The organism is Paenalicyclobacillus ferrooxydans, from assembly GCF_001399675.1.
In the GTDB taxonomy this organism is placed as follows: Bacteria; Bacillota; Bacilli; order Alicyclobacillales; family Alicyclobacillaceae; genus Alicyclobacillus_B; species Alicyclobacillus_B ferrooxydans.
The window spans coordinates 1-48,636 of record NZ_LJCO01000056.1; the positions used below are offsets into that span (position 1 = coordinate 1).

52 protein-coding genes and 1 pseudogene are annotated in these 48,636 nt (G+C 46.2%); 15 read left to right on the plus strand and 38 right to left on the minus strand.

What is annotated here, in order from left to right:
- Nucleotides 1-719: 719 nt before the first annotated feature.
- The 5 genes from AN477_RS13720 to AN477_RS13735 all read right to left on the minus strand — a co-directional run bounded on the left by AN477_RS13720 (nt 720) and on the right by AN477_RS13735 (nt 4,740).
- Complete coding sequence (locus AN477_RS13720) at nt 720-2,069, minus strand: hypothetical protein (RefSeq protein ID WP_054969736.1); 1,350 nt, start codon at nt 2,067-2,069, stop codon at nt 720-722.
- Nucleotides 2,070-2,644: 575 nt separating this feature from the next.
- A complete protein-coding gene (locus AN477_RS24550) occupies nt 2,645-2,806 on the minus strand; it encodes a hypothetical protein (protein ID WP_157061967.1) in 162 nt (53 codons plus the stop codon).
- Between the two features lie 141 nt (nt 2,807-2,947).
- On the minus strand, nt 2,948-3,475 hold the full coding sequence (locus tag AN477_RS13725) for a hypothetical protein (RefSeq protein ID WP_054969737.1): 528 nt from the start codon (nt 3,473-3,475) through the stop codon (nt 2,948-2,950).
- Between the two features lie 122 nt (nt 3,476-3,597).
- The gene (locus AN477_RS13730) at nt 3,598-4,182 is read right to left on the minus strand and encodes a hypothetical protein (RefSeq protein ID WP_054969738.1); all 585 of its coding nucleotides are present in this window, start codon (nt 4,180-4,182) and stop codon (nt 3,598-3,600) included.
- 111 nt (nt 4,183-4,293) lie between these two features.
- Nucleotides 4,294-4,740 (minus strand): hypothetical protein, encoded by a 447-nt coding sequence (locus AN477_RS13735; protein ID WP_157061968.1) that lies wholly within the window; start codon nt 4,738-4,740, stop codon nt 4,294-4,296.
- A gap of 346 nt (nt 4,741-5,086) precedes the next feature.
- Here AN477_RS13735 and AN477_RS13740 point away from each other — a divergent pair, with 346 nt between their 5' ends.
- Entirely contained in the window at nt 5,087-5,371 is a 285-nt protein-coding gene (locus AN477_RS13740; protein WP_054969740.1) for a helix-turn-helix domain-containing protein, read from the plus strand.
- 145 nt (nt 5,372-5,516) lie between these two features.
- Here AN477_RS13740 and AN477_RS13745 read toward each other — a convergent pair whose 3' ends face one another.
- The gene (locus tag AN477_RS13745) at nt 5,517-5,771 is read right to left on the minus strand and encodes a helix-turn-helix domain-containing protein (RefSeq protein WP_054969741.1); all 255 of its coding nucleotides are present in this window, start codon (nt 5,769-5,771) and stop codon (nt 5,517-5,519) included.
- Nucleotides 5,772-5,959: 188 nt separating this feature from the next.
- Here AN477_RS13745 and AN477_RS13750 point away from each other — a divergent pair, with 188 nt between their 5' ends.
- Nucleotides 5,960-6,292: a hypothetical protein gene (locus tag AN477_RS13750; RefSeq protein WP_157061969.1), complete on the plus strand. Its 333-nt coding sequence runs from the start codon at nt 5,960-5,962 to the stop codon at nt 6,290-6,292.
- 560 nt (nt 6,293-6,852) lie between these two features.
- Here AN477_RS13750 and AN477_RS13760 read toward each other — a convergent pair.
- Nucleotides 6,853-7,836, minus strand: a complete 984-nt coding sequence (locus AN477_RS13760) for a GGDEF domain-containing protein (protein ID WP_054969744.1) — start codon at nt 7,834-7,836, stop codon at nt 6,853-6,855.
- A 164-nt stretch (nt 7,837-8,000) separates the two neighbouring features.
- On the opposite strand from AN477_RS13760, the gene AN477_RS13765 reads away from it, so the two are divergent.
- Entirely contained in the window at nt 8,001-8,681 is a 681-nt protein-coding gene (locus tag AN477_RS13765) for a Crp/Fnr family transcriptional regulator (protein ID WP_054969745.1), read from the plus strand.
- A gap of 421 nt (nt 8,682-9,102) precedes the next feature.
- Here AN477_RS13765 and AN477_RS13770 read toward each other — a convergent pair whose 3' ends face one another.
- The 5 genes from AN477_RS13770 to AN477_RS13790 all read right to left on the minus strand — a co-directional run bounded on the left by AN477_RS13770 (nt 9,103) and on the right by AN477_RS13790 (nt 12,856).
- The gene (locus tag AN477_RS13770) at nt 9,103-9,399 is read right to left on the minus strand and encodes a hypothetical protein (RefSeq protein WP_054969746.1); all 297 of its coding nucleotides are present in this window, start codon (nt 9,397-9,399) and stop codon (nt 9,103-9,105) included.
- Between the two features lie 86 nt (nt 9,400-9,485).
- Nucleotides 9,486-9,851: a hypothetical protein gene (locus AN477_RS13775; protein ID WP_054969747.1), complete on the minus strand. Its 366-nt coding sequence runs from the start codon at nt 9,849-9,851 to the stop codon at nt 9,486-9,488.
- Nucleotides 9,852-10,318: 467 nt separating this feature from the next.
- Nucleotides 10,319-10,579 carry a helix-turn-helix domain-containing protein gene (locus AN477_RS13780; protein WP_054969748.1) on the minus strand — a complete coding sequence of 87 codons (261 nt, stop codon included), beginning with the start codon at nt 10,577-10,579 and terminating at the stop codon, nt 10,319-10,321.
- Between the two features lie 37 nt (nt 10,580-10,616).
- On the minus strand, nt 10,617-11,822 hold the full coding sequence (locus tag AN477_RS13785; RefSeq protein WP_054969749.1) for a hypothetical protein: 1,206 nt from the start codon (nt 11,820-11,822) through the stop codon (nt 10,617-10,619).
- 65 nt (nt 11,823-11,887) lie between these two features.
- Entirely contained in the window at nt 11,888-12,856 is a 969-nt protein-coding gene (locus tag AN477_RS13790; protein WP_054969750.1) for a hypothetical protein, read from the minus strand.
- 177 nt (nt 12,857-13,033) lie between these two features.
- On the opposite strand from AN477_RS13790, the gene AN477_RS13800 reads away from it, so the two are divergent.
- Nucleotides 13,034-14,284, plus strand: coding sequence for a hypothetical protein (locus AN477_RS13800; protein WP_157061970.1), 1,251 nt, complete (start codon nt 13,034-13,036; stop codon nt 14,282-14,284).
- A gap of 499 nt (nt 14,285-14,783) precedes the next feature.
- On the opposite strand, the gene AN477_RS13810 is transcribed toward AN477_RS13800, so the two are convergent.
- Nucleotides 14,784-15,008: a hypothetical protein gene (locus AN477_RS13810; protein WP_054969754.1), complete on the minus strand. Its 225-nt coding sequence runs from the start codon at nt 15,006-15,008 to the stop codon at nt 14,784-14,786.
- Nucleotides 15,009-16,091: 1,083 nt separating this feature from the next.
- Here AN477_RS13810 and AN477_RS13820 point away from each other — a divergent pair.
- Both AN477_RS13820 and AN477_RS13825 read left to right on the plus strand, forming a co-directional pair.
- Nucleotides 16,092-16,637, plus strand: coding sequence for an RNA polymerase sigma factor (locus tag AN477_RS13820; RefSeq protein WP_054969756.1), 546 nt, complete (start codon nt 16,092-16,094; stop codon nt 16,635-16,637).
- Nucleotides 16,618-17,433, plus strand: coding sequence for a hypothetical protein (locus tag AN477_RS13825; RefSeq protein ID WP_054969757.1), 816 nt, complete (start codon nt 16,618-16,620; stop codon nt 17,431-17,433). Before AN477_RS13820 ends, AN477_RS13825 begins: the two co-directional genes overlap by 20 nt.
- A 95-nt stretch (nt 17,434-17,528) precedes the next feature.
- Here AN477_RS13825 and AN477_RS13830 read toward each other — a convergent pair whose 3' ends face one another.
- From AN477_RS13830 to AN477_RS13845, 4 genes are all read right to left on the minus strand, one after another.
- Entirely contained in the window at nt 17,529-18,143 is a 615-nt protein-coding gene (locus AN477_RS13830) for a restriction endonuclease (RefSeq protein ID WP_054969758.1), read from the minus strand.
- A gap of 141 nt (nt 18,144-18,284) precedes the next feature.
- Nucleotides 18,285-18,602, minus strand: coding sequence for a YolD-like family protein (locus AN477_RS13835; protein WP_054969759.1), 318 nt, complete (start codon nt 18,600-18,602; stop codon nt 18,285-18,287).
- Nucleotides 18,599-19,861: a DNA polymerase IV gene (locus AN477_RS13840; RefSeq protein WP_054969760.1), complete on the minus strand. Its 1,263-nt coding sequence runs from the start codon at nt 19,859-19,861 to the stop codon at nt 18,599-18,601. The genes AN477_RS13835 and AN477_RS13840 overlap by 4 nt, the downstream gene beginning before the upstream one ends.
- Nucleotides 19,858-20,112, minus strand: coding sequence for a YhjD family protein (locus tag AN477_RS13845; protein WP_054969761.1), 255 nt, complete (start codon nt 20,110-20,112; stop codon nt 19,858-19,860). Before AN477_RS13845 ends, AN477_RS13840 begins: the two co-directional genes overlap by 4 nt.
- A gap of 289 nt (nt 20,113-20,401) precedes the next feature.
- Between AN477_RS13845 and AN477_RS13850 the strand changes: the two genes are divergently transcribed.
- A complete protein-coding gene (locus AN477_RS13850; RefSeq protein WP_054969762.1) occupies nt 20,402-21,301 on the plus strand; it encodes a DUF4062 domain-containing protein in 900 nt (299 codons plus the stop codon).
- A 521-nt stretch (nt 21,302-21,822) separates the two neighbouring features.
- On the opposite strand, the gene AN477_RS13860 is transcribed toward AN477_RS13850, so the two are convergent.
- From AN477_RS13860 to AN477_RS13895, 8 genes are all read right to left on the minus strand, one after another.
- Nucleotides 21,823-22,155, minus strand: a complete 333-nt coding sequence (locus AN477_RS13860) for a hypothetical protein (RefSeq protein WP_054969764.1) — start codon at nt 22,153-22,155, stop codon at nt 21,823-21,825.
- Complete coding sequence (locus tag AN477_RS13865; RefSeq protein WP_054969765.1) at nt 22,145-22,414, minus strand: hypothetical protein; 270 nt, start codon at nt 22,412-22,414, stop codon at nt 22,145-22,147. The genes AN477_RS13860 and AN477_RS13865 overlap by 11 nt, the downstream gene beginning before the upstream one ends.
- A 112-nt stretch (nt 22,415-22,526) precedes the next feature.
- A complete protein-coding gene (locus AN477_RS13870) occupies nt 22,527-23,153 on the minus strand; it encodes a hypothetical protein (protein ID WP_054969766.1) in 627 nt (208 codons plus the stop codon).
- 31 nt (nt 23,154-23,184) lie between these two features.
- Nucleotides 23,185-23,505 (minus strand): hypothetical protein, encoded by a 321-nt coding sequence (locus AN477_RS13875; protein ID WP_054969767.1) that lies wholly within the window; start codon nt 23,503-23,505, stop codon nt 23,185-23,187.
- Nucleotide 23,506: 1 nt separating this feature from the next.
- A complete protein-coding gene (locus tag AN477_RS13880) occupies nt 23,507-23,743 on the minus strand; it encodes a hypothetical protein (RefSeq protein WP_054969768.1) in 237 nt (78 codons plus the stop codon).
- Between the two features lie 284 nt (nt 23,744-24,027).
- Nucleotides 24,028-24,456: a hypothetical protein gene (locus AN477_RS13885; RefSeq protein ID WP_054969769.1), complete on the minus strand. Its 429-nt coding sequence runs from the start codon at nt 24,454-24,456 to the stop codon at nt 24,028-24,030.
- A gap of 401 nt (nt 24,457-24,857) precedes the next feature.
- Nucleotides 24,858-25,997, minus strand: a complete 1,140-nt coding sequence (locus tag AN477_RS13890; protein ID WP_054969770.1) for a DUF6575 domain-containing protein — start codon at nt 25,995-25,997, stop codon at nt 24,858-24,860.
- Between the two features lie 12 nt (nt 25,998-26,009).
- On the minus strand, nt 26,010-26,393 hold the full coding sequence (locus AN477_RS13895) for a hypothetical protein (RefSeq protein WP_054969771.1): 384 nt from the start codon (nt 26,391-26,393) through the stop codon (nt 26,010-26,012).
- Between the two features lie 191 nt (nt 26,394-26,584).
- Between AN477_RS13895 and AN477_RS13900 the strand changes: the two genes are divergently transcribed.
- The gene (locus AN477_RS13900; protein ID WP_054969772.1) at nt 26,585-27,313 is read left to right on the plus strand and encodes a M48 family metallopeptidase; all 729 of its coding nucleotides are present in this window, start codon (nt 26,585-26,587) and stop codon (nt 27,311-27,313) included.
- A 79-nt stretch (nt 27,314-27,392) separates the two neighbouring features.
- Here AN477_RS13900 and AN477_RS13905 read toward each other — a convergent pair whose 3' ends face one another.
- The 5 genes from AN477_RS13905 to AN477_RS13925 all read right to left on the minus strand — a co-directional run bounded on the left by AN477_RS13905 (nt 27,393) and on the right by AN477_RS13925 (nt 34,483).
- A complete protein-coding gene (locus tag AN477_RS13905) occupies nt 27,393-28,067 on the minus strand; it encodes a restriction endonuclease (protein ID WP_169787899.1) in 675 nt (224 codons plus the stop codon).
- Nucleotides 28,068-28,548: 481 nt separating this feature from the next.
- Nucleotides 28,549-28,770 (minus strand): YdbC family protein, encoded by a 222-nt coding sequence (locus tag AN477_RS13910; protein ID WP_054969774.1) that lies wholly within the window; start codon nt 28,768-28,770, stop codon nt 28,549-28,551.
- A gap of 13 nt (nt 28,771-28,783) precedes the next feature.
- A complete protein-coding gene (locus AN477_RS13915; RefSeq protein WP_054969775.1) occupies nt 28,784-31,720 on the minus strand; it encodes a type I restriction endonuclease subunit R in 2,937 nt (978 codons plus the stop codon).
- Nucleotides 31,717-33,009: a restriction endonuclease subunit S gene (locus AN477_RS13920; protein WP_169787900.1), complete on the minus strand. Its 1,293-nt coding sequence runs from the start codon at nt 33,007-33,009 to the stop codon at nt 31,717-31,719. The genes AN477_RS13915 and AN477_RS13920 overlap by 4 nt, the downstream gene beginning before the upstream one ends.
- Nucleotides 33,002-34,483 (minus strand): class I SAM-dependent DNA methyltransferase, encoded by a 1,482-nt coding sequence (locus tag AN477_RS13925; protein ID WP_054969777.1) that lies wholly within the window; start codon nt 34,481-34,483, stop codon nt 33,002-33,004. Before AN477_RS13925 ends, AN477_RS13920 begins: the two co-directional genes overlap by 8 nt.
- A 213-nt stretch (nt 34,484-34,696) precedes the next feature.
- On the opposite strand from AN477_RS13925, the gene AN477_RS13930 reads away from it, so the two are divergent.
- From AN477_RS13930 to AN477_RS13950, 5 genes are all read left to right on the plus strand, one after another.
- Nucleotides 34,697-35,161 carry a DUF6978 family protein gene (locus tag AN477_RS13930; RefSeq protein WP_245631825.1) on the plus strand — a complete coding sequence of 155 codons (465 nt, stop codon included), beginning with the start codon at nt 34,697-34,699 and terminating at the stop codon, nt 35,159-35,161.
- Nucleotides 35,145-35,912, plus strand: coding sequence for a DUF1829 domain-containing protein (locus AN477_RS13935; protein WP_054969778.1), 768 nt, complete (start codon nt 35,145-35,147; stop codon nt 35,910-35,912). The genes AN477_RS13930 and AN477_RS13935 overlap by 17 nt, the downstream gene beginning before the upstream one ends.
- Before the next feature lie 261 nt (nt 35,913-36,173).
- Nucleotides 36,174-36,758 carry a recombinase family protein gene (locus AN477_RS13940; RefSeq protein ID WP_054969779.1) on the plus strand — a complete coding sequence of 195 codons (585 nt, stop codon included), beginning with the start codon at nt 36,174-36,176 and terminating at the stop codon, nt 36,756-36,758.
- 273 nt (nt 36,759-37,031) lie between these two features.
- Entirely contained in the window at nt 37,032-37,556 is a 525-nt protein-coding gene (locus AN477_RS13945; RefSeq protein WP_054969780.1) for a hypothetical protein, read from the plus strand.
- A 224-nt stretch (nt 37,557-37,780) separates the two neighbouring features.
- Nucleotides 37,781-38,443 carry a hypothetical protein gene (locus AN477_RS13950; RefSeq protein WP_054969781.1) on the plus strand — a complete coding sequence of 221 codons (663 nt, stop codon included), beginning with the start codon at nt 37,781-37,783 and terminating at the stop codon, nt 38,441-38,443.
- Nucleotides 38,444-38,670: 227 nt separating this feature from the next.
- On the opposite strand, the pseudogene AN477_RS13955 reads toward AN477_RS13950, so the two are convergent.
- A pseudogene (locus AN477_RS13955) lies at nt 38,671-39,579 on the minus strand (ATP-dependent DNA ligase).
- 224 nt (nt 39,580-39,803) lie between these two features.
- A complete protein-coding gene (locus AN477_RS25910; protein WP_425388178.1) occupies nt 39,804-40,019 on the minus strand; it encodes a cyclic-phosphate processing receiver domain-containing protein in 216 nt (71 codons plus the stop codon).
- Between the two features lie 157 nt (nt 40,020-40,176).
- On the opposite strand from AN477_RS25910, the gene AN477_RS13965 reads away from it, so the two are divergent.
- Entirely contained in the window at nt 40,177-40,581 is a 405-nt protein-coding gene (locus tag AN477_RS13965) for a hypothetical protein (RefSeq protein ID WP_054969784.1), read from the plus strand.
- A gap of 96 nt (nt 40,582-40,677) precedes the next feature.
- Here the strand turns inward: AN477_RS13965 and AN477_RS24555 are convergent, their stop codons facing one another.
- From AN477_RS24555 to AN477_RS13980, 4 genes are all read right to left on the minus strand, one after another.
- Nucleotides 40,678-40,833: a hypothetical protein gene (locus tag AN477_RS24555; protein ID WP_157061972.1), complete on the minus strand. Its 156-nt coding sequence runs from the start codon at nt 40,831-40,833 to the stop codon at nt 40,678-40,680.
- Between the two features lie 24 nt (nt 40,834-40,857).
- Nucleotides 40,858-41,301: an NUDIX domain-containing protein gene (locus AN477_RS13970; RefSeq protein ID WP_054969785.1), complete on the minus strand. Its 444-nt coding sequence runs from the start codon at nt 41,299-41,301 to the stop codon at nt 40,858-40,860.
- A gap of 73 nt (nt 41,302-41,374) precedes the next feature.
- Nucleotides 41,375-41,929 carry an O-methyltransferase gene (locus tag AN477_RS13975; protein WP_054969786.1) on the minus strand — a complete coding sequence of 185 codons (555 nt, stop codon included), beginning with the start codon at nt 41,927-41,929 and terminating at the stop codon, nt 41,375-41,377.
- Between the two features lie 104 nt (nt 41,930-42,033).
- Nucleotides 42,034-43,017, minus strand: a complete 984-nt coding sequence (locus tag AN477_RS13980) for a GGDEF domain-containing protein (protein ID WP_054969787.1) — start codon at nt 43,015-43,017, stop codon at nt 42,034-42,036.
- 207 nt (nt 43,018-43,224) lie between these two features.
- Here AN477_RS13980 and AN477_RS13985 point away from each other — a divergent pair, with 207 nt between their 5' ends.
- Nucleotides 43,225-44,670: an alpha/beta hydrolase gene (locus tag AN477_RS13985; protein WP_054969788.1), complete on the plus strand. Its 1,446-nt coding sequence runs from the start codon at nt 43,225-43,227 to the stop codon at nt 44,668-44,670.
- 1,028 nt (nt 44,671-45,698) lie between these two features.
- On the opposite strand, the gene AN477_RS13990 is transcribed toward AN477_RS13985, so the two are convergent.
- Both AN477_RS13990 and AN477_RS13995 read right to left on the minus strand, forming a co-directional pair.
- Complete coding sequence (locus tag AN477_RS13990; RefSeq protein WP_054969789.1) at nt 45,699-45,971, minus strand: hypothetical protein; 273 nt, start codon at nt 45,969-45,971, stop codon at nt 45,699-45,701.
- Nucleotides 45,972-46,325: 354 nt separating this feature from the next.
- Entirely contained in the window at nt 46,326-46,838 is a 513-nt protein-coding gene (locus tag AN477_RS13995) for a small multi-drug export protein (protein WP_245631826.1), read from the minus strand.
- Nucleotides 46,839-48,636 lie beyond the last annotated feature (1,798 nt).

The following is a 48,636-nucleotide window of genomic DNA, read 5'->3' on the forward strand; positions in this document are numbered from 1 at the left end:
ATCTTGTCTGTAGAAGCCATCGACGTGCCTCCTCTACTATTTGCTCGTCACCTTTAGTAGATTGCACTCGATGGCTTTCTCGTCAAGATCCAGCCTTGGAATTTACACCACTACATGAGACTCTAACATGCCAGGTCTATGCCCGAAATAGAATTGAGTGTCCGTACCCTCCACGGCGAGTCACCCCTGATGTCATGTTTGTCTTTCTACCTTGAATTTTAGTGAGCTGTGTATAAAAGCAGGGTGTGAATGTCTTCGAGGTTTCGTAAAAAAACTGTAAACGTGGTGTATGACCAAAACAGTCATTTATCCTTCGGGGGTTCTCCAACCAGATCGAAAAAATCCGCGCAACAGCGCGGATTTCATCAGAGCTAACTAATTTGAGAGCTAACTAATTTGGAGGCGCCAGCCAGATTCGAACTGGCGAATCGAGGTTTTGCAGACCTATATACCCCCATCCAACGGACTCCATCGAACGGAATTTAGACCCAAAGAATCCGCGCCACAAAAGGATTCTAAAGGAATCTAACTCCAACGAACGGAATCCACATCCAACCGCTCAGGTTCCCAAAGAGATTCCCACGGAGATTCCCACAGCACGTAACGGCCTCGCCCAGTCAAGTTCCGTGCGTGGGAACTCCACTGCGTGGGAACTCCACAGAGAAGACATCGGTACTAGGGATTCATTACGGTGCCACTTCCTCATGATTTCTCACTAGTTATTGTCCAAGGAACCCTAGGTCTACATTTTCAAGCCACCCGGTTTGCGTTGACAGCCAACGCGGTGCGGGGATAGCCAGATTTTCATTGATGAGAGTGACAAACTTTGCGACAAAATTCACATACCTAATGGCTGCTGGCAAGTTTATTCTCGTGTATAGTTCGCTAATGGGTTGTGAGTCAACAATCGATACATTCCAAGCTTCATATTCAAAGTGAATAAGACTGTTCCGAAGTTCTGTATATTCTTGAAGAGTTCTCTTGAGGTCAGGTCTGGCTTTTAGAAGGTTTTTCTCTCTGTGAAAACTAAACAACCGTCCTAGTTTGGAATCAAGAGGTGTTTCGTTGTCAAGGACTGATTTCCAATCCGGAACCTGAGTACGATACCCCAATTCATTTACATGAGAATCCAGACATAGATAAGCTAGTATTACTGCTGGAATTGTTTCAAATATCAAGTCGTCAGGTACGCCCCCGCTCGTTGTCACCTGTCCCGCTCGTGCTACATGTTGTACGGCTGCACTAAAGTAAATTGGAGCCATGTCGGTTCTAATTCGGAACGCTCCAGAAGATACTTCAAGACTGTCAAACCTCCCTAGTCTTGGTGGTGGGGAGTTAATGACTTGCTGAGAGCCCGATTGCTCATGTGACAGTTTTAGAGTTCTGTGCACCGTCCTCAATGTGTTCAGAATCTGCGTTCTTTCTGCCGCTACCCTATTAAATGCTGATTCAATATCCTGCGGCGCAGCTCCTGAATCATTGATTAGCCTCCGGTACTCAATAACATTACGTTCAAACGGAATTAAATCGACGAAGGATGAACTGAATGCGGAGCGATTCTCTTGTAATCTAGACGTGATCGTTTCAGCAAACTTCCATTGGTAAAGCGTGCCGTTTTCAGCAACAATAAAAAAATCGTTCAGTTCGAAAAAGGGGTCAACAAGAGTAATGTCATTCACGGTAAAGAAGAATGCGTTTTGTGAAGCCTCTCCTTCCACGATACGCCCGTTTGGAGAAGAGGCTGGTGATCCGACTAACATGGTAAGAATCTTAGGTCCAACGTCTCTGAGGTCCATATAATCTAGGAGTATAGCGTGCGGAATTGCAATCCATGACGTGAGGCTCGGGAATTGTCGGATACTCTCCTCAGGTATTTCATCAAAATCGATCATCATATGAATCCGACCGTTCGCTCTAACAAGCTTGCGACATTCCATGTGTTCAAGAAGATACGTTTCAAGAATGTTAGTGGGTATTTCCAACTCTAAAGCGATCCTCCGAATCCGTTCGCGACCGCGTACAGGAACATATCCGTTATTTAGGATAACTTCTTCGATGTCCTCGTTCATAAGACACACCTCATCGTCTATCTTCACCTAGCGGACAACACTATTTTTCAGTCAAGTTCTGTATTGATTAACGTCCAATTCAACTTAACACACTTTTGTTGCCACTACACCGACAAAGCGTTTAGATTCGAACCCACGGAGCCCCTGCGAACTGCGCGGTTTTCAAGCTTGCTGAGCCGCTATCCAACGGGTACCATCGAACGGAATCCACATCCAACTAATCCGCGCCACTATTGGATTTTTAGGCAATTCATATCCAACCAGTGGAATCTAAATCCATCGTCTCTGATACCCAAAATGATGCCCATTCTCGACTTTGATACCCAGAATGATACCCATTTGGAGGACAGCGGTTCAGGTTCACTCGTGAATCACAGACGAGTGTTCGACGGCCTCGCCCAGTCTTGTCGACACCCGCTGTGATATTCAAAAGAGGCTTGTTTTGAGTGGGAAACTTGAGGGTGGAAAATGAGGATGTCACAGGTTCAGTTACTAAAAACGACAAGAATATTAGATACAGAAGAATGATCAATGACAACGGGGCCATTACTTGGCCCCGTGTGGTGTTCTGGATATTACTTGCTCAATTGCACCATTCGTGATAATGCTTCACGAGCTTGCTCGAACGAAGAGAAACCACTTGCTTGCTTGTAAACCTTTTTGCCTTCAGGTGTAGTCCCTACGTTTACCCTAACCCCAAACCCATTTTTACGCTTTTCAATAACGTCTCGCATCATACAAAACCTCCTCGAATTTCAAAGTCGATGAAGTATATACCATTCAACTGAAAGTCCGCTTGTATGGTGCACGAAAACACAACAAAATTCCTTCCACCGAACCGTCCAGTAATCCGTACCGAACCAGTTCACTAAGCGAAGTCAATCTATCATCACCGTATAGCGGAGAAACCGAATGAACGCCAATCCAATCTCCTTTAGGATCGCGAGGTCAGAAGTGTCCAGCAGGTAGTTGATAAATAGTGACGCTTTTTCACTCTGAACATGGCTTATGTAAGCTTTTAGCATATTCAGGACGGCATTCTTGTTTTCATCATCCAGATTTTCTATGAAAGCCTTGTCCCTGTTTAATTGGTCGTACCACTCTAATGCAACTTGCTGACGATCTTCGTGCGATTGTATTGCACTACCGTACGAATTGAACAATCTGCAGTGACCGTGTTGGCACGGAGCAATGTATTTCATTCCAATGACTCGGTACGAGGTTTTCATTCGACCTGTGCCAGAAATGAAGTTTACAAAGTAGATTTTTTCAGGGCCATGCGTTTCACATCGATTAAGGACTTGTACGGCAAGTTCAGCAAAATATCTATCTTTATACGGTGCATCGTTGACGGTGACATTGACCTCATATGGCTGGACTTTAATACCATCGAGAACTATACTCACTTCGCCGCAACCTCCATCAGAACAGTTTTTGTTTCGGGAACGAACTCCTTGTACCCGGCTTTCTCGATTGACGCACCCGCTTACGCACTTCGTCCTGATTTCGCTGCATGTATGAGAACCGACTACACTTCCACAACCAAGTATCGAAACTCAACTCCGCCGATACTTGAATATGGATGCCACTTGCACTCGTACACGCCTCGAAGATGAATGGGTTCATAAGACGAGTTTCTATACTGTAGCGTTCCTTGCCGAATCAACCCGTCCTCCATCCGAAATTCCTCGTCAGTAGTTGGTTTTCCCCATCGAGACGGCCTCCAAAACCGATGATAGTTTGTGAGCATAATCGCCAATCCGCGAATGTTCATGTGTTCCTTGAGCCTCTCCAAACGCTCTACGTCTTTCCAGAACTGATACCTCATCGGATTCGCCGAACAGTCGCGCAAGTGGTATGTCTCATCACGATGATTCAAAACGGATGTCATGGTAGGATACTTCACTTCGATGTATGTACGGCCCGCTGTTTCGTCTACATATCCTCGCTTATCCCCAAGATCAAACGGAACCTCAAGTCTTATAGGCAAGTTGTCATACACGCCGTGAATTTCCCAAGCCAAGGCATGCTTAAGATCATCCTCAGAGTTGTAACAGGGCCGTTTCCGAGCAAGAGAAGTCATAATATTATGAATTTGTATCTCGTCTTTCAACTGTTCACCCCGTCAATTTTCTGTGAGGTTGAATCTAATTCAGGCGTTTCAATAGCCGATACCCAAGGACACGCACTGAACTTTTGAACCAGTCCCCTATTGTGCGATTCTTCAACTTGCCCGCTCTATCATGTCTGGGACAGAGGACAAATAGTGCACCGCCCATCTAAGGGCAAAAATCTCTTGATTAGCTGCATCACCATCGTTGTTGATCGATGTCGCTTTATGAGCAATATAGCGTCCAACCTCCTCAGCGAGGACTTCTACGTGCTCCATTGGCCTTGCTTTGAGCCCTTGGTCGAGCATGATGTATGGTACGCCATCTGACTGAAAAAACACTCCGAGCAACGTTCCCGTGGACGCAAGGTCTAGATAACTTAACCGTATCCCTTCAACAGCAACGACCTGTAACAGATCATTCAGCGCACACAGCTTGTTTGAACTCTGTGCATAGTCAGTTAGATACTTAGTTATGTAGAGGATGCTGTCCAGCTTCTGTGCTCGGGATATGCCGGGGACGGCCATACTGAGGTCTTGTCGCCCACCAGATTGTTCCATGCTGGTACATTCCAAGCAGCCCCAAGAGATTTGCAATGGCCGCTCAGAATCAAGATTGACGAAGATAGACATTTCCATTTTCCGGCCACAACATGGGCATTTGGACTTGGTCAAGACGCTCTCAATAATGCCCTCTCGCCCATCTAAACATTCTACTGTTGACGTCATGTGTTCTCCCTCATCTCTCATCGTTGTGTCAGCTCCTGTATCTTCAATCCGTCGCATAAAATGTATCGCATATACGATATAATATATCGTATATGCGATACGGTCAAGGTGTTTTGTATCGTATTTGCGATATTTTGTAACGCATATGTGATACAATGAGGAAGGAGGGATGTCGTAAGTGATTAAGATACATCTCACGCGAGTTTTGGCGGAACGAAACTTGACACAGCGGCAATTTGCAGCGATAGCAGGCGTCAGGCCCAACGCTGTTAATGCCTTGTGTAACGCGAATAACCCTACTGTGAAAAGTGGTTCACGACGTATTGATCTCGACATCCTAGATCGGGTCTGTCGGGCGTTGGACATTCAACCCGCAGACTTGCTTGAGTATGTACCTGATAAGGGTCTGGGTGTCATTGACAGACAACAGACCGATTATGGTCTATACATTAAAAAAGACTGAACCCCCAGTCATAGACTGAGAGTTCAATCTACCCCGTATTTAACAAGCCGCTCCCCCGTATGGGTGCCACTTCTTGTCACCTGCCGTATCGTGTTACCAGCACTCTACGGCTATCCTTACTTTACCTCTTCACATTTGTTCGAAACTAGTCTTCCTTAGGGAATTCGTTGATTTCGTACAGACCATTTTCCTCCGAAATGCGATACAGTTCCTCCATTGCGACTCTCCGTGCGACGTCCCTCTTCGTTTTGTAATCCAGTAAGTCCGACAAACGTATCCGGCGATGAGGACCGTTCGTGCGATACGTTATCTGACCCTCGTCGAGAATCTGAACTACATATTGTGGGGACACGTTAAGAATTTCAGCAGCCTGTTCAATGGTAATGTCCTGTTCATCCAACACTCATTCCCCCTTTCTCATTCAGCCCCCGTTTTGGTTCACTGACCTACCACCCCGAACGTAGCTGCAGAAGGCTCCAAAGTCACTGACGGAGGCAACTTCAGGTCGGCTTGGAGCTTATCGTTCGCATTGTATATCTTACTCCCACGAATTACCCAATCATCAAAACCGTTGTTTTGCGACATCAAATGGCACAGATTACGATTCCAATCGAGGCTCACGATAATGCGCTTGGTTGTCGGCTCTACGGCGCAAAACAGCCTGAAACGGGAAGGAATGCTACAGAGAATGAATTTAAACATATTCGCCAATGGATTCGTTCCGCCCAGTTAATTGAAGAGTTCTTGGATGGGTCGAATGGAACGAATGAGAGTCAGAACAAGATTCTAATTGATTTAATTCGCGGAAACCCAATACGGATTACCCCATTGGCAGAGAACACGATTCATCTTGTTGATGGCGGCGGAGCAGTACGCATTTTAAGACAGGCCGAATTGCGTGTATTTTTGGATACCCTTTGATGGTGTGAACCGGGTACAGAATAAGGGACGGGGGCAGTTCGTTTGATGGTCGTTGTTTTGGCAAATCTGTGTGAAGAACTGGAAGAGTGTGTATCCTTCCGAAGTGTGTAAAGCAAAACGAAGCATTGGAATTATTACAAATATGACTCAATCGATGACCAGTTAGCAAAGCGGAAAGAGCGTCCGTCTACCACACTTTTTTTCAAACGAACGCCCCGAATGGCCAGCAGTATCATTGCCGAGACTTGAAACAGCCGGGTGTCTCGCAATATGAATAGTACCCCCAACGCTTATCTAGGTAAATATGTGCCGCTGCACCGCACAATGGGCACTCGAATGTAGTTTCGTCGATCCCCTGATCGATCATGTGCGTAACGATTGAGTCTTGTAGTTTCGCGAGATTTAATATTCGCTTCTCATGTTCTTTACGATCTTTGTTGTCCACTCCACTTATCCTCCCGAGTGACCCATCAGACGATCCAACTGGCCTCCTGCTATTATGAACCTTAGAAACAGGTCAAGAAAAGCATGAGTCGTTTACAAAAAATGAAACAAACAATCTAACGAGTAACTCCCAACTTCGCTAACCGCTTGCACTCGTACAACCGTTCATCGGCAACCTCGTAGCACCGTTCCAGCGTTGCCCCGTCAGCACCCCAAACCGCTCCACCAACGCTCACGGAAAGTCCGTCCGATTGTTCTTCAACAGCCTGTCGAATTCGTTCCATCGCAGTATTTGCATCCGGCCTGTCAGATTGCAGAACCACTACGAATTCATCGCCACCAAACCGGGCCACAATGTCACCCGCCCGAACATTGCGACTTATGATGTCAGCAACTTGTCGCAGCGCGTTGTCACCCACAGGATGGCCGCGTGTGTCGTTGACTTCCTTCAGATCATTCAAGTCGATTAGACCAAACACCAAACAATTCTCGCACTCCTGAACCAACTGTGGCAGCTTTGCTTCAAGTCCGCGACGATTGAGCAACCCGGTGAGTAAATCTCGCTGGCTGGCTTCCTCCGCGATTCTCCCAGTTAGAATCAAATCCAACGCCAATGAAATCTGCGCTGCACAAGAATCCATCAGTGCCGTCTTTGTCATGACTGACACTCGATGTGATGGCTTCGTCCTCGCAACTACTATTGCCCCGATCATCTGTTCCCTTGAGACTAACGGCCAAATGCCCACTTCGAGCACTCCAAAACCGCACCACACCTGCTGAATCACGGTGGGCATGTCTTCGAACAGTATCCATCGCTCCATGAGAGGGTTCAATAAATCAATCCAATCGAATGCCTTGTTTACGAGCCTTTGTAGTTGTTCCTCCCGGTTCGCAAACACTCCCCACGGAGCGTACACCGTGGCGTTCTGTGGAATCACACCGTTCGTCGGAAGTCTCTTTCGATATACGAAAAAACCAGAGTCGGTTTCTGCGAATTCCCGCAAGTCATCCGCAGCCATATTAAACAGTTCCATACCTCGGTTTGCTCGTGACCACTGGCGGGAACGATGACAGAAGCCACGCAACACATTCGCATCCACCTAACGTCCCCCCTGTGCCTCCGTCTTCATGTCTAGCACGGCTGAAAAGACGGGCTCCGGCGAATGTTCTTCAAGGATCACTTGTATGTCTCTTCAAAATTATTCCTCTAACAAATCACAATTTAGTAAAATGAAACAAAAACGGGTTCAATAGGGTGATTCAAATGAACTTTGAACAAGTAACCGATACTCCGCTATTCCGAAGCATTTCGTCCCTAGATACAGAGTTTGTTCGTTCGACGTTTACTACGCAAAAAATCAGCAAGGGCCAAGTCCTTTACTATCAAGGTGACATTGCAGACTCGATGTGTATTGTCCGAAGCGGACTGCTCGTCAAGTCATTTGAGTCAGGACATCGAACATTCCACTTATCTTACCAACGCCCCGGCGACACTATCGGTGAGGCTGAGGTGTTGCATTCGAAGCGCATCCGATACGTCACAACAACCGCCCGAACCGATGCAGCCGTGTGGAGAATCAGTGCAAGAAACCTTGACCAGCTACTTAGTATGTACCCCACAATTTTCAGACGACTCTTTGACGCCGTTGGTGAACGTTTTGTTCGAGCAAAACGTAAAATTACGTATCTAGCATTCATGGATGCAAGGTTACGAATCGTTCACTTATTGTATGACTACTTACAGGACCACCACGACTCGACACCTGTATGGCAAATCACTCAACAAGAAATGTCTGAAATGGTGGCCCTTAATCGAGAATCCGTAGCGCGCATAATTGGTGAGTTACAGAACGATGGTGTTATACATTCCAGCCGTGGGCGCATAGCAATAATCGACACACAGAAACTGAAGACGATTGCCAACACGGAAGGCGAATCATCGTGAGTGAATCCTATTCAATGATTAACCGAAGTGACCCTATGTTTCTGTGATCAATCCAGCATAAGTAAAAATAATCCATCTGTTCGGCTAATTTTTGGGCATGGACGCAGTTTACGAAACCGTACAGTTTCGCATTCGTTAGGACTACTCATATGTTTACCCTAAGATCCAATAAAAAAGATTGAGTCGTCAGCACCAGCCGACGACTCAATCACCCCAATTTTTAAAGCAGCCGCGCCCCGTGTCGGTGCCACTTCCGAGTCAGCCGTATCGTGTTCCCATCACGATTCGGCTGTCCTTATTCTAACTCTTCACACGCTTTTGAACTAGCCCTCATCGGGGAAATCGTTTGATCTCCTATAACAACTTCGTAGGCCACGAATCACCTGTTGAAACGCGAACTTTGTTGTGTATGTATTGTTACTCAAACCTCCACAGGAACATAGTTCATCCAGTCCTCGTCCCACCTGAACGCGCCCTCTTCGACCCAAACAATCTCATCTTCCTTGACACCCCAACCTTGCACCTCACCGTCTGGGTGTATTCCAAGTTCTAACCAGCGTAATTGAGTGGCGACATCTAGCCTCAAGTCTTTGATGCTGGCCAGCATCAAAACGTGGATGTTTATCTGGACGTCCTGCGAATCCCACCAAAGCAACTTCCACGTGCGCATTACACATATCGAAAGTGTCGGGGTCGATGACAATCGTAATTTCTTCACATTTACTCACTTTCGTAACCTCCTGCCAGCCGATACAATATCGCATTCTTACACTGAATCATTCCTCTACATGTCATCTGTCTGACTTACATAGAGCCAGTATCCAATACTTGGGTTCCGTGTTTTGAGTTTCCATTCTCGTCAAACATCTTGCCGTCGAAATCCACATACCAACCGTAATCCAGCAGAATTCTTGTAGAGTCATTCTCGTACTGATCATCTTTCCATTCAGCCCAAAGTGAATCGCCTCCAAGTTCACAGGCTATGCGACCTTGGTTGTGCCATGCAGTGTAGTCGTGTCCTTGCCCGCGTTCATCCTGCACTACCCAATGTGAAATCACGTCATCGATTTTGATTTCTTCCTGCTGATCGGAAGCATGGATTGAATTCCTCACTTCATCGATGTTTTCTCCTGTAATCTTTACCGAATCATGCGTTAGACAACTTGGCACTTCCTTTTCCTCCATTCTGGCTACTATGGTCGAGTTATGACTTGGTGATGAAGCTTTTCGAGTTTAGACCAAACGCTTACAAAACCGTCGTTAGTTTTTCAAAAAATATGCTGAAGAACTATCCGTCCTCCCCGCTGTGTAATTCCATGCACCCTCTTTAGGGTTTTTAGAGTCTATACCAAACTTTGAAAAACACGTCACGTTCCGTGAAAAAGTTGTGTGCATTCGGTATCGAGTTTTGATGCGGATACTACCTTGCCTAATACTTGGCGTACAAAACAAGCAGAGTGGGATTACGATAAAAAAAGATTGAACCCCCAGTCATGGACTGAGAGTTCAATCACCCCGGTTTTGAATCAACAAGCCGCGCCCCGTAGGGGTGCCACTTCTTGCCAGCCATATCGTGTTGATACGGCTACCACTAATGTACACCTCTCACGTGTCCATTTCTACATGTATTTCCGAAGCTACTCCTCTTCTCTTGGAGGGAACTTGTCTATCGCATACAGACCCGCTGCTTCTGAGACACGATACAACTCCTCCATTGCATCTCTTCGTTGCGCGTCCCTCTCTTTCTTGTATTCCATCAGGTCGCTCATGCGTATCTGACGCTCCGAGCCAATCGTGTGATACGGTATCTGACCCTCGTCAAGGACCTGAACTACGTCTCGTGCAGACACGTTAAGTATTTTAGATGCTTGTTCAATGGTGATGTCCTGTCCATCCAATGCTCATTCTCCCTTTCCCACACAGCCCCGCCTTGGTTCACGGAGCTGCCACCCCGAACGTAGCTGCAGAAGGCTCCAAAGTCACTGACGGAGGCAAGTTCAAGTCGGCTTGAAGTTTGTCGTTCGCGTCATAAATCTTACTGCCATGAATCACCCAAGCTCCGAACCCGTTGTTCTGGGACATCACTACAGACGGCTCTACTGGGGTATGCTGACCAGTGACTTCGTTGTAAACGAATGCTGCTGCTTTCGTTTGACCATTTGAGGTTAAGTCTGTTGCCGAACCTGTGAACACCATTCCAGAAACGGTACGCGCGGAAGAAAACCGGCCACCTCCATTCGTCAAACTTGCCAGACCGACGATTTTATGACTAGCAAGGTCAATATAATACAGGTTGATTGCACCACCCTGATTTGCTTGCAACACCTGTGTTTGCACCCCTAATATGACGCCATTGTACGCTGGATTCAGTCCGTTTGGCCAAGCAACTGTCGGCTCCACAGGCGATTGTGGGGCTGGAAGTGTGTACGGGTGAGTTACGTGTCCCCATTGAAACCATCCGGTCCATGCACTACTTGCCAGTGATTGAGGGGTTGTGTCCTTTGGATTGGCCGGGAAAACGTATTGCCCACTTGTACTGAACACAGGAGGAATGTCATCCGTAATCAGTGTTGCGCCGTTACTCAATGAACCGCCCTTTGTGCTCCATGGTGTCATCCACATTTGTGATGGGCCAGTTGGTTGAAGTTGATTCGGGCCGTATCCAGCACTCCCATTCTCAGGCTTACCTAGCTTCTTTTGAGGTGCCAGATGACACCAGACAAGATACGGTTTTCCCTGAACCGTTGTCGGGACTATCACATAGTCCTTTGGATTTGTATCAGAAGAGGGCCAAGTCCAATGGACGCCGCCAATCGTTGGACCAGATGAAGTGTAATCAGCTTCGAACATGCCAGTCCCAACGTTTGTGGGGTTCGTACCCTTTAAGGGCCATTGCGTTGATAGCATTCCTCCGGGCATTGCGTCGATCTCCATTGGGGCCGCCTCGGTTGTCGTGGGTAGTGCCGTCGTATTCGTCGTGTTCGAAAGGATTGTATTCTGCGCGCTAGTCGTTGAAGTTGAGTTTGTTGAGTTCTGTTGCGTTTTTACTGGAATTTTCTTCGCATTGTGTTTAGCGCAGCCTGTGACAGTCAACGTCGTCAAAGAGATTATGGCAAAAACGTATGTATAAGGCTTTCGCATGTTGAACCTCCTCCTCGTGAAAATTATTGTTCCGAAGGTGCCTAGTTCCCCTTGCTCGAAGCCTATTAATACTGTGCACCTTTCAATTGTCCTGACGGATACATTCTCATGGACATTGCCATTTTGATTGCGTCCATTGCGTGATGGTAGTTAGCCGCCGAAAACATGACATCGCCAATTGCCCAGTGTATTTCCGTATGGTTTCCATCCCCGGCTTCCATCACCAACAAAACGCCCGGCCTTTCCGGAAGCAAATGTTTGTCTAAGTAAGCAACAATCTTTTTCGACTCCTGTAATTCCTGCTCCTTGCTACTTCCTACCACTTGGCATATCCATTTCCCTTCATACCATTGCAGCGTGGAAGTGTTGGCGTAAAGAAACCAACGACCCTGAATACCATAGCCGAGATTCGTGGATTCCGTCACTGCCAACGATGGGATTTTTATTGTGAACTGGTCTAGAGCTCCTGAAGCCTGTTTTGAGTTAGAAAATTCAGTTGCTCCGTACTCGCCTACATATTCTGCAAGCCCAGTATTTGGAGGCTGATTTATAGCAGGGCTATCAATGCCAAGCTGTGTTGAAGTGATGTGAAATGCCACCCTGTACTCGTCAGTCGTTGAAGTTGTGAGCGATGTCAGGTAGGGATAGTTTGAGTCGTTCAATTGCCCAATGTATATCGGGGCTACTAGAGGAGCAAAAGTATCCTTCATAACACTGGCCATGCTTTGAACGACAACAGAATTCCATGGCGTCTTAGACGAGTCATGAACTCCTGAGTGAGATGGGCTTTTGCGGTTGCTTGAAGATACAGTAATCGTCACGTTTGAGGTGCCAGGTTGGGATTTGGTTTTTGCAGTTACCGGGTTTGATGTACTGTTCAAAGTCGCTGAACTGGTTGTTGTGTTTATGGCTGATTTATTTGTAGGTGTTTTTCCCACTGCTTGTTGTTGACCACCTGTCGTGCAGCCCGTCACACCCATCATCGTGAGTGCAAGCAAGCTGACGCTAATCCCAAGACGTTTATTTTTAGGCACTGAATTCACCTCGTGGATTTACACTTCCTGTATTGGACGAAGCTTGTTGCAATTTGGTTACAAGCTTCGACACAGTGAGGTGCTTCTTGACTGATGTCTCAACAAAATTCCTCCTGATTTTGAAACCCAGCAGCTTCCCGCACCGTCATAAGTACATGACGACTGGAGGCAGCACACATGAAACGACCAACTTTCGCATTAACAGCAATCGGAATCGCAATGGTTTTAGCGGGATGTGGTATATCGCAGTCCAATCACAACACTTTCACTACAAAGACTCTTCCAGTGACCTCGGCCACCACACCTACAACCAAGAGTACAGCTAAAAAACCTAGCCTAAAATTGGTTGAGCTAACCAAAAACAACTGGATCAACATCCACATGATTAACACCGACGTCGGTTGGGGAGTAGTCTATTCAACTAAGGGAGCCACCGTGGTTCGCACAACAGACGGTGGAAAGTCATGGTTTAATGTGTCTCCTAATGGGACGAGTGCAGATACGCCTAACGGCGTAGATTTCATCAACGAAGATACAGCGTGGATCACTATCCAACCTGTTTCACAATCCACCAACACATTTCAAACATATTTAATGCTCTACCATACGAACAACGGTGGTCAAACATGGAGTTCTATGAGAGTTTCAGGGAACGACCAACCCCCGATACAGGAAACGGAAATCAGCATTGTAAAGCCATCAACAATATACATTGATATTGTGCCAGAACACGGCATGAACAGTCTGCCGGGACAACTAGCCGTTTCAAATGATGGTGGGACATCATGGAAGACGGTGAATACTCCGAGCAATGTACAGTTAGGTGGCTCCCTGCAATTTGTTACCTCTTCTACGGGTTGGCTGTCTACGAGCAACTCAACGACAGGTGACTATCAACTGTATCAAACGTTTGACGGTGGAAAGTCATGGAATGAACATCAAGTTCCAACTCCATCACAGTACCAAGGAGACAAGGCATCACTGTCATTACCGCAGTTTTCAGCAACAAATCCCAACGTCGGTATTATGGAAGCTTACTTTCAAGGACAGGGCAACGTTGTTGAACATAGGGGAATTTATTCTACCAGTGACGCCGGAAAGTCATGGTCCTTTGTTGGCCCAATGCCCGGTCAAGCGGGATTAGCCTCATTCCCCACCACGAGTATCGGTGTTGCAATACCTCTGTCCACGACGAAGACGTTCCCAACCTTATACGAGACGACGAATGGTGGAAACTCGTGGACACCAGTTTCCCTGCCTCAAACCCCTTTTTCAACTCTTTTGCAGAACTACATTCCGTCGCAACTCGATTTTGTCTCTAAAAGTGTTGGTTGGATTGTTTGGGGGCCACGACGCGGCGGCACAGCAACGGATCAGGTTTGGGAAACCAAAGATGGCGGACATACGTGGACAAAAGATTGGCCGTGAATTTCCAGCAGGGAGTCCACGTACCCGGACTCCCTGCTGGCACTATGCCTGCTCAAAGTTCAAAGGTCTGACCAACAGAATATCAAACTCCTGCGCATAAGCATTGAACCAAGCAGCTGACACAGCACGCACTAGTCATTAGTCTCGACGAGTAGATAAAACACATGGTCAATTGCACCGTCTAGTGCGAAGTAGTGAGCTTTCACGACCATTCCCCTCGTAGCGGCTCTTACTAGCAGGCGCGAATGCTCTGAACTGCATTTCTAACCTGCTCGTTATACATGGCACACTGATCTGCATTCTGTCCGGCGGGAACGTGAAATTACACATCCCATTACTTGGCACCTGTACTCCTTCGACGGCCTTGCTTTCCTTTCCACTTATCCCACTGCTCCAACCGATGTTGTAGCGTAGCCCCGTGCCAATACTCAATACGATCCCCTCCCGTCTATTCAGTTGACCCTCGCACCTATCAGACAAAGAGATGTCAGTCTGGGTTCTACACTACTGCATCAGCCTTATCGGCGTATATCGCTTGTACCACATCTTTTATGAAATCAGTAAGCTGACGAAACATTTGTAAAGTCATCATATCCGCTGTTCGATTTAACACGGTTGCGTTGAGTGTCGTTCCGCGAACGTGTTCGAAATTGTTCAACACGTCGTTTGCGCGATCATGGGTAATGGTGTTCCGAATCTTCCGCTGCTCTTCAATCCAGTTCATGTTGCGAGTAATCACATCTGCTAAGGCTTGCTGCACGGAATTCTTTGGCTTTTTGCATATAGTGTCAATGGTTCCGCCGAAATTAAATTTTTTGCGTGGATCGACACTCGTGGCTTTTAGTGCAGTCCATTGTAAAGACGGATTACCACATTTTGAGTCATTTTGACTCTACGTTCGCTTTGAGTCGAGTTAAAAGATGTCACAAACGAGGTCGTTTTAGAGGATTCGAGGTCACAAAAGAGGTGATTTTGAGCTTCCGAACGGGCTTTTATGGTCACAAATGCAGGTTTATTGGTCACAAAGAAATGGAAATTAGAATTGATGGTTTATTGCAGTTCAACCATTCCTCAGCATTTTTGCTGGAAAAAACCAACGAAAAACCGACCTTTGTGACATGACCGCCGGAGGGGTGTGTCTTTACATGTAGAGATCAATGACTATATAGGGCACGTGAGAGAGAAAGAAACAAAAATCTCGCACGTGATCATATACACATATCGCAACTAGGTGTCACAAACCGTATATATATTAATATAAATTACCATAAATATTATATATATATCCTATTGCAACAAGCTTTTTAGCAATTTCCATTTCCATTTTTCTGTGACCAAGACTGCTTCATTTGTGACAGGGAATCGTGTTTCTATGACCTAGAATGTGCTTTTTGTGACCAAAATTCGCTCAAAAACGGGTGTCTTGTGACCGAGAACGATGTCATGAGAGTGCGAAAATTAGCGAACTGGAAATTCGCAGTTCGATTTGCGCAATGAAGACGAAACTCACATCGTATGTGCGACGAACACTCCTAATCTCGATGCAAGCCCTTGTATTGCAGAAGTCGTTTTGACTTCCGCAATGTATCCGCTTTCTTTCGCGTTGGAAATGCCCTGCTGGCTATTTATAATATTTCGTTGAAAAAAACGATTCTGAGCAAAATTAGAGGCAAATACGGCGATGTAATAAGCTTTTATAGATATATATTCCAAACCATCCATTATGCGGGGCCAAAATGACCCTACCGCCCTGTGTAACAATTGGCATCTTCCACTCGTCATACGGGGCGAAAGGCAGGGGAAGTGAATGTCCGTGGCAACGGATAGGCATGAGAGAACCAGATTGCTATTTGAACGGCACGCAGATGAGTTGTACCGATATATCCGATGTCTAGCTCCAACGGACATTGACCCAAAAGATGTAGTGCAGGAAACATTTATCCGTGCCTACAAGTCTCTTGACCAACTCAGGAGTGATGGACTGGCTAGAGCGTGGTTGTACCGAATAGCGCGGAACTACTTGTACGATCTGATGCGAAAGCGTCAAATCGAGATACACAATATGCAGTTTCTACCTCGGGGAGGCCCATCAGGACTAGAAAGTTCCTTAGAGGTGTTGGATGCACTGAAATCACTGCCACTGAATTATCAACAAGTATTGTATCTGCATTCTCTTAAAGGGTTCAGCGTACAAGAGGTTGCTGAAAGTCTTGGCAAAAGTGCAGTTGCCATTAGAGTTAGCCTCCATCGTGCTAAAAAAGCGTTAGCTGCAAAGTTAGATTTTGTCGAAGCGAACGACAGTTTCACGTCAACGCGAAAGGGGGTTCATAAGGATGAGGCGGAACGTGGATGAAATTTTGAGGCAGTCCATCGAAGATGAAGACACTTTGCCCTATGAACTGAAAGCGGAGATGTGGAACAACATCGAAAGAAAGGTCGTGACAACACGTATGTCCACAAAATATAGGTCATCGCACCGCTTCTCTGGCGTGTTAGCTGGCATTGGTACAGTGGCAGTTCTTGCTTGCGCGGTGTTCTTCGGAGGTCACTATTTTCTCACTCATCGTACCATGACGACAACGACTGCAAGTCATGGAGGAACTCCATCAGCAGCCGTAGCAAATAACACGACCAGCAACAGTGCTTCACCAAGTGCATCAAACGCTACATCGAACGTCCCGAACACTTCAAACAACATTTCGCCAACCACACCATCTGGTGTCGCTATCCATTCGTATGCCAGTGTGAGTCAAGCAACGGCTGCTATCGACGCGATTCAGCAAGGCTTTGGTCAGTTCTATCCATCTGGCCCGAATGTCAACTTAGGCAACGGAATTAGTGCGCAACAAGCCGGGGCTACAGGTACGTTAAGTTTGAAGTGGACGGAAGGACACTGGACAATTCTGACCAATTTATCATCTCAAACGGCGATACAAACCGCGCAACAAATGGTTTCGTATTTACACACCCATATGCTGCCCGCACCGCAGGGAAAAGGGGTAATCACTGTTACCCAATCGTACAATTCGTCTTCTCCGACTATCCACACAAACACCACCGTTGCATGGCAAGTCGGAACTAAGGTTTATGAGATACAGCAGATAGGAAATCCAATCAATGCTTTGCAGGCGGCTGTAAACCACGGTTGAGGATCATGCGTAAAACAAAACCACCACAGGATGTTCCAGTGGTGGTTTGTTCTTTCGTGGTAGAGCCTTATCTTGAAATAACACATCTCCCAGTTTCACTTGGAACCTGCACGCCTTCGACGGCCTTGCTTTCCTTGCCACTTCTCCCATTTCTCCAGCCTGTATTGAAGAGCAGCCCCGTGCCAATACTCAATACGTCTGTCCTGAGCTTCTTTTCTAGCTTGAGGGGAAATATCCGAAGATGTGACCAACATCCCATACAAACAAGTAGGCTTGGTGTTCAAACGTGCCGAATGCAACTCACGAATGACGTTAGGGCCGACATGACGACGATCAGCCCAATGCTTTGCCTGAACAGCAGTACGCTCTTTTGTTCGCTTGTCCGTTATAACCAAGTCAACACCACCGTCATTACCACCGATTCCCGGCTCCTCAACATCATATCCATGGTCACGGAAATACAATGCCAACAAACGTTCGAATTCAGCCCACGTGAGCTTGTCAATCGAGCTACGAAGAATTTCCGCATCTGGACGTTTTGTGGATGATGTTCGGTTGTTCGCTTGTCCCTTTCGATTATTCGACTTTCGGGAACTCGAGGATTTTCGTTTGTTTTTGGACTTCGTAGGAGCAATCGTTTTGGTGATAATTGCAAGGACTATTACGGCTCCAAGCTCCCAATACAAGCTATGAGGCACAGTAAGATTCATAGATGCGACAACTCCCAACAAAATTCGATTGGAAAGTGTTTCTACAACTTTCTAGGTGAATCCTCTTCGAACTTCAAGAAAAGGAAGTTCAGCATCAAATGTGGGAGTCGAGTATCTAACTTGCATCCCTTCCCCCGCGAACTAAACCATTTCTGCTTTTATCAACCTATCCACATCCACCGACTGAATGCCACCATCGGTTACAATTCTCAGCCGCCCATCGTAAACCGGAACACCTTCCAAAACCATGTCACCATAATCCCCGAACAGAGTCACACGGACTTTGGCACGGTTTTCAACCGCCTCCGACAGAACGTATTGAATCTGTTCCATCTCATCTTCGGTCAGCGCAGTCGGCTTACTCGCACTGCGTTGTCGATTCCAGTCTGACATGACCCCACGATGCTCCGGCAAAACCAACCGCATCGCCTCAAAAATGTTCCCCTCATTGATGTTCATGCGTAGTGACCTCCGATCTTGCTGCTTCGATCGCGCAACTGCCCCGCCTTCGTCAAACTCACGGCTCTCATCAACGAGGTTTCTCCGAACCTCTCGTGAATGCGATCCACGGCCCGGTACAACTCATCTCGCTTTGGGACATCATCGAACAGGGATAATTGCGTTGCATCACTAGAAAACTGCAACATATCTACTCCAACGCTAACCGCACGAACACCTGTATATCCGTCCCAGTGCTTATCGAGCAAACTCAATAACTCCGGGTAAAGTTGTTCTGGGCAGTCAGCATGTGTTGTTAGCGTCTTGGCCTTCCAGAACCCACCCGTTAGTCGTTCGTATGTCAAGCCTAACCCAATACGCCTGCCGCTCTGCTGTGCGCGTCTAAGGCGATAGCAGACCTCATCAAGCAGTTCGAGGATGACTACTGCTACTTCACTACGTTCGTAAAAGTCACGTGGCAGTGTTGTACGGTGGGAAAAGCCCTTGTGGGCAACAGAATAGCTGTTCGGATTGATCTCGCTAATGTCTTCACCGTGACTCCAACGACTTATGACCTCGCCCCACACTCCAAAACGCGCTTTCAGCCGTCCGACAGGAATTCGAGCTACATCGCCGATGGTCTGTGCCTTGAACTCGGTTCTGAGCGTTTCAGCACGCTTCTTCAAGCCCCACATATCCTCGACAGGCAACGGATGTAGCAGGCTTGGTACATCTTCTTCACGCCACCATACGATGCCACCCGGCGTTTTCTTCGCCTTGGCGTTACTCATCTTCGCTATCCACTTGTTCGGTCCCATGCCTATCCGACTTCGGATGCGAAACTGGTCCCAGATTTTCTGTTGCAACTTCCGGGCTGCAGCCATCGGATCGGGAAACAGCTCAGAAGGATGCGGAAATGCGAAAAAACCCTCATCAACGCTAAACTGCTCCTGCAAAGGAAACACTTGCTTCATCACTTCTTGGATTCGCACACTCACTTGAAGATAGAATTCCATGTGCGGCCTGACCACGATGAGCCGGGGGTTCAATTGCAGGGCTTCTCCGAGACGCATAGCATTGGAAACTCCAAACTTTTTAGCGGTCGGTGTGGCAGCCAGAATGATTCCGCTGCGTCGCGCAGGGTCGCCAGACACAACGAGGGCCGGATCGGTCGAATCGTCAAACTCTTTGCGCCGTGCGGCGTACTCTTCCCTCGACGCAACCTCACACGATGCGTAGAACGATTGCATGTCGCAAAGACCGTATATCAGCTTCGTCATGTGATCATTCCTGTGCGCTTCGCGCGGTTGCGACTTTCTGCGTCCAGCATTTTTTTCATGAAAATTGCTTCGTCATGTTGATTGCCGCAACTGTACTGAACCCAGATGTCGTGCTCATTGTCCTGTCGATCTATGATTTTCAGGCCTTCGCTTCGCATTTGCTCCCTGACCTGTGCAAGTTCATGGCTCATCGAATCCTTTAACGCTTCCACTATCAAGAGACGACGAATTAGAGCGGTTGGTCGATCCAATATCTTGACCCCCATAAAGCGAACGTATGTTCTCTTTTGATATTATATGCGGGTGGCGTAATAACGCAAACATTATGTTCGCAAAAATTTGTTCAAGCGTGAGGAAGCGTCTAGGAACCAGCGTATTCTCCGATGGGGCTGTACAAAGAATTTTCGGCACGAAAGACCAGAGATTCAGACGGCTGAAAGTAGTAAAATATCATCCGCAAAACGTTTCGAGGTTCTAGTATCCATAGAGATGATATTCTGACTTTATATCAAATTCATTTCCTTGCGCAGAGGTGACAAAATGGGCGGAATTTTCATTAGTTCAAAGTTCATTGGAATGGAAAAAGAACGACAAATTATCAAAGACATCATTTATGAAAAAGGTTCCGAATTCAACGTGTATGTAGAGGCAATGGATGACCCAAAAGTTCAAATAACGCCGGGGACCCCAAGAGAAGCGTGTACGTCAGGTGTAGCACGTAGTGTAGGATTCATACTGTTACTCGGAAAGGAATACGGTGCCAAGAATCAAAACGGTAAATCTGCAACTCATGATGAATTTGACACGGCGAAGGTTTTAGGACTTCCCATGAAAGTATTCGCGTACCCTGAAAACGGCATGGACGACGATCAAAAGTCTTTCCTGTCTCAACTCAAACATTGGGATGGACAGAACGCAGAATGGATATTTACGTTCACTGACCCAGATAGTCTTGAACAAATAGCTCGGATACAGTTGCTGAATATGTTCAAAGCCCTTCGATTGGAAAGAAATGAGGAATCGACGGAGCGTTTTAGAGTCCGAGACACACAGCTTTACCGCAGACTAATTCCCGAACTTAAGGAGCTTGCTATAACGCTTACGAACCATCGAGGCGGAACGCTCGATAATGATGATTTAACTAAGATAAACAACTTCTTCTCAAAGACCTTTCCGATTGACGTTGATTTGTTAGACCCACATGCCCATGTTCTCTTTAACAGATTGCGAGATGACATTTATTCTACGCTTGTAAACTGTCACATTCGAGATATGTACCGCGTGGATTCTCCCTCACCTACCACTGGCAAAAGGCCATATGCTGAGGAGCATACTTACTACGTACTGGAGGCTGACAAATCTCGTGACAGAAGCCTTAATCGAATTCACGGCTTTATTTCATATATGAACCGATATGTTGATTGGCATGATTACGAATAAGTGGCAACCGTCGTAGGTTGAGTGTGGAACAGTGTTATCCGTGTGAAAGAAGAACGTTCGAGCCACAGCATATTCAGCAAGGAGTCCGGCAAAAAACTGGGCTCCTTGTTTCCCCATGCGGCTTGCAGCACCTTTTTGCCTGCGACCGTCTTTCCGGCCGCCAGCTTTATCAACTGACGGCTGAACCTCCAGTTTCAGGTGTTGCTCCCGTGTGGGTGCCACTGTTCCTACCGCCTTGAACTAGTCTTCTTCTTTCGGAAACTCGTTCAGATCATAAAGTCCTGCCTCTTCGGAAAGGCGGCACAATTCCTTCAATGCTTCCCGTCATCGATCATCTCTTTCTTCTTGCATTCAAGCAAGTCAGACAAATGTATCTGGTGATCGGAGCCAACCATGTCATACGGTATCTCGCCTTCTTAGACTCGTTTGACAACGTATGTGATACTTGTGGAATGTCGGCGGCTTGTTGGATGGTTGAATTCCTCACGACGCAATGTTCGGTCCTCCTCCAGCTATCACAGTCATGACATCGTCCACTCGAACTCATTTAAGGCTTCGGCTATCATGTCATCACAATACTCGCGTTCAATTTTCTCAATTTCATCTTCGTTGTACTCTTCCTCGTAGTAATGGTCATAGTACGGGAAGACGGCGATTCGGATAGACGTACCCTCTGTTTCATCAACTGTACGATCATTACCAGTGCTAACATAGTGTCCCACATGACCATCGTCATCAAGAATGACCACAACGGACGAACCATCAATTGGTGCACCGTACCAAACCTTTTTGCACACTGCAATGATGCGCTCTCTTTTCTCTTTGATCAGAGCCATCCACTCTTCATTCGTCATTTTGTAATGCTGCCTCCTTGGTAAGATACGTGCTTCGATACGCAGCATCCGACGCAAATTTCATGCAAAAGTTCCTTACATGCCGCTGGTTGAACTCTTTAAAATAACGTCGAACCTGATACCCCCTATCATCACGGACTGGTTCACCTGTACGGTCGTACACCCACACCACATGTTGAGTTTCTGGCCCTGCTCCTGAATCAAATTCCATATTAAAGCGGTAGTCACCAAAATCGTAGTGATTTACTGTTCCTCGCACGTCTCCCATCTCCAGTTTTTGTATATTTCTAACCTCGCTCGGCAGTTCTAATGTCGCCCGTATTCACACTCATCCAGTATCCGGCATTTGTCAAACTTGGATTATGCCAATCCTAGTTCAATTTTTGATTGCATTTTGGTTCAAAAAGCTGATGCTCTGCTAGTTCGCGCAGCTTATCCTCATCGTCTCTCAAAAAATCAAAGTTGCACCATAAAGTGTTGCCTAAAAGTCTGTACGAGGTGATGACAGCTTCTATGTCGAATAGTTCGCCAATACGCCCATGTTGGCATACACCCAACTCCGCATAGCCTTCACACCAAGGATAGGCATTGATTGAACGCGGCAATCCTAACTCGATGGCGCGCCGTGCATATCGCTCTATCTCTTCACGTGGGCCGCTGAAAAAGCCCATCGGTTTTAATCCGGCTGCTACATCGTTGAACAGGCTCTCATGCGTGTTTACATTGCTACCATCCTCGGCAACTGTATTCGATCCGCCAACATGCCAGAGGTTTTCCCAACGGTGCATCGGTGATTGAAAAGGAACACGGACGGTCGGGAACCGATAACGGCTGCACACATCGCCATTCGACAAAGCCAGCATGTGCTTTACTGTTTTGTACTCACGAACAAACCAACCGCTCAAACCGTCTCCGTTCTCGTCGCGATACTTGCCCGGAGGTGCTCCATATCTTGTAACGGGCCATGCGTTGACAGGTTTGAGTTCTACTGCGTTCATGTCGAGACTCCTTTTTTGTGGGTCGGTGAGTTTACGCAATCTCAAAGATGTAAGGACTTGGCAAATCATCTTGATTCGCGTAAATCCACACGGTAGACGTTTTCGACTGCGGATCAGCGGGGCGATGTGCCAGTGCTAGCCCCTTGTGGACGATTCTTAATTCGACTCCACCTTTCGCACCCAAGATGCCTGCACGATAATTGGCTGTTACCTGTTCCAATCGATACCCCGCCGCATTTCCCAATCTACACACCTTCGCAATTTGCACGAAGTGATTTTCAATCGCTTGAACCAACCTGTCACCGTGAATCGAAAAGTCCGAACAATTATTTCCCTTTACTGTCCAATTCATTTCAGTTTCCACCCTTCTCTTGATTTACTGACATGGACAGAGTCCAAGGTACAAATTCAACATCAATGCCACCATTACTTAGAATGTGTAGCAATGTTGCCAATTCCTCCAGTGTCATGAGGTTTGCATCGAACGCTTCTCCCTCATATGTAAACCACTCTCCTATCTCCATTAGCTGGATGATTTCACGCAAAGTCTCTTTTCCTTGAAGATTTCCAACCTCAATCTTGTTTTTCATATCTATCTACCTCCGCTGATTTTTCTTCTCCGTGTTCACAGCTTACGGAGTGTGCGAACCTTATCGCACTGACCAAACTCTTAGAAGTCGGTGCCACTCGACCAACCTCCCAGTTCGCGTATGAGCTAAGACCAACTCCAATACTAGTAGCCATCGCCTGTTGTGATACGCCCTCGAACCGAGCGCAGTTCGCGCATAACTGCGCTCGGTTCGAGGGTAAAAAGCAATGACATTGCGTATTGGTTAAAGCGGTTCTCGTCCATTTTCTGCCCCCTCAATCCAAGTTAGGTCAACTGTCTTTCTTTGGCGATTCTAATAACTTCGGGCCAAAGTAGTTTCATCGTGTTATATTCATCCCGATTGTCTATCCACCACTTTGCCTCAGTCCTTGATTGGCATAGTTCCAGAAAGATTTGCGTAACACCATCCTTCTGCTCTTCTGTGTTATTTGCGCTACTTACTTTATTTCTGACATAGCTGATAACATCAACACGAATCTTTGCTGCCCACTGCACCTGCTTATCTGTGCCGGTAAGTGGCGGCAATCCTTCTGACTTAAGTGCCACTTCAGCAGTTTGCTTTACCCTATAGCACTCTGGGCACAAGCCATTTTCCCGATACCACCGAAGTTTGCGATCCCGGTCTTTTTCCCGACCAAACAAAACAACCTCTGCTTCGTGCCCGCAGCTAAATGTTGGACAGTATTTAGCCATCATTTTCACCTCAAAGTTTGCGATTTTTTGACCATGCCATCCGTGCGCGGATGAACCTTGGTTAAGCGTTCTGAAGTATAGACCAATCGTCGAAAAAAACGTCGAATGATTTTGGGGAGAAAAACGGTGATTATTCTAAAATGAAAACATGGGGGATTAATTCGTCGGAAGTGGTGGTAAGGGGGCGTCATTGCAGTATAACGACCATGCTTAAAACAAGGAAGGATTGGATTGAGCCGTCAGCGTGTAAGCCGACGACCCAATTACCCCGGATTCGATTAACAAGCCGCATCCCCTCGTGGGTGCCACTTTTGCATCATCCGTACCGTGGTCGCACACGCTACGGCTTTTCTGTTCCTAGGATACTACGAGCAGTAAGTGGTTCAGTGTGCCCTTCCCACTTACACCTCCACAACACTTACCAATTCGTAGTGAACTTTTTCCTGACCTGTAGTCGGGTTCACATCCCACCAACGTTCAATTGTGGCTTTAACATAAGGTCCTTCTTTCTCAAACGTTACGGATAGTTCCGCCGACATTCGCCCGTTGTATTTCACACCATCTTCTCCTATGAGGGTGAACTTTCGTCTGCGGGGATTCTCTATATCGATGGCAACCAGCTGTCCCACTACATTTATTTGTTCCTTTTGAGTTCTTGTGCGTCCTGTTAAAGCGACAATCGTTGAATTCACCCTTTGGACGCTAATCTGCGTTTTGCGAATGGTTTTTCCCGGAGAGGCCCAATTTACATCCATACTTGTGCCTCCCGCTCTAAGAACCTTAAGAAAAGCTACGTAGTGTGCCGCCGACCTCGCATCTATATCGCTAAGAACCTGAGATAGTTTTCCATGGTCGTCACCAGCGTCAATGAGTCGCATGAATTGTACGATAGCTTGAGTCACGGACGGCTCATTACTAAAAAGATCAGGTGGGTGGATAGAAGCTAACTGCACCCGAAATGATCCTGCGGGCGTAGCGAGGACAGCCATGTGACTCTCGCGGACAGATTCCCCCAAACTATATAGTGAACTTAACAAGGATTGTCCCCGCGTCAATAGCAAGCCCAAACTTCCCATGTCAATTTCTGACTGGTAGCCCGTGTGTAATCGCCAATCTATAATTTCCCTTTTTCTATCTAGGGACTCTTTACATAAGGTGGCTTCATATTCAGACATCGACTCGCGTGTGAGATTCAAGTACGCATCCTCAGATGGTAAATCATCTTCGGACAAATCATGCCCTGAAATCATACTGTTGTGGGAAACGTCTCCTCCAAACGCAAACGAGAACTCCCAGAGCCACCCGTCCTCGGGCTCCACAAACACCTGTCTCAATGCAATTCTTCCCGCTCTGACTGCATCAAGGCGAGTTTGGCTTATTGGAACGTATAACCATCGTTCCGAGTCCTCGTCATCTCCTACCCATAATGCTAAATAAGTCTGAGAACTCTGGCTGACACACACAAACAAACGTGGCCCATCATATGAGGCTAACACATCTGTTATTAGGAGTTTCCCAATTGGAGTAGATACAACAGCCATGGTCTAAACCACCTATTCAGCATTGAAAAATGACGATGGATCGAAGTTCTCCTTTATCCACCAATTTACATGACTTTCATCATTATTTGTTGGAGCTTCTTTAATTAATCCAGAACAAATTGAAATACGTCCTTTAGCGATGAATGGATAACGTTTCCTCAAACCCGGAATCTGTTTTCGTTTTTCCACCAGATCATTAATATCAGTATTCACAGATGTACCAAAATCATCACACGTAGGTGTAACGAATCCAGCTCTGAGAGGAAAGAAATCTTTGCGCTTCGGCGGATCATTTGCCACGGCCCTAAATACAACAAGTCCATCGGATAAATGCGCATCCGGTGGTGGACAGTCTGGTGGGAAGTTAGACGGGAACTTAAACGATGGAGCATTCATTAGGTATCTCCTTTAAAGTAGTCACACGGTAATAAATTGGTAAATTTTATTTCTATGTAAAACTATAATATCCTTCTTGAGTGTTTAAACGATACGCGAACTAGTAAAACTTCGTCGGGCCCAAAAGATTCCCTATGAATTAGGTACTTGATACAATGGGAATGCACTTCACCGAAAAGGGGCTACCAGAGATGCCGACGTTCCAATACGGCACAACATCCATTGATTATCATCTCAGCCACAGTCCATCCAAAAAAGACGTTACTATCGCCGTTGAGTGGCATACTGGCGTATCCGTTGTTGCACCAGAAAACATCACTCATGAGCGAATAGACACAGTGCTACGGGGCAAAGCACCGTGGATTTTGCGACGACTTGCTGAGTTCGAAGAAATCAAACCACAATTGACGCACCGCGAGTTCATCAGCGGTGAAAAGTTCCCTTACCTAGGGAGACAGTATCGATTAAAAGTCCTAACGGTCGACGATGCCTCAGAAACCAAGCTTACGTTCCAAAACGGTCGGTTCACGGCCACTGTCCCGAAATCCTCTCTTCCGTCATGGCGTGAAGAACATCTTCGACAGGCATTCCGTGTCTGGTACATTGAACACGGGACTGCCAAGGTGCAACAAAGAATGAAGCTGTTTGCACCACGTCTTGGATTAGAACCGTCTAAGGTCGTTGTCAAGGACCAACAGGCACGTTGGGGCAGCTGCACAAAAAATGGCACCATCAATATTAACTGGCGGATACTAATGGCACCGATGCGGATTGTGGATTATGTTGTTGTTCACGAACTCGGACACATGATCCACGCTGACCATTCGTCTGACTTCTGGACAGTCGTTTCCTCGGTTATGCCCGATTATGATGAACGCAAAGAGTGGTTGCGGGTTCATGGTCCGACACTGCAACTGTGATGGTGGCTATACCACACATACCGTGTTTTTATTTGTGCAAGGCACTTTTGTCGCCAACGCTCGACTCACTAGCAACTGATTACACTACATTTGCCTTTAGATATTCGAGACACTCATCTTTAGCCTTTTGTAGACGTGTAAAAGCCTCATTTCCACCACCTGCATCCGGGTGTGCCACGGTAGAGAGTTTCCGATACCTACGCAAAACTTCTTCTTCAGTAACATGAGCATGGTCAAAAAACAGAATCCGAAAGCATTCTGGAATCGATTCAGAACCATTTCTTTGAAACCATTCGCTTTTTGTTTGGTTTTCCTGACTATGAAAACTCTCTTCCGCTATCGCATCTAGTACCTGCTTAATAAGTTCATCACGCTCCCAAACATCCACACCGTTTTCCCTCGCCAATTTGAGTGCACCTTTGGTGAGGTAACTATTCGTAATCACCATTGCCAAATCTGCGTGATAATGTCGTTTGCCTCTCAAAACTTCGTCAACTGCTTCCTTACCAACTGGGCCACTGTATCGTTTACACTGAATTACTACTTTCCTCTTGTCTGGTGTTGTTAAAACCAAATCAGCTCCGAAGTCACCTGAGCCGGGGGTTCTGAGCACAGTCCAGCCCATCGTCTCAAAGTGAATTTCCATACGCCGCTCAAATGTCCATCCGTCCATGACATCAATTTCATCCAAATCGGCTTGCTTCATCTGTTCCCGATATGCCTGATCATTCTCTACACGTGCGTTGTTCTCCATAGCAAGACCTCGTTTTCTCCACCACCACAAGAGAGCGAATCCAAACACGGCTGTGGTTGGGAGCAGTGCAACAAAGTACAAAAATTGTGCAAAGCCATGTGCTGTTTCCGTGTTACTGATTAAGCTTAATTCGAAAATGCCAAGCAGGGTTATAAGCGGGTGCTCCAACACAAACAAGAGTGTCCTCGACATAGCTGTTGGAGTTTGAAGATGGAGACGTACCTTCATTTTCTTCGACCATGCCGTAAACATAATCAAACCGATGGTGAATAAGAAGATTAGCCCAAACACGGTATCACCCTCATGCGCCCGCATATTCCCATGGATAGGATAAGCCCAAACGGGAATCTACTTTTGACCGTACTTGCAAAATCTTTCTGTCGATTGCCGACATAAGCGTATAATCTATAAATGTAATATTTCATAGCCGATCGCAACAGTGTGACGGTAGAATACAAGTTACGGTTCGTGTTATTTTCCATTAAAAGCTTATACCATTAAGGAGTTCTCTAAGCTTAATCAACTCGTCCCTACTTAACGTGATTCCCTTGCCCATCTTTTCGTGTTCTGGTGCCCACTCCCGAATGTCGTACTTGTCTTCTTTGTCGTTCCAAGACATAAAGTTCAACTCTTTCTTCCATCCCTTGGTTGATTCATACAAAATGCCTACTGTCTCTTTGATTTCAAATTTAATGTCTGCCATTATGAAACCTCCGTTATGCCTTAAAATGTACCTTCGCCAGATTCATGATTTGTTGTGTGACCGCCTCTAGCTTGTCCGATGGACACTTGGCCGCACGTAGCTGTCGTTTGATACGGCTTCTCATCTCACGCTGAACGTCCTCTTTGGTCGTCCAATCACGGACTTTTTGTAATGTCGACACGTCCTCAACAACGATTTGTGTCAAGTCGGTCAATTGTTCATCATCATGACTGCCCGACGGCAACTCGGTTCGCAACAGATCATAGAACGGACGCTGTTCACGAACCATTCCAGACGTGGATTGGGTGGTGTTGTAGCCTTGTATATCTTCACGAATCAACTCTTGAAGATGCAGAACCAGTTGAACCGTCTCTAAACGATGTTCCTTCCAGTCCGCAATCAATTTCTCCAGCTTTTCTTTCAAAGACATGTAATGCACAGGGTTCTCGTCGAGCTTAACACGAATCTCATGGCGAATAGCGTGCTCCATTTCAGACGCCTTCGCTTCGTCTGACAACATACCGTCAACGTACTCATTGAATCGACTAGACAGAATATCAATGGGATCATGCAACACTTCAATGGCGTTGGCACGTACGTGTTCCTCAATGAGCTGCTTGACCTTTGCCCCACAATCGGAGATGTCCATTTCCTCATCACGATAACGCTGCCTTGCTGCAAGACGAATCTTCCCCAAAAACTTCAGATCGTCACGATACGGATTCGCCAACGGACTCGGCATGACCAAGTCCATGCTTTGTGCGAACCGTTTGAAAGCCAGATCGAACTCCGTCCGAACGTCCTCTGGTTCCAGTACCCTGATACACGCCTCAAGATTGTCCGAATTCACATGATCAAAGAATCGCATAGCAGCACGATGGCGACTCTGAAGACGGGGCAATTCAGATTCAACCGGCATCATGACACCACGAACGTCCTTCTCGTGGAACACGTCCAATGCCTGTTTCAAGAACGCTGAGACGCCGTAATAGTCAACAATCAGCCCATACGTCTTTCCGTCATAGTTACGGTTGACACGAGCAATTGCCTGAAGCAGATTGTGCTCACGAAGCGACTTATCAAGATACATGACCTGTTCGATTGGGGCATCAAAGCCTGTCAGTAGCATGTCGCAGACGATGATAAACTTTAACTTATCGTCAGGATTCTTGAAACGTTCAATGTATTGCTTCTGCAGATGTTCTGCCAAATGAAATTGCTTCATTTCATCCGAATCATTGTTGTTCCCAGAGATAATGACAACGGATTCGGGGGCGTTCAACTTGTCCAACGTCTGCTTATACAAAATAGCTGTTTCACGGTTCACCGCCACAATTTGAGCCTTGAAGCCGTTTGGTGCAATGTGTAGTTCGTAATGGTCGATGAGGTCGAGGCAGATGGCTTCAATACGTTTAGGAGCGGCTGTAATGGCCTCTGTCGTCGCGTATTTTTGTTTGATGCGCTCTCGGTCGTCCTTATCGTAATTTGCGAACATGCGGTCAAATAGGGCGTCCAGAGAACGCCCTTCAATCTGAAGGTCCGGCATGCGACTTTCGTAGAGAATTGGAACGGTGGCTCCGTCATCAACCGCCTGTTGAATCGTATAAGTGTCTATGTATGTTCCAAACGTCCGCGTCGTACTTTTATCTTTCTTATCAATGGGCGTACCCGTGAATCCCAGATAACAGGCATTAGGCAACGCTGTACGCATGTTCGTTGCCAATCCCTTGTACTGCGTACGGTGGCTTTCATCAACCATCACAAAGATGTTGGCACCCGTACTTAGTACCTTGTCCTCTTCTGCTTCTGCCTCTTGGAATTTCTGGACGGTGGTCATGATGGTCTGACCTGAACCAAGACGCAGGAGATTACGTAGGTCAGCCACACTGTTCGCCTGAACAGGGTTTGGGAAACCACATCGTTTGAACGTCGCGGCAATCTGCGAATCCAAGTCCTTACGGTCTGTAACGACCACAATCGTCGGATTCCCCAACTTAGACTCTCGGCGCAATTTCACTGCTAAATACAACATCGTCAATGACTTACCCGATCCTTGGGTATGCCAGACAACGCCACCACGGTCGTCCCGTGATTCGGCGTTTATGACACGGTCAATAGCTTTGTTGACTGCACGAAACTGTTGGTAACGTGCCAGCTTCTTAATGATTCGCCCACCTTCTGGTTCGTAGACGATGAAATTCCGGATCAACTCAAGTAGGTTACGCTTGGTCAACATTCCCGCTACCAGAACGTCTTGCGGGTTCACTTCGCCTGTACCTAACTCTGACACCGTGAATGGATACGGGTCTTTCCATTCTCCATAGTGACGCAGCTTTGCTCCCACCGTTGCGTACTTAGCTTGTTGTCCACAGGTACATACGAGGATTTCGTTATAATAAAACAAACGGTCGGCATCAGATTGATACCTTCCCATCTGCTTGACAGCTTGAGCGATTGGATTCGTGATGAACGGGCTTTTGCACTCGATAACGACCAGTGGCAACCCATTCACGAACAGAACGACGTCGGGAATAATGTTCTCAGTTACTCCACTAACCCTGAACTGGTTGATCACAAGAAATTCGTTGTTGTCCATGTTGTCAAAGTCAATGAGACGAACAGTCTGGTTCTTCTTCCCTTTACCCAAGTCCTGTTCAACGGAGATATAGTGAACAATGTCGTCGTGGATGGCTTCGTTTGCCTCCATCAGACTTGCAGCTTCAATGTGGGTTATGTCACGAACGACCTTCCGTAGGTTGTTCTCGTCAATCCAAGGATTGATACGTTTAATGGCGTCACTCAGACGCTGTTCAAGAACAACGTCCCTCAACGTCTGGCGTTCACCTTCAAGATAGGAACCGTGGATGTATGTGTACCCTAACCGTTTTAGCTGTTCGATGATGCGGTTCTCAACCAGTTCCTTCTCGTTCCAATCCTGTGTGGTCGTCATACGGACACCTCGGACGGCTCATCGACATTGACACGGGCTTTGCCAGTAAGGAGAAGTTGCATTAGTCCCGATTTCAAAAGCGTCAATTTTCCAAGGTAATCATGATTGCTTTTGATAGACCGTTCAACCGAAGTCAACACCTTGGCAATTTCCTTTTGTTCTTCAAGTGGCGGCAACGGTACCTTTCGTTTGAACCAATCATCAAGTTTGAACAGCATCTTTTCAATGTGTACCCCTATACTTGAGACAAGAAAATACTTCATCATCATTGGCGTTCTACAAAACCATCGAAAGTAGTTCATGTCGAAATTAGAACTCACTGACAACGTATGGTACTCGTTTGAGACGATTGCACCGTCAAGGTCTTTCGGTACAACCTCGCAAGCACCGTGAACAATTTGTCGCTTTGAGATTAAAAAATCACCTTCTCTGATGTAAAACTGGTTCTTAACAAGGATATTTTTACCTAACAGCCTTTCGCGAGGAACGACACCGCCGTGACGTCGTTTAACAGTAACTAACTGGTATTCTTCCTCTTCATCCATCTTCATAGGTCGTGCTACCAAGTTCATCACATTTGATAGTGGAACCACGTCCCACTCCGTCGGAATCTCGCCAATCTCCGTCTGCTTGAACTTCGTGTGACCGATTCCCTTCGTCAACAACTGCTGCATCAAGCCACGTTTGACAACTTCGGTCTGGTCAATGATGCGTTGCGTGGCGTTAATGGCATCATCTACCGACGTGAGAATGGCGGCTATCTTATCCTGTTCAACTTTGGGAGGTATAGGAACTTGTAATTCTTGAACTTGTTTTAAGCTAATCTGCGGATAGGCAAGTCCAGTTTTTACGAAATAGAAGTGATTTCTTACTTTTTCAGAATTAATGTAGTAGAGAAGAAATAATGGGTTAAGTACATCGTTTTTGACTACTCTTACCCGAGCAATGTGTTGATTGATATTTCCTTCAGGATAACCTTGAGGGTAAACGCATGCCCTCCCTATGTTCCCCGTGATCGAAACTAGTAAATCCCCGCCCTTAATAACAGACCTGTTCATTGCCTGATGGGCATTGTTAGAGATAAAATTCGCACCCTCAAAGGTTAGTCCACTCTCTTTTACACACTCACTGCGTAAAAACCTAATACCAGAATCAGTCCAATCAAAACCATAAGTTGTTGGAGTGGCACCTTTGGTAATGTGGTCACAGAAATTTTTCAGCGTTTCGACCTTCCATTCAATCGGAAGCTCACCAATTTCTGTCTTCTTAATTTGACGTGGTTCACTCACCATAGCCCAACTCCTTCAGGTAACCGTTCATCACGAGTTCAACCTGACGACGTTCTTCCTCAAGGCGTCTCAACCCGGCAATAGCGTCCTCAACGTCAATCTGTTCCTCTTCGTCAGTTGCGTCGATGTATCTAGCAATATTCAAGTTGTAGTCGTTCTGGCGAATTTCATCCAAGTTAACGGCTCGACAATATTTATCCTCGTTCTGCCAAGCATCATAAGCTGTCACTATTTTCTGAATGTCCTCGTCACGTAAGAAATTCTGGTTCTTGCCCTCTTGGTAGTCGTTTGCCCCGTTCAGGAAAAAGACCTTGCCACGCTTGTTAGCGTGCTTGTGGCGGTTGAACACGAGAATGCACGCTGGAATACCCGTTCCATAGAACAGGTTCGACGGCAGGCCAACGACCGCTTCTAACAAGTCTTCTTCCATAATCCCTTGACGAATCGTTCCCTCTGCACCACCACGGAACAGAACGCCGTGTGGCATAACAACGCCAGCTTTACCATCGTGATTCAACGTGGCAATCATGTGCTGGACGAACGCCAAGTCACCTTTGTCCTTGGGTGGCAGACCGAAACGAAAACGTCCATATCCGTCCGACTCCACGTCCTCGCGTCCCCATCCCTTCAAGCTGAACGGTGGATTCGCAATGACTCTGTCGTAAAGCATCAGTTCGCCGTCCTGAACCAACTTCGGGTCACGAATGGTGTCGCCCTTTTCGATGCGGTGGTCACTCAGACCGTGCAACAGCAGGTTCATTTTGCAGATGGCCCACGTGTTCAAATTCTTTTCTTGACCGTGCAACGTCACATTACGTGGATTACCGCCCGTAGCTTTGATGTAATCGACGGACTGAATCAACATTCCACCTGATCCTGCCGTTGGGTCACAGATACGCATACCTTCTTGGGGCTTAATGAGCTTGACAATCAGTTCAACGACCTTCGATGGCGTGTAAAATTCTCCGCCCTTTTTGCCTGCGTCGTCGGCAAATTGTTTAATCAGATACTCGTACGCACGCCCCAACATGTCTGGTTCGGACAGATTGGCGTTCGACAGATCAATGGCACTGAAATGTTGGATTAAGCGTGAAACGGTGGAGTCAGGTAGACGTTCCTTGTCGTTGAAGTCGATTGTTGCCAAAACACCTTGAAGTGTGGCGTTCTCTTCTTCCAACAACTCAAAGGCGTGATTAATCGCCGCTCCGATGTCTTGAGTGATGGACTGAATATGTGACCATCGAGCACGTTCCGGGACGAAGAATTGGTGTTCGTCGTGATCATACCAACCGTAATCGCCACCTTCCTCACGCTGGATTTTTTCTGCTTTCTCAACGAATACATCATTGAGACGCTTCAAAAACAGCATACCGAAGATGTAGTTTTTATAGTCTGACGAGTCGATACTGCCTCGTAGTATGTTTGCAGATTCCCAGAGATGGGATTCGAGTTGTTGTAGGGTTAGTTTGCTCAAGTACGTGGCCTCCGAATGGTTAATTCTACTGGATATATTGTACAACACACAGGAAAATTCATGTATGGTAGGTATAGGAGATAGAATCAGCAAAACTACCTGAGACAAATTCCATCGTTTTACAGCGAATCATTGTTTTGAGTTTGAATCGTGAGTGTTCATCGAGGATTAATACCGACAAGTGTTAGTTCACAAGATGGAAGGTGAGGTAGCATGCTGCTTTCTCAAAATGACGCAGATGAGTTGCTTTCAATGATAAAGAAAATCCGAGAAACCAGTCCTATAAACTTCCCAAAACTTGGAAAGTCAGTTCAAATGGAAGCCACTTCAGCTAACGAAACGGTAAAGTTTGTTTTCGACGTTAATCGCAAGGGTACACTGAAAGTGACAAAAGTGACATATCAAACTCGCTATCAAAAATCAGTAATACTTCTTCGCCTCGACATAGACGGACCTGAACATTTGAATCCTGATGGCACAATTATTCCATGTCCACATATTCATGTATATCGCGAAGGTTTCGACGACAGTTGGGCGTTTCCATTAGACAAAGAAATCAAAACAGATGCGTCGGATTTACTTCAAGTGTTGAGTGACTTTTTGGACTACAATAAAGTAGTTGACAGACCGCCAATATTGTACACGGGAGGAGGACTTTTTGATGACCACGAAGGATGACTTACAGCGGGTTTATTTTGAGTGGTTGAAAGAGAGAACTAAATTCGTCGACCTTAAGAATGCCGTTGAGATCACGACGCCCCTAATCGACCGTCATAACGACTTCCTTCAAATCTATGCCATCAAAAACGGGAACTCCCTTCGATTGACGGACAATGGGTACATCTTGAGCGATCTAGAGATGTCGGGAATCGATGTTAAATCATCACCACGAAGAAGAGAAATGCTCACAGTCATTCTAAATAGACATGGCGTGTCTCTTACAGTCGATGATGAATTATGTATAGATGCAACTTTTGAGACGTTTCCGCAACATAAGCATATGCTTCTTCAGGCAATGTTGGCTATCAACGATATGTTTATGACGTCGCGTTCAAATGTTGTTGGCCTTTTCTTAGAGGACGTTGAAAACTACTTTGTAGAAAAAGAAGTAATCTACGTACAAAATGTAAATTTTACCGGAAAAAGTGGGCTTAGTCATAGTTACGACTTTGTACTTCCCAAGACCAAATCTAAGCCTGAGCGAGTGGTTCAAACTTTCAACAATCCTTCCCGACAGAACGCGGAAGTTTTACTGTTCTCTTGGAACGACACTCGTTCCACCAGAAAGTCAGACTCAGTGCTTTATGCGATCCTGAACGACGCGGATCGAAAGGTTAATGCTGATGTGATTTCGGCCTTAAAGCAATATGAAGTTGAGACTATTTTATGGTCACAACGTGACAAGCATCTTCACAACTTGACTGCGTAAAGACGTATTACCACTTACAGTATGTGCGCCACGTTGCACATGCTGTTTTTTTGCATACACCCGAATAATTCGATCTTCTATAGTCGTCATACTTTAAAGAAGATCATTACCGATAGAGTAAAGTCATCCGGTAATGATTGTCAGAAATTATCAAACGCAGTAATGACAACGGATTTTCGATGTCTGTTTTGTTACTGTTTATATGTTACCGAAAATAATAGTACAATGAGTACGAAAAACATACGGAACGAGGTTTTGCGAATGGCCAAGTTGGCTTACATAAGAGTTTCGTCCGAAGGTCAAAACACGGCACGTCAAAGGAAAGCATTGAAGGGTGCTGGTTGTACAGCCTTTTACGAAGAGAAGATTTCTGGTGCAACAATGGAACGTCCTGAACTGAAACGACTATTGAATGAACTGCAAGAGGGCGATGTTGTGTACGTACACGAAATCAGTCGTCTATCACGGTCAACAAAAGACCTATTAGAAATCATTGAACAAATCAAGTCTAAGGGTGCGGGTCTGAGGTCGATTACGGAAACATGGCTAGACACCTCGAGTGCAAATCCGATGCACGAATTTCTGTTGACCATATTTTCTGGACTCGTGCAGTTTGAGAGGTCAATGATTAAGCAGCGTCAGCGGGAAGGGATTGAAATTGCCAAGAAGGATGGAAGGTTCAGAGGTCGTAAACCTGAACTTGTTAGCGGTGGCAAAGCAGAACGCCGTCTTCAGGAAATCATCAAAGCGTACAAAGAGGGCAAGTCGGTACGACACATCCGAGAGGTTTACAAGGTAGGCACAGGCACGCTGTACAAGATACTGGAACGCGAGGGGTTGCGTTGAGGACGGACGAGGGGCGTTTTCACATCCAGTAAATCGCGACCCACCTTCTCAAATTGTCTTCACTCAGCAACCCAGAGTTCTAACTGTCCGACGTTCCCGACTAGTGTTGCATTGCGTACCCCCACAAGCAGAAAAGTCAGTTGCATGTTTATACAGCGCGCATTTGATAAACTTGTTGGAGTAACTGGCGGGAAAATACAATACGCCCTCCTTTTTGGGAGTGAAACGGAATGTCGAGCTGTTCCGTCTTCTTTATCGAAAGAAGGGATCATTATGCACGTTAAGAAAATCGGGACGGCAGTAATCGCCCTGACCACCATAGGGATTCTTGTGAGCTGTGGAACCGTAAAACAGGAAGTTAAACAGTCTGTAAGTAATAGTACCGAGAACACTTCGAGTCCGACACAGACATTCCACATGGTAGTCCGCAAATTGACGTCAGCAGAAAAGAACTCTATGCACCAACTACAATCCTCAAACGCTGTTTGGCAAGACGGTAATTGGGTAAATCCGAAGAATGCCAATCTGAACGGACCCCGATATGTCATGACTGCGATGTTACAACCAACGAACAACATCAATAGCCCGCACACTGTTCCTGCCATCATTATCTATCGAGAAAACGCTGCCGCCTATGGAAGTGGGCAACCTGAACAGAGCGTTTACAAGTGCCCCAAGAACATTGGAAACTTCAATATCACAGGTATGAGCAAAAGCGGAACAGTCCTATACTGGCAGAGCGACAAAGGACAATCAGGCAAGTTCAGTCTAAAAACACATACGTGGTCGTTTCAATAGTCGAGAATCCCCTCAAGTTGTTGAACAAACGAGGGCATATTTTCTGTAAGAAATTCACACAACACTTGCACAAACATTCGTTCGAATACCGTTATGCTTGTTGTACTCTCGGGAAGTACACAAGAGTTATTACTGTAATAATGGGTAATAATCCGGAATTTGGAGTGTCGCTTAGCGGGATGTGAGTCCGTCTTATTCGTGAACAACAAGGAGGGAACTTGTAAATGAAGCGAAATAAGAAATGGTTGACAGCAGGACTGGCACTAAGCATTGTTGGAGTTCTTGCTGGATGTGCAACCCCAGGTAATACAACCAGTTCAAAGGTAAAGAATTTGGGAACCACAAGTACACTGCAGCTCACTTCGAACTCGACCAATAATGTATCACAACAAACGAACAGCAGTACAAACACCACAAATAGCTCTCAAAACCAGAATTCAGGGCAACAAGGCGGAACCGAATCCGTCAAATACTCTAAAACACAAACGTCATTGATTCAAAAAGCGGCTCAGTTAAACGGGGTAACGATGCCTTATGTTCCTACAATTAGTTTAAAAGGTGACATTTTTCAAAATGCAGGCGGAACAAATACTTCACCCAATTCAATACCAAAAGATGGAACATTCAGCGTCGTCTTTAAGAACATGGTCTTCAATGAAAGTAACACTCCCATTATCGGTGGTGGCGTGGTCATAAAAAAACAGAATACAATCCTCAAAAGCGGTATCTCAGCACAATGGATTGAAGTCCAAGGAAAAATTGGCTCTCCAAGTTGGGTGTTGAGTTTTAAGGATGGTAACACATACATCAATATGGGAACAAAAGGGACGAAAGATCAAACACTCAACATCGCAAATAGTCTTGTGCCTTTGCACGCGCTTCGTTAGTGTAAAAGCATGGTGGACAGCGAAATCCACTCCTAAACTGTCTGATGACCACGGGATTAGTTTGACTGTTCTTCTGGGACAAACGAGGGCAAATGCGACACAAGAGCGCATCACTCATTATGAATAAACATGAATACCAATGTATGAAATATCAAAAACTTCATCGTTCACATTCGACTACAGAACCAACAGTCGAAAACCTTTAATCGGGTAAAGAGTACCAATGTTCAACTTACCCATCGGCACTCTTTTGGGTCTTTGTTAAATTGGAACTCTTTAAACGAAACCGTACGCAGCTGATGCCTTTCCGTCCGCTCAAGATACTGCACGCGGCAGCATAACCTCGGCTCGATCCACTGCACGCCTTTCCTCTGATCCGTATGGATGTCATTCGCAACCATCAGGAAAGCCTTCTTCTCGTCTGGTGACATCCCGTACTCTACTACGGCCACAGATTTGTTGACCGTCGTCGGGAAATGCAAACCGACGACTAGCCCAAACTGAGGCTCTGTACGATAGCCAAGAATGACCGTGTCAATCTGTTTCCAGTTCTTCACCTTTATCCAGTCGCCCGACCGCACGCCCGGCTGATAAAGCGAATCAGCACGCTTCGCAACGATGCCTTCCCAGTTACGACGCACCGTCTCTGCCTTCAACGCGATGCCGTTGCCCGCAAAGTATGGCGTGGTGATTAGTTGGTCTGATGGCTTCACGATAGACTTCAACACGTCCTTGCGCTCCATCAAGGTCGCGTTCGTTAGCAAGTCACCATCATATAGGACATCAAACGCGACAAACGTTGCAGGATGCGTGGATAAGGCACGTTGTATCTTTTGAGGCTACGTCAACCTCCCACGATGGGCGAAGTCATCGAACACAGAACGCCCGTCTCTGATACACACGCCTTCACAGTCTAGAATAGCTGACTCAGCTTGTATAGCATCATGAACTGCTTCGAGTTCCGGGAACTTGCGAGTCACGCAGTTCCCCTGCCTCGTGTATGCCGCAATCCTGTCACCTTGCTTGTGGATCAGGATTCGCCATCCGTCCCATTTCGGCTCAAATATATAGTTTTCGTCGTCGAAGGCTTTGTTGGCCATGGTCAAAAGCATTGGTTGGATCGATGTGAATATCATGTTATGTCACCTTGAACAATCATGACAAACCAAGCGGGAACAGACTAGAGGGGCTTTCTGGTAGTTCAAGGTTAGTATGAGAGTAACAACGAGGCCATGGATGCGGAATCCTGCACAGACCGTAAGTTTCTGGAACTTACGGGAAAGATGCTGGTTTCAGCATGATTTATCGAGAATCAACTACCCACCGTTACCGTCGAAGTTGCGTACCTAACCAGTAATGGTCACATATTAAAACGGCCAACGGGATTTGAGGTATCGAAGCGTACTTCACGAGGCCAGCGATTATTTTCGACGGTCCACTTAGCCACATCGTATCCGCTGCGCCAGGTGCGTATATCGCAGTCCAGTGATAGTACCTCTATACCGCATCTGGCTAACACTAGAATTGCCTCATCGTCATGCAAATGTGAAGCCCACCGGACATTGCCGAATGTCATCCATGAACCAATTGATCACCAATATTCATCCCTCCGATTTGTGCCAAAGGAAGCTTCTCACGAAAGTTAGCGACGTGATCTACAAGCAAACGTATATACTTACTCGCTCCTCGTACAGAGGTAGTGAAACCAATAGCAGAAAGGAGTGAACGAGCCGATGTTACCAATCGATTATGTTTTAGCGCATGCAGGTCTAGGCTACAAGGATGAGTGGGAAACACAGTATAGTAATTACGTCAAAGAAGATGGCACTTTGGTTGTCAGTGGGCAAGTATGGCTGTTTAGCCGTTATGAACCTCTCGACTATGCGTCGGTACAAGTTATTCGTGACGGACAACTCATCAATGTCTTTTGGAGTCAGAGTGTAGCCGAGCATATTTGTGGAGATGTTTACGGCGAACGCGAAGGATGGGTGCCGGATTTTTGGGGACTTGATATTCTTACAGCGTTCTATCGATTACTGGACGAACTTGAGTTATTAGAAAATGGTTCTCCAGTGCTGGATTTGGACCGGGTAATCGAGGTTGAAGAAATCCCTACGTTATCAGCTTGGCAAGCTTAAAACATATAGCGCACAAAAAACACCCTCCGCATCCGACCATACATGCGGGGGGTGTTTTAAAAGGAGTGTCGCCCCGTCCTTAAGTTGATAAAGAAATTAAACCTCATGCAGGTTGGCAATGAGGTTATATATTCCAACCTCCGCAATTGCCCCAATGCCGACTGTTGCAGCAACTGGCAGAGTACCGATCGAGCCAAAGGTCGCACCGAACGCCAACGCAGCCACCCGTCCTTTGCGATTGTTTGTGCCCATGATCACACCTGTTTAAGCCTTCCCCTATCCCCTCAAGGCTGCACTCACAGCCCATGCCTGATTGTTTAGAAATAGTGACTCATTGGCCTTCCCTGCGCTTAGCCACGAGAATTCCAATTCCTCGATGGCATCATCGGCCTTGCCGAGTATCTCAGCCAAATAAAAATGACCAACGGTAAGTCGTGATTCGCCTTCCAAAGTCACATAATACTGATCCGCCTGACCAACAATATAAGCCCCAATACGAATGCCGTACCCTGCCTCTTCTAGCACTTCGCGTTTGAGGCAAGTTACATGGTCTTCTCCGGGTTCAATGCCACCTCGGGGCAACATGTGGTGGCCTTTCTGTCTTGATACCGTGGCTACTTCAATTTCATCTGGATTTCTGAAAATGACCGCATACGCACTCTCTCTAGGTATGTAATTCACACCTACGATTGGCTCACCAAATGACATTTTGTCGTTCACAACGGCACTCTCCGTTTGTTCCCCTTCGGGGTCAATAGATATAATGTCAGTCCGCTTTCGACAACGGCAATTCTCAACAAATGCGTCTTGCCAATATAGCCGACGCCTTAAGAGAAGTGCGAACTTCTATACTGGCCAATTGATTGTGATGGAGCCAAGCGTCCCGAACTAGATCGGGTTTCCTTTTCCATTCTTCCGTCCAAAACTCCACTGGTGTCAAATCATCAATCACAATCAAACCACCGACTTCTGTTGCGTTTACGACCTTATCGATGCCTTCTAGTTTCGCGGGCTTTGCGTCTACGAAAACAAGTCGGAACGGACCTTCGTGCAAAATCCGCTCCCAGTCCCCAACAATCTGATGAACATTGGGATGTTCTACAAACAACTTACGTGTTTCAATTGCTCGTTCTTCATCATTGTCCACCGTGTAGACATCAAGGGAAGTCGCACTCGCAATCCAAGCAGTGCTAACACCACATCCCGTGCCAATTTCCGCGACTTTGCCAGACTGAATGTGACCTGCCAGTAAGTGCAGTAACTGTCCAAACTCGTCTAAGCATGAGTTCTCGAAACCTAACGATTCTGCTAATTTCATGGCAGGGTCAACAAGTGATGGTCTTTGCAACCCGGTATCCTCCTAGATCATTTCTTAGAATCGATATGCTTTGTATCCTGCTTCGATGCGGTGTGTCTTCTAAAGTCCCAGGCGGTCCAACCAAAGTGATTGTGTTATGGTGAAATACTCTTCGTATATCGCTTGCAATCGTACAACCGCATATCGGCAACTTCATAACACTGTTCTAGAGAGTCTCCGTCGAGCCCCCAAATAGCACCACCGACGCTGACAGAGTGTCCAGATTGGAACTGGACACTCTGTCTGATTCGTTCCATAACTTGAACACCATCCGACTTATCGGCTTCAATTACCACGCAGAATTCATCACCCCCGAACCTAGCTACAAGGTCATTGGATCGAACGTTGCTTCTGATTGCCTCGGCAACCTCGCGCAGGGCTTGGTCCCCCACAGGATGGCCATGAGTGTCGTTTACAGCCTTCAACTCGTCTATGTCGATCAAACCGAACACTACATGTTTTCCTGCACTCTGGATTTTCTCTACAAACTTCAAAACCCGTGATTCAATACCACGCCGATTTAGCAAGCCGGTTAAGACATCCTGCTGACTTATTTGTTCGACGATTCGGCACGCTAAAATCAAATCCAACACTAATGAAATCTGGGTAGCACACACATCAAGTAGAGCAGTTCTCATGTCGTTGGACAGACTCTCAAGCATCGGGTGTGTTCTCGCCACCACTAACGCCCCAGTTACCTGTCCCTTTGATACGAGTGGCCAGAGACCATATTCACCAAAGCCAGAATTCCCAAATAGGATTTTAGCGAAGGAAGGTGCTTGGGTTTCTGGAAACCATCTTTGGCCAAGCTGTGGGAAATCCTGTAGTTGATCCACAACAACATCTGCAAGTAGCTGTAACTGTGTCTCACGCCCGTCAAACTCACCCCAAGGGTGATACACGCTTAATCGTGACGCCTCATTTGAGGGTAATCTTTTCTTATACACGAAGAAGCCAGAGTCTATCTGTGCCACTTCCAACAAGATGTTCGCTGCCGACTGAAACAAATCGATTCCACGTTTCATGCTTGACCAATCGCGAGAACAATACAAAAATTCACGTAACAGATTTGAACTCATTGTGACACCCCCGATGTACGAACCCAGACACCCTACATTTGGAATTTTCCGTAATCCATATTGAGTTTACGAGTGCAGCATTACGCAATCGTTACAAAACAAGGTTCTCAATTCCATGGATGACGGAATATTCAAGATTTGAGATTTGTCGAGGAGGCCATTAAACTATTAACGTAACTAGAAAATTTTAGGGAGATACTGTCCATCATGGAATCATTGGATCATATAAGCTACCAGTATCTGAGCTGTCCTAATCCTACTGACCAAACCATCGTACTTATACATGGTCTTGGTATGGATTCGACTGTCTGGGATGAGCTGTTACCCCATATAACTAAATCATTCCACGTCCTTCGCTATGATTTACCGGGTCATGGTTTAAGCGAGAACCCAACCGCTGAACTCACATGGGACTACCTTGCAAATCTTCTTTATTCCTTGGTGGAATGTACTGTACATGAACCCACAGTGCACTTTGTGACCCACGGATTCGGTGGGGCACTGGTATTGCAACTCGCTAAAAGGTATCCTGATCTTGCAAAAACGCTGACTATTGTATCTCCGCACGCCACGTTTTACGCGAGTGGAACCCCTAGTACAGAGGATTTGTTTACGAAGATTCGGAAGCATGGAAACGCCGGTCCGCTCGGACGAGTCCTGAAGAGAATTCTGTGCTTCAACCCCTCCGACGACCAGATGGATCAAATCGAACACATGTACCAAAGACTCACAGCAGCAGTCTACTTAAGCCTGATGCAATTAGTGAGGAATACGGCGTCGTTAAACGACGTCCGTGTGAGCAAAACGCCCACACAGATATTGTTGGGAACAAGAGACCCATTGACGCCCTTGGAAGCTGCTGAATACATAAGGGAACAGCTGCCCAACGTACAGGTTATTCCCTTTCACAACGCGGCAAACTGCGTGCAGATAGATCAGCCACTTGTTACCGCACGAACCGTCAGTGAATTCATCCAATCATTTCGCATGGAAAACGAGGACCCCCATTTTTCAGAGGCTGAAAACTACATACAACAGATAATGAATCCTAACCGAACCCAGTCAGTGCCTGATGTCGAAATCCGATGTCTCAGCGACTTTCGTGTTTGGGTGCAGGGGGAAGTGGTCACTGACGGTTGGAATCAGCGTAATGCAAAAGCACTTCTGGGGTACTTGACGCTGCATGAGGGGGCAACACGCGATGAATTGTGCGAGTTACTCTGGCCAGAGTTAGATGCGACTCGTGCGAAAAACCGTCTTCGAGTGTCGCTAAATTATCTTCGTTCATTGTTGTCCACAAAAACATCATCTACGACCCTAATTGTGACAGATCATGAACACGTTTACATGATGGGTAACATCCGATGCGATGTTGTAGAGCTACGACGTGAACTACATGAATTACTTGCCTTAAGGGGAATTGCCCGAGCCGAGAAAATTGAATCCATCATTACCGGACTCCCCACCCCGCTAATGCTCTCCTCACTAGACCATCATTCCATTTTAGCGTACTGGTGGGTTGTTGAACGGACACTCGTAGATATGATGCAGTGGGCTATTGACTATTACGCAAGTCTGAACGAGGTGGCCAAAGCCCACAGATTGGCCAGCTATGCAGCACTGCTTTTACCCGGCGAAGAATTTGCCGTATAGAAGGTTTTCTAATGGAATGTCATCAAACTTTATCAACAGCCTGATGATGTCCTCAAAACGAGGACACCGGAATCCATCTGACCAACCATGGACAGAACGACAAGATTATATTCAAGGCGTATCCATATAGTGAAAGCAATCGGTAGTTGGAGTACAAGACAGTTTCTAGATTTGCATGAATAAAGCCCCGTGCAACATTAACCATTGTGTCCGCTATAGAAAATTGTCTTGTGACACCTCCGCACCTGAGCAACACGTATTTTTGGTCCTGCAAAGGGGTATTTTGGTCTTCCAAGAGGGTGTTTCTGGTCACAAAAACATGCTTTCCGGTCACAGAAAAATGGAAACAAAAATTTATAATTCATTGCGGAGCAAGGAGTTCTCAGCAATTGTGATGGAAAAAATCATTAAAAAACCGTGTTTGTGACACCTTTTTCGGAGAGGTGTGTCTATACATGGCTAGATCAATGACTATATAAGGGGACGACAAAGAGAAGAAAAGAAAAAATCTCGCGCATGAGAACACACATATGTCGCAAGGGGTGTCACAAAACCCTTATATATATAATAATTATGGTAATAATATTATTATATATATACTAGTGCGAGTAGTATTTCCTTCGCATTCGCGCCCTTGCTTTTTCCATTTTTCTGTGACCGGGATGCCTTCATTTGTGACCAATAACGTTGTTTCCATGACCAAAAATAGACTTTCTGTGACCAAGATCGACGTACTTTGTGACAAGGGGCAAAATGACTCGACTTACGTTTAAGAGATTGATCATGACACTTGCCCTGCGATGATGTATCTCTTCGCATTGATTGCCTGACAATGCAATAGTTGACCAGCAACCTGCACTGCCCTTCTTAACCCGTCATCAGACGCCCAAATTTCGCTTCTAGCACGTCTTGATATGCAGTCTTGATAACTTTACGATTTTGTATATGAAACCTCTCAGAGCACACGAAAGACAGCCCAATCCCTCGCTGTTGCGCGAGAAACCGAGCTGTCTTTGAGTTCTTTGCAGTCACAGTCCGATGTAGAAAACCGAACCGTTAGCGGCATCCCAAGTCGCGCCAACCGGCTTGCCACTACAGCAGTCGTCTGTCAAGCGTTCCACTCCTTCTGCCTGAGCGAATTCGTCTACCGACGCGAAGTAGATCTCGCCTGTGTGTAGGTTCGAAAGCCGAGCTACTTCCTGCAAGCCCTCGTCAGTCGTGACTTCGAACAAAATCGGTTTGCAATTGTACGAATTCGGTTCATAAGCGAAATACAATTTCTCGCTCAGCTTTTGAATCATAAATACGCACTCCTTTCATCCTTCCGAAGCGCGTATGGCACATTGCAGATAACTTCTTCCAAAGTCGAAAACAACTTTAACCCCTAAACGCCCGCATAAACCCCCATATAGAGTTTGACGACCAATTTATCCTGTCACACATAGAAAACGGCGCAGAAGCGAAACTGAAGCCGAATCCGACCATGTCACGAGGTGTGACATAGGCATATATTCCACATTATCCATTATCAGGAGTCAAATTGACCCTATACCGACAGAGAGGGAGCCACCTGCCTCAGTCGCGTCATACTTCAACGAAAGTTTCTACAACTTTTGTGGTGCTGGTTTCTGGAATCTCTCTGGAGGGTGAAAACACTAAATGTAGGGCCGCAGTATCCTTACCAGCGATTCCCCACCATAAGTAATCATGAAGGACGACAGAACCATGCCAATGAGTACACTTGATAATACCAAGCGTGAGTTCCAACGCATGATATATCCGACTCCAATACAAACATATGCGCCGAGGATAGGAGACAACGGGATCAACACCCAGACCCCGTACTTCCCGTATTTTTTAGACCATGTTTCGGCTTTTTGTAATCTCCGTCTTACCCACGTCCAATGGTTTAATATTTCATCAAACACAAACATAAGAATCGGGATTGGGATTAAGTTGCCAAGAATGCTAATGAGAGCACCCGAAAATGGTTGTAGTCGAAGTGGAAGACTGGCGACGGCAGCAGGTTGTGCCTCAAAGACGACGGAGGTACCAATCAACGAGAGTGTAGCTGGCACTCGGTGTTCGATAAGACCAACGACGAGTGCCCCTAGAAAGAACAGCACGCTCAAGAGTACGCCATAAATCAGTCTACGAAGAAAACTCACTTTTCTGCTACCCCTCTAACTTCTGATGAACACAGTCTTAATACAATGCACATAATTTGGAGAGTGTGGTAACTTGTTTGATTTCAAACATCAGCGGCTCACTATTTTGACGTGGTCCACTGCGTCCAACTGATGTGTCCGATCCTTCATCCCAAAAGCACTACTGTTGGAGAAAATAGCATTCAGTGCAAATCCATCGCGTCTTGTTTTACTTAATCTCTGTCCCACGCCGACATAAGCATACCACTCCAAAATTGACACGAGTAGCACGCAGATATTTGTATTTCTCACAGACAAAGATAGAGTCGAAAACAACTTTGAGTAAGTGGCTTGATGAAGTTCCGTGCGAAATCTTGCCATGTCAATGTACGTGCCCCGTAAGACATTTTTAATGGGAGTTAGGGGTATAGTTCGGGCAGGGCACTTCCTGTACGGCAACTTGAAAAGTGTGGTTGATAGAAGAGCCTTGCTCTACCAACACCAGATTCAACAGGTCCTCGAAGAGGCCACTGTATAAACGAGTCAAAATGACTTCGCGTCTAAAATCGTCTATACGACCTTCGAAATTGCACTCGATAGATAAGTCGTCTTTATCACAACACGTGGCTTCTGCGTGCACATAGACACATTTCCGGCGATGTTATGAGCATCTAAATGTTGGGATGTTCCAAAACATCCATTACACCGAGTCAAAATGGCCTTATACAGATTCGTAAGGACACACCACACCTAAGTATGTTTGCACTTATCAGTTTTATCAATCTTCGCCTTCTTTTATTAATAGCTGGTATGCCGCCTCTTGCAGGCCGTCAATGTCCGCTCATATCACCTCTACCTCGCCTATCCATTCCAAGCATAGTGTTCGACCATCCATGGGATTCCTCGTGGAATTCCATATCGTCAGCAACATTCGCCACTTGTTCCACCATGAAGTTGTCTTGTGACACGCCCACACTTCAAAAAGACGCGCTTTGGTCACAAAGTAGGTGGTTTTTGTCTTCCAAGGGGGTCTTTTCGGTCACATATGCGGTCACTCTGGTCACAGAGATTTGGAAATTCTCAGAAGAAAAATCCGGTTTTATCGCGGTTCGAAGGACAAATCGTTTCCATTTTTCACGCGTTTTTCGGGCTTTGTGACCAGAAATTTTCCGGAGTGTGTATATGAATATCTAGATCAACAACATATATCGGGGGCGTGAAGAAGAAAAAACAAAAAAGCCCGTGCGTGATCATACACACTACTCGCAAGGGTGTCACAACCCTATATAATATTATAAATATTTACCATAAATATTATATATATAGCCTACTGCAACAACGGTTTTAGGAATTCCCATTTCCATTTTTGTGTGACCAAGATTACTGTCTCTGTGACATGGAACTACGTTTTTATGACCGAGAATCGCGCTTCTGTGACCGAAACCCACCCAAAAACAGGGGTTCTGTGACCAAGATGGATGTCAAGGAGGGGTGAATTGGAAATTCTGACTTCCACATGAGCGTGGTAATGGACTCGTCACATTGCAAAGTTCCTTCAAATATCTGTTAAACAGAGTGTCTTTTTCCTCTTCATCTCCAAACCGATTTCATTCATACTCGATGCCCTGAAAAGGAAGCATGACACCATGTAAAGAATTACGCCCATTGTCGAATGTTCAATCAAAATTCCAGGGTAGTGTCCCGTCAAGTGGTGTAAATTTGAGTGCAACCCCTTAGTGTCGGCTATTTATGCAACACTGACGTTGGCGCCAGCAATTGCTGTTCGTCGGTACCGGTGAGTTTTGCCATGGACTCTCGG

Coding starts and splice junctions, on each gene's coding strand:
- AN477_RS13720 (WP_054969736.1), bottom strand. CDS start 2,069: ATGAACGAGGACATCGAAGAAGTTATCCTAAATAACGGATATGTTCCT.
- AN477_RS24550 (WP_157061967.1), bottom strand. CDS start 2,806: ATGATGCGAGACGTTATTGAAAAGCGTAAAAATGGGTTTGGGGTTAGG.
- AN477_RS13735 (WP_157061968.1), bottom strand. CDS start 4,740: ATGGAACAATCTGGTGGGCGACAAGACCTCAGTATGGCCGTCCCCGGC.
- AN477_RS13750 (WP_157061969.1), top strand. CDS start 5,960: ATGGCACAGATTACGATTCCAATCGAGGCTCACGATAATGCGCTTGGT.
- AN477_RS13765 (WP_054969745.1), top strand. CDS start 8,001: ATGAACTTTGAACAAGTAACCGATACTCCGCTATTCCGAAGCATTTCG.
- AN477_RS13785 (WP_054969749.1), bottom strand. CDS start 11,822: ATGCGAAAGCCTTATACATACGTTTTTGCCATAATCTCTTTGACGACG.
- AN477_RS13800 (WP_157061970.1), top strand. CDS start 13,034: ATGAAACGACCAACTTTCGCATTAACAGCAATCGGAATCGCAATGGTT.
- AN477_RS13810 (WP_054969754.1), bottom strand. CDS start 15,008: ATGAACTGGATTGAAGAGCAGCGGAAGATTCGGAACACCATTACCCAT.
- AN477_RS13820 (WP_054969756.1), top strand. CDS start 16,092: ATGTCCGTGGCAACGGATAGGCATGAGAGAACCAGATTGCTATTTGAA.
- AN477_RS13825 (WP_054969757.1), top strand. CDS start 16,618: ATGAGGCGGAACGTGGATGAAATTTTGAGGCAGTCCATCGAAGATGAA.
- AN477_RS13830 (WP_054969758.1), bottom strand. CDS start 18,143: ATGAATCTTACTGTGCCTCATAGCTTGTATTGGGAGCTTGGAGCCGTA.
- AN477_RS13835 (WP_054969759.1), bottom strand. CDS start 18,602: ATGAACATCAATGAGGGGAACATTTTTGAGGCGATGCGGTTGGTTTTG.
- AN477_RS13840 (WP_054969760.1), bottom strand. CDS start 19,861: ATGACGAAGCTGATATACGGTCTTTGCGACATGCAATCGTTCTACGCA.
- AN477_RS13850 (WP_054969762.1), top strand. CDS start 20,402: ATGGGCGGAATTTTCATTAGTTCAAAGTTCATTGGAATGGAAAAAGAA.
- AN477_RS13860 (WP_054969764.1), bottom strand. CDS start 22,155: ATGACGAATGAAGAGTGGATGGCTCTGATCAAAGAGAAAAGAGAGCGC.
- AN477_RS13870 (WP_054969766.1), bottom strand. CDS start 23,153: ATGAACGCAGTAGAACTCAAACCTGTCAACGCATGGCCCGTTACAAGA.
- AN477_RS13875 (WP_054969767.1), bottom strand. CDS start 23,505: ATGAATTGGACAGTAAAGGGAAATAATTGTTCGGACTTTTCGATTCAC.
- AN477_RS13880 (WP_054969768.1), bottom strand. CDS start 23,743: ATGAAAAACAAGATTGAGGTTGGAAATCTTCAAGGAAAAGAGACTTTG.
- AN477_RS13885 (WP_054969769.1), bottom strand. CDS start 24,456: ATGGCTAAATACTGTCCAACATTTAGCTGCGGGCACGAAGCAGAGGTT.
- AN477_RS13890 (WP_054969770.1), bottom strand. CDS start 25,997: ATGGCTGTTGTATCTACTCCAATTGGGAAACTCCTAATAACAGATGTG.
- AN477_RS13895 (WP_054969771.1), bottom strand. CDS start 26,393: ATGAATGCTCCATCGTTTAAGTTCCCGTCTAACTTCCCACCAGACTGT.
- AN477_RS13900 (WP_054969772.1), top strand. CDS start 26,585: ATGCCGACGTTCCAATACGGCACAACATCCATTGATTATCATCTCAGC.
- AN477_RS13905 (WP_169787899.1), bottom strand. CDS start 28,067: ATGGAGAACAACGCACGTGTAGAGAATGATCAGGCATATCGGGAACAG.
- AN477_RS13910 (WP_054969774.1), bottom strand. CDS start 28,770: ATGGCAGACATTAAATTTGAAATCAAAGAGACAGTAGGCATTTTGTAT.
- AN477_RS13915 (WP_054969775.1), bottom strand. CDS start 31,720: ATGACGACCACACAGGATTGGAACGAGAAGGAACTGGTTGAGAACCGC.
- AN477_RS13930 (WP_245631825.1), top strand. CDS start 34,697: ATGCTGCTTTCTCAAAATGACGCAGATGAGTTGCTTTCAATGATAAAG.
- AN477_RS13935 (WP_054969778.1), top strand. CDS start 35,145: ATGACCACGAAGGATGACTTACAGCGGGTTTATTTTGAGTGGTTGAAA.
- AN477_RS13940 (WP_054969779.1), top strand. CDS start 36,174: ATGGCCAAGTTGGCTTACATAAGAGTTTCGTCCGAAGGTCAAAACACG.
- AN477_RS13945 (WP_054969780.1), top strand. CDS start 37,032: ATGCACGTTAAGAAAATCGGGACGGCAGTAATCGCCCTGACCACCATA.
- AN477_RS13950 (WP_054969781.1), top strand. CDS start 37,781: ATGAAGCGAAATAAGAAATGGTTGACAGCAGGACTGGCACTAAGCATT.
- AN477_RS25910 (WP_425388178.1), bottom strand. CDS start 40,019: ATGACATTCGGCAATGTCCGGTGGGCTTCACATTTGCATGACGATGAG.
- AN477_RS13965 (WP_054969784.1), top strand. CDS start 40,177: ATGTTACCAATCGATTATGTTTTAGCGCATGCAGGTCTAGGCTACAAG.
- AN477_RS24555 (WP_157061972.1), bottom strand. CDS start 40,833: ATGGGCACAAACAATCGCAAAGGACGGGTGGCTGCGTTGGCGTTCGGT.
- AN477_RS13980 (WP_054969787.1), bottom strand. CDS start 43,017: ATGAGTTCAAATCTGTTACGTGAATTTTTGTATTGTTCTCGCGATTGG.
- AN477_RS13985 (WP_054969788.1), top strand. CDS start 43,225: ATGGAATCATTGGATCATATAAGCTACCAGTATCTGAGCTGTCCTAAT.
- AN477_RS13990 (WP_054969789.1), bottom strand. CDS start 45,971: ATGATTCAAAAGCTGAGCGAGAAATTGTATTTCGCTTATGAACCGAAT.